42 protein-coding genes and 1 pseudogene are annotated in these 44,744 nt (G+C 40.0%); 37 read left to right on the forward strand and 6 right to left on the reverse strand.

All coding sequences use genetic code 11. From position 1 onward, the window contains the following. The 8 genes from JOC94_RS19665 to rpsI form a co-directional block, all read left to right on the forward strand. Positions 1–236, forward strand: a 236-nt coding sequence (locus JOC94_RS19665; RefSeq protein WP_328799815.1) for a DNA-directed RNA polymerase subunit alpha C-terminal domain-containing protein, incomplete at its 5' end; no start/stop codon positions are given. Positions 237–284: 48 nt separating this feature from the next. After that, complete coding sequence (rplQ, locus tag JOC94_RS19670; RefSeq protein ID WP_077111576.1) at positions 285–647, forward strand: 50S ribosomal protein L17; 363 nt, start codon at positions 285–287, stop codon at positions 645–647. Between the two features lie 468 nt (positions 648–1,115). After that, the gene (locus tag JOC94_RS19675; protein WP_077111577.1) at positions 1,116–1,955 is read left to right on the forward strand and encodes an energy-coupling factor ABC transporter ATP-binding protein; all 840 of its coding nucleotides are present in this window, start codon (positions 1,116–1,118) and stop codon (positions 1,953–1,955) included. Then, on the forward strand, positions 1,931–2,803 hold the full coding sequence (locus JOC94_RS19680; protein WP_077111578.1) for an energy-coupling factor ABC transporter ATP-binding protein: 873 nt from the start codon (positions 1,931–1,933) through the stop codon (positions 2,801–2,803). The genes JOC94_RS19675 and JOC94_RS19680 overlap by 25 nt, the downstream gene beginning before the upstream one ends. Then, complete coding sequence (locus JOC94_RS19685) at positions 2,800–3,597, forward strand: energy-coupling factor transporter transmembrane component T family protein (protein ID WP_077111579.1); 798 nt, start codon at positions 2,800–2,802, stop codon at positions 3,595–3,597. Before JOC94_RS19680 ends, JOC94_RS19685 begins: the two co-directional genes overlap by 4 nt. Before the next feature lie 18 nt (positions 3,598–3,615). Continuing rightward, positions 3,616–4,368 (forward strand): tRNA pseudouridine(38-40) synthase TruA, encoded by a 753-nt coding sequence (gene truA, locus JOC94_RS19690; protein ID WP_077111580.1) that lies wholly within the window; start codon positions 3,616–3,618, stop codon positions 4,366–4,368. 160 nt (positions 4,369–4,528) lie between these two features. Then, the gene (rplM, locus tag JOC94_RS19695; protein WP_077111581.1) at positions 4,529–4,966 is read left to right on the forward strand and encodes a 50S ribosomal protein L13; all 438 of its coding nucleotides are present in this window, start codon (positions 4,529–4,531) and stop codon (positions 4,964–4,966) included. Between the two features lie 22 nt (positions 4,967–4,988). Continuing rightward, positions 4,989–5,381 carry a 30S ribosomal protein S9 gene (gene rpsI / locus JOC94_RS19700; protein ID WP_077111582.1) on the forward strand — a complete coding sequence of 131 codons (393 nt, stop codon included), beginning with the start codon at positions 4,989–4,991 and terminating at the stop codon, positions 5,379–5,381. A gap of 413 nt (positions 5,382–5,794) precedes the next feature. Here the strand turns inward: rpsI and JOC94_RS19705 are convergent, their stop codons facing one another. The 3 genes from JOC94_RS19705 to esaA form a co-directional block, all read right to left on the reverse strand. Next, positions 5,795–6,265, reverse strand: a complete 471-nt coding sequence (locus JOC94_RS19705; protein ID WP_077111583.1) for a YueC family protein — start codon at positions 6,263–6,265, stop codon at positions 5,795–5,797. After that, positions 6,255–8,462 (reverse strand): type VII secretion protein EsaA, encoded by a 2,208-nt coding sequence (locus JOC94_RS19710; protein WP_236017161.1) that lies wholly within the window; start codon positions 8,460–8,462, stop codon positions 6,255–6,257. Before JOC94_RS19710 ends, JOC94_RS19705 begins: the two co-directional genes overlap by 11 nt. A 360-nt stretch (positions 8,463–8,822) precedes the next feature. Further along, positions 8,823–9,389, reverse strand: a complete 567-nt coding sequence (esaA, locus tag JOC94_RS23020) for a type VII secretion protein EsaA (protein ID WP_253191884.1) — start codon at positions 9,387–9,389, stop codon at positions 8,823–8,825. A gap of 430 nt (positions 9,390–9,819) precedes the next feature. Between esaA and JOC94_RS19715 the strand changes: the two genes are divergently transcribed. The 16 genes from JOC94_RS19715 to JOC94_RS23595 all read left to right on the forward strand — a co-directional run bounded on the left by JOC94_RS19715 (position 9,820) and on the right by JOC94_RS23595 (position 27,008). Further along, entirely contained in the window at positions 9,820–10,110 is a 291-nt protein-coding gene (locus JOC94_RS19715; protein WP_077111584.1) for a WXG100 family type VII secretion target, read from the forward strand. 76 nt (positions 10,111–10,186) lie between these two features. Further along, positions 10,187–10,426, forward strand: a complete 240-nt coding sequence (locus JOC94_RS19720) for an EsaB/YukD family protein (protein WP_018709244.1) — start codon at positions 10,187–10,189, stop codon at positions 10,424–10,426. Between the two features lie 35 nt (positions 10,427–10,461). After that, positions 10,462–11,751, forward strand: coding sequence for a type VII secretion protein EssB (essB, locus tag JOC94_RS19725; RefSeq protein ID WP_077111585.1), 1,290 nt, complete (start codon positions 10,462–10,464; stop codon positions 11,749–11,751). Continuing rightward, positions 11,751–12,866, forward strand: coding sequence for an FtsK/SpoIIIE N-terminal domain-containing protein (locus JOC94_RS23025; RefSeq protein WP_236017162.1), 1,116 nt, complete (start codon positions 11,751–11,753; stop codon positions 12,864–12,866). The genes essB and JOC94_RS23025 overlap by 1 nt, the downstream gene beginning before the upstream one ends. Before the next feature lie 28 nt (positions 12,867–12,894). Further along, complete coding sequence (essC, locus tag JOC94_RS19730; RefSeq protein ID WP_236017163.1) at positions 12,895–16,224, forward strand: type VII secretion protein EssC; 3,330 nt, start codon at positions 12,895–12,897, stop codon at positions 16,222–16,224. Between the two features lie 133 nt (positions 16,225–16,357). Then, complete coding sequence (locus tag JOC94_RS19735) at positions 16,358–16,771, forward strand: DUF5082 family protein (RefSeq protein WP_139345629.1); 414 nt, start codon at positions 16,358–16,360, stop codon at positions 16,769–16,771. A gap of 6 nt (positions 16,772–16,777) precedes the next feature. Further along, the gene (locus JOC94_RS19740) at positions 16,778–17,035 is read left to right on the forward strand and encodes a hypothetical protein (protein WP_077111587.1); all 258 of its coding nucleotides are present in this window, start codon (positions 16,778–16,780) and stop codon (positions 17,033–17,035) included. Between the two features lie 5 nt (positions 17,036–17,040). Then, positions 17,041–18,735 carry a T7SS effector LXG polymorphic toxin gene (locus JOC94_RS19745; protein WP_077111588.1) on the forward strand — a complete coding sequence of 565 codons (1,695 nt, stop codon included), beginning with the start codon at positions 17,041–17,043 and terminating at the stop codon, positions 18,733–18,735. Between the two features lie 192 nt (positions 18,736–18,927). After that, the gene (locus JOC94_RS19750; RefSeq protein ID WP_205180114.1) at positions 18,928–20,019 is read left to right on the forward strand and encodes a hypothetical protein; all 1,092 of its coding nucleotides are present in this window, start codon (positions 18,928–18,930) and stop codon (positions 20,017–20,019) included. 408 nt (positions 20,020–20,427) lie between these two features. After that, the gene (locus JOC94_RS19755; protein ID WP_205180115.1) at positions 20,428–21,519 is read left to right on the forward strand and encodes a hypothetical protein; all 1,092 of its coding nucleotides are present in this window, start codon (positions 20,428–20,430) and stop codon (positions 21,517–21,519) included. 157 nt (positions 21,520–21,676) lie between these two features. Then, positions 21,677–22,921: a hypothetical protein gene (locus tag JOC94_RS19760; RefSeq protein WP_205180116.1), complete on the forward strand. Its 1,245-nt coding sequence runs from the start codon at positions 21,677–21,679 to the stop codon at positions 22,919–22,921. A gap of 94 nt (positions 22,922–23,015) precedes the next feature. Continuing rightward, positions 23,016–23,234 carry a hypothetical protein gene (locus tag JOC94_RS19765; RefSeq protein WP_139345630.1) on the forward strand — a complete coding sequence of 73 codons (219 nt, stop codon included), beginning with the start codon at positions 23,016–23,018 and terminating at the stop codon, positions 23,232–23,234. 463 nt (positions 23,235–23,697) lie between these two features. After that, complete coding sequence (locus JOC94_RS19770; protein ID WP_205180117.1) at positions 23,698–24,276, forward strand: anthranilate synthase component II; 579 nt, start codon at positions 23,698–23,700, stop codon at positions 24,274–24,276. After that, positions 24,277–25,743: an aminodeoxychorismate synthase component I gene (gene pabB, locus JOC94_RS19775; RefSeq protein WP_077111591.1), complete on the forward strand. Its 1,467-nt coding sequence runs from the start codon at positions 24,277–24,279 to the stop codon at positions 25,741–25,743. It abuts the gene before it with no gap. Between the two features lie 119 nt (positions 25,744–25,862). Next, positions 25,863–26,192: a hypothetical protein gene (locus JOC94_RS19780; RefSeq protein ID WP_077111592.1), complete on the forward strand. Its 330-nt coding sequence runs from the start codon at positions 25,863–25,865 to the stop codon at positions 26,190–26,192. 717 nt (positions 26,193–26,909) lie between these two features. Then, positions 26,910–27,008 carry an IS3 family transposase gene (locus tag JOC94_RS23595; RefSeq protein WP_408021939.1) on the forward strand — a complete coding sequence of 33 codons (99 nt, stop codon included), beginning with the start codon at positions 26,910–26,912 and terminating at the stop codon, positions 27,006–27,008. Positions 27,009–27,167: 159 nt separating this feature from the next. Here the strand turns inward: JOC94_RS23595 and JOC94_RS23265 are convergent, their stop codons facing one another. Continuing rightward, a complete protein-coding gene (locus tag JOC94_RS23265) occupies positions 27,168–27,290 on the reverse strand; it encodes a hypothetical protein (protein ID WP_268921012.1) in 123 nt (40 codons plus the stop codon). 658 nt (positions 27,291–27,948) lie between these two features. Between JOC94_RS23265 and JOC94_RS19790 the strand changes: the two genes are divergently transcribed. Then, positions 27,949–28,605 (forward strand): Crp/Fnr family transcriptional regulator, encoded by a 657-nt coding sequence (locus JOC94_RS19790; protein ID WP_077111608.1) that lies wholly within the window; start codon positions 27,949–27,951, stop codon positions 28,603–28,605. Between the two features lie 346 nt (positions 28,606–28,951). On the opposite strand, the gene JOC94_RS19795 is transcribed toward JOC94_RS19790, so the two are convergent. Further along, entirely contained in the window at positions 28,952–30,454 is a 1,503-nt protein-coding gene (locus tag JOC94_RS19795; protein ID WP_077111609.1) for a nitrate/nitrite transporter, read from the reverse strand. 135 nt (positions 30,455–30,589) lie between these two features. On the opposite strand from JOC94_RS19795, the gene JOC94_RS19800 reads away from it, so the two are divergent. From JOC94_RS19800 to JOC94_RS19820, 5 genes are all read left to right on the forward strand, one after another. Then, entirely contained in the window at positions 30,590–34,273 is a 3,684-nt protein-coding gene (locus tag JOC94_RS19800) for a nitrate reductase subunit alpha (RefSeq protein WP_077111594.1), read from the forward strand. After that, complete coding sequence (gene narH / locus JOC94_RS19805; RefSeq protein ID WP_077111595.1) at positions 34,263–35,735, forward strand: nitrate reductase subunit beta; 1,473 nt, start codon at positions 34,263–34,265, stop codon at positions 35,733–35,735. The genes JOC94_RS19800 and narH overlap by 11 nt, the downstream gene beginning before the upstream one ends. 243 nt (positions 35,736–35,978) lie before the next feature. Continuing rightward, positions 35,979–36,539, forward strand: coding sequence for a nitrate reductase molybdenum cofactor assembly chaperone (gene narJ, locus JOC94_RS19810; RefSeq protein WP_077111596.1), 561 nt, complete (start codon positions 35,979–35,981; stop codon positions 36,537–36,539). A 6-nt stretch (positions 36,540–36,545) separates the two neighbouring features. Next, a complete protein-coding gene (narI, locus tag JOC94_RS19815; RefSeq protein WP_077111597.1) occupies positions 36,546–37,253 on the forward strand; it encodes a respiratory nitrate reductase subunit gamma in 708 nt (235 codons plus the stop codon). Positions 37,254–37,753: 500 nt separating this feature from the next. After that, complete coding sequence (locus JOC94_RS19820; RefSeq protein ID WP_077111598.1) at positions 37,754–38,287, forward strand: DUF4269 domain-containing protein; 534 nt, start codon at positions 37,754–37,756, stop codon at positions 38,285–38,287. Between the two features lie 578 nt (positions 38,288–38,865). Here the strand turns inward: JOC94_RS19820 and JOC94_RS19825 are convergent. Continuing rightward, positions 38,866–39,094: pseudogene (locus JOC94_RS19825) on the reverse strand (DUF3923 family protein). Between the two features lie 807 nt (positions 39,095–39,901). Between JOC94_RS19825 and JOC94_RS19830 the strand changes: the two are divergent. From JOC94_RS19830 to JOC94_RS23030, 7 genes are all read left to right on the forward strand, one after another. Continuing rightward, positions 39,902–40,336 (forward strand): helix-turn-helix transcriptional regulator, encoded by a 435-nt coding sequence (locus JOC94_RS19830; protein WP_077111599.1) that lies wholly within the window; start codon positions 39,902–39,904, stop codon positions 40,334–40,336. Next, entirely contained in the window at positions 40,333–41,061 is a 729-nt protein-coding gene (locus tag JOC94_RS19835; protein ID WP_077111600.1) for an ABC transporter ATP-binding protein, read from the forward strand. The genes JOC94_RS19830 and JOC94_RS19835 overlap by 4 nt, the downstream gene beginning before the upstream one ends. Further along, entirely contained in the window at positions 41,058–41,789 is a 732-nt protein-coding gene (locus JOC94_RS19840; RefSeq protein WP_077111601.1) for an ABC transporter permease, read from the forward strand. Before JOC94_RS19835 ends, JOC94_RS19840 begins: the two co-directional genes overlap by 4 nt. Positions 41,790–42,115: 326 nt before the next feature. After that, entirely contained in the window at positions 42,116–42,616 is a 501-nt protein-coding gene (locus tag JOC94_RS19845; RefSeq protein ID WP_205180118.1) for an ABC transporter ATP-binding protein, read from the forward strand. Positions 42,617–42,799: 183 nt separating this feature from the next. Continuing rightward, entirely contained in the window at positions 42,800–42,958 is a 159-nt protein-coding gene (locus JOC94_RS19850; RefSeq protein ID WP_171973891.1) for a hypothetical protein, read from the forward strand. A 36-nt stretch (positions 42,959–42,994) separates the two neighbouring features. Next, positions 42,995–43,699 (forward strand): hypothetical protein, encoded by a 705-nt coding sequence (locus JOC94_RS19855; protein ID WP_077111604.1) that lies wholly within the window; start codon positions 42,995–42,997, stop codon positions 43,697–43,699. 18 nt (positions 43,700–43,717) lie between these two features. Beyond that, the gene (locus JOC94_RS23030; RefSeq protein ID WP_408021938.1) at positions 43,718–43,975 is read left to right on the forward strand and encodes a transposase; all 258 of its coding nucleotides are present in this window, start codon (positions 43,718–43,720) and stop codon (positions 43,973–43,975) included. Positions 43,976–44,744 lie beyond the last annotated feature (769 nt).

The following is a 44,744-nucleotide window of genomic DNA, read 5'->3' on the forward strand; positions in this document are numbered from 1 at the left end:
ACCAACAAAAACAACAACAACAAAAACACAAACACCAACAAATGACGATTGAAGAACTTGATCTCTCCGTCAGGTCTTACAACTGCCTCAAGCGGGCCGGCATTAACACGGTTCAGGAGTTGGCCAATAAGACCGAAGAAGACATGATGAAAGTAAGAAACTTGGGAAGAAAATCGCTGGAAGAAGTAAAAGGCAAGCTGGAAGAGCTTGGGCTGGAACTTCGAAAAGACGATTAAAAAGAGAAACGACATAATGAATTTGCCACAACAAAGGAGGGAAACGAAATGTCTTATCGTAAATTAGGACGTACAAGCGCGCAACGCAAAGCCATGCTTCGCGACTTGGCTACTGACTTAATTATCAGCGAACGGATTGAAACAACAGAAGCGCGTGCAAAAGAACTTCGCTCTGTTGTGGAAAAAATGATCACTCTTGGAAAACGTGGAGATCTACATGCCCGCCGCCAGGCAGCCGCCTTCATTCGTAAAGAAGTGGCAGATGCCGAAGCGAACCAAGATGCATTACAAAAATTGTTTTCCGATATTGCCCCTAGATATGAAGAACGTCAAGGCGGCTATACTAGAATCATGAAGCTCGGACCACGCCGTGGAGACGGAGCTCCAATGGTTATTATTGAATTAGTGTAATTCAAAAGAAAAACTACAGGGCAGGGCGTACGTCTAATGCCCTTTTTCTTTAAATAATGTGTCATTTCATATGCTGTATGATGTCCAGATCCAGCGCCTAGCCCCTGGAGGTCGCTAGCAGAAACTTGCAGGGAAGCAGACTACCCAAAGCTATTATTCCTAGGGTTGCTTACTTTGTGGCAAGCTCGCATGAGGCTTATTTTATGAAGCTTCACAAGAATTAAAATCAGCAGCCTCGTCTTCTGCTAGTGGGGGCTGGTCCAGGCGCTTGCACTTTTCTTTAAAGCTTAAAAGAGCGTTACGATAGGCACAATGTTTGTGACCCTGTCTAGCTTCATGCACCTTCTCCCACGGTCATCCGCAAGGGTGAGGCGCCGGTTCAGCCGGTGACCTGGAGAAAGGTGCAGGCTTTTTTCTGTTTATGGACGAATCAGCAAACGTCAATGCTTGCTGGAGGAGGGGCAAAGGATGGCTAAACCGATCATTTCCATAGAAAATATTTCTTTTCGGTATGAAGAACAGGAATCCTACGCCTTAAAAGATGTATCGTTTTCTATAGAAGAGGGCGAATGGCTGGCTATTGTGGGCCATAACGGTTCAGGAAAGTCGACATTGGCCAAAATTTTGAATGGACTCCAATTTCCTGAACACGGGATGATCAAAGTTCAGAATCTTCCTTTAAACGAAGAGACGGTTTGGGATATCCGCAGAATGGTCGGAATGGTTTTTCAAAGTCCGGATAATCAGTTTGTCGGTACGACCGTACAAGATGATGTGGCTTTTGGGATGGAGAATAACGGTGTTCCACATGAAGAAATGACCGTACGTGTAAAAGAGGCACTCGAACGGGTGCATATGTATGATTTTCTCAACCAGGAGCCACATCATCTTTCAGGAGGCCAGAAGCAGCGCGTGGCTATAGCAGGTGTTATTGCACTCAGGCCGGATGTTATCATTCTGGATGAGGCGACATCCATGCTCGATCCGCTGGGGCGTGAGGAAGTGCTTCAGACGGTAAGAGAATTAAAGGATGAACAAGGATTGACAGTCATATCGATTACGCATGATCTGGAAGAAGCCGCCAAGGCAGATAGAATGATCATTCTGAACCAGGGCCAGGTGTATAAAGACGGCAAACCGGAAGAGATTTTTGAACTGGAGGAAGAGTTGATTACTCTTGGGCTTGATATTCCTTTCCCAGTTAAAATGAGCCATACGCTTAGGAAAGTGGGGCTTGGCTTGCCGAAATTGTATTTGACAGATGAAGAGTTGGTGAATGATCTATGGAAATTACACTTCAAGAAGTAGAATATAAGTATTCAGCCAATACACCGTTTGAACGCCTAGCCATCCAAGACATCAACCTCCGTATCAAGGAAGGCTCATTCATCGCCTTGATCGGCCATACCGGTTCCGGAAAGTCTACCATTCTCCAACATTTAAACGCTCTGCTGCAGCCGACAAAAGGGCAAATTACAATCGGCGACAGAACGATTACAGCGGGAAAGAAAGAGAAGAACCTGCGCAGCATCCGGCAAAAAGTCGGCATCGTATTCCAATTTCCTGAACATCAACTCTTCGATGAAACTGTTGAAAAAGACATTTGTTTTGGACCGATGAATTTCGGCATTTCTGAAGAAGAAGCTAAAAAAAGGGCAAGAAGACTAATAAAAGAAGTAGGTCTGGATGAAGACATATTGCAAAAATCCCCGTTTGATCTCTCCGGCGGACAAATGCGCCGGGTTGCCATTGCCGGAGTGCTGGCGATGGAACCGGAAGTATTAGTGTTGGACGAACCAACAGCGGGGCTTGATCCGCGCGGCCGAACGGAAATTATGGAGATGTTTTACCGCTTGCATCAGGAAAAGGGCCTGTCTACCATTCTAGTAACGCACAGCATGGAAGATGCGGCGAAATATGCCGATGAAATTGTTATCATGCATAGAGGCCGGATACAAAAAACCGGCGATCCGAGAACAATCTTTTCCAATCCGGAAGAACTTCTTGAACTGGGGCTGGATGTACCCCAAGTCGTCAAATTTCAATATCGGCTAGAGCAAAAAATAAATAAAAAGCTTGGAAAAACATGTCTTTCCATCAAAGAACTGTCCGACCTGCTGGCAGAGCTAAAAGAGGGAGGCGGCATGCTCCCATGATGGAAAAAATGATTTTTGGGCGTTATATTCCCGGTGAATCGGTCATTCACTTATTGGATCCGAGAACAAAACTGCTGTTTGTGTTCGGATTTATCGCTATTGTATTCTTGGCGAATAATACGCTGACATATAGTTTGCTTGTTCTGTTTGTCTTTTTATTGATTATTTTGTCCAAAATGAATGTGAAGTTTTTAATCAATGGTTTAAAACCCGTTCTCATACTGATCATTTTTACTTTCTTCCTGCAACTTTTTTTCAACAAAGAAGGGGATGTCATCTACAGTATCGGCAATGTTAACATATACGAAGAAGGGCTTCGCCAGGCGATCTTTATTTCGCTTCGCTTCTTCCTGCTCGTGTTTGTCACGACGTTGCTTACGTTGACAACAACGCCGATTACATTGACAGACGGGCTTGAAAGCTTGATGAAACCTCTCAAGAAAATCAAGTTTCCAGTTCATGAATTGGCGCTCATGATGTCCATCTCATTGCGTTTTATTCCAACGCTTATGGATGAGACGGATAAAATCATGAAAGCGCAAATGGCCAGGGGCGTTGAATTTTCCAGCGGTCCCATAAAGGACAGGCTGAAATCGATCGTTCCGCTGTTGATTCCCCTGTTCGTCAGTTCCTTTAAACGGGCTGAAGAACTTGCGACCGCCATGGAAGCGCGGGGATACCGCGGGGGAGAAGGCAGGACAAAATACCGTTTATTGAAATGGGCTCGGCGCGATGTTTTCGCGGGATGTGCCTTCATCATACTGGCCATACTGCTAATTTTATGGAGATCTTAAAAAAGAGGGTTACAGTACATGCAGCGTTATAAAGGAACGATTGAATATGACGGTTCAGGCTTCTCCGGCTACCAAATCCAGCCGAAGGGACGGACGATCCAAGCCGAAATTGAAAAAGTGCTCGCAAAAATGCATAAGGGACGCCATATTGCGGTTACGGCTTCAGGACGTACCGATGCAGGGGTCCATGCGCGCGGACAAGTCATTCACTTCGACTCTGGGCTGTCCCTGCCTCCAGAACGATGGGTGAAGGCGTTGAACGGCCTCCTGCCGCAAGATATATCTTTTTTGAATGTGGAAGCGGCAGAGCCCGACTTTCACGCCCGTTTCGACGCAGTCGGAAAAACGTACAAGTACTATCTGTACAATCGTGAGACACGAGACCCTTTTAAACGCCATTATTATGCTCATGTATCTCGAAACCTGGATATTGGAAGAATGAGAAGCGCGGCACGATTTGTGGAAGGAACCCATGATTTTACAAGTTTCTGTTCGGCAAAAACAGAAATGGCGAACAAAGTGAGAACCATTTCGCGTCTTGACATTGAAGAGCGTCATGAGGAAATCATATTCACCTTTACCGGGAACGGATTTTTATATAATATGGTGAGAATTATAGTGGGAACGCTGTTGGAAGTGGGAGCAGGAAAAAGGGCCCCGGAGGAAATGAAAGACATTTTGGCGGCGAAAGATCGCCGCTTGGCAGGGAAGACTGCTCCCCCCGAAGGACTCTATTTGTGGGAAGTCTATTACGGAAAACGGCCATGTTGATAATAACAACCTGCCCAGGTGTACAAATTGTTCTTGACTTCACTTGCCAAAACCGATAAAATATCCTATGGTATTATTTTTTCAATTCCACGATAAGCCCCGGAAACTTATTGTGATGAAAATAACAACAGCTAATTTTTGCAAAATTGGAGGGTAACAAATGCGTACTACGTATATGGCTAAAGCCGGAGAAATCGATCGTAAATGGTACGTTGTTGACGCTGAAGGCAAAACGCTTGGCCGTCTTGCATCTGAAGTGGCGAGCATTTTGCGCGGCAAACATAAACCAACTTACACACCTCATATTGACACAGGCGATCACGTGATTATCGTAAATGCTGAAAAAATCGAACTAACTGGTAATAAATGGAGCGACAAAATTTACTACCGCCATACAGGCTTCCTCGGAGGCATCAAGCAAAGAACCGCACAGGAAATGAAGGAAAAGCAACCACAAAAAATGCTTGAACTCGCCATCAAAGGCATGCTTCCAAAAGGACCTTTAGGACGTCAAATGTACAGAAAGCTTCATGTCTACGCAGGACCTGAACATCCACATCACGCACAACAACCGCAAACTTACGAGCTTCGCGGATAATTTGAAAGGGAGGGCAATTATTTTGGCACAAGTTCAATACTATGGTACAGGCCGACGTAAAAGCTCAGTCGCCCGCGTACGCTTAGTACCCGGCGAAGGCCGTATCGTTATTAATAATCGTGAAGTAGAAGACTACATTCCATTCGCAGCATTGCGCGAAGTCATTAAACAGCCGTTGGCGGCTACTGAAACATTGGGCAACTACGACGTATTGGTCAATGTAAACGGCGGCGGATACACTGGTCAAGCAGGAGCCATTCGTCACGGCATCGCCCGTGCGCTGCTTCAAGCTGATCCAGAATTCCGTGCACCTTTAAAAAGCGCCGGACTCTTAACACGCGACCCGCGCATGAAAGAACGTAAAAAATACGGTCTTAAAGCTGCTCGTCGTGCACCGCAGTTCTCAAAACGTTAAAACCCATGGCCTTCTTGGATGTCGATTCCAAGAAGGCTTTTTCATTAAAAAAAGGTACAAAAAATGGAGAGTGACTGGAATTATTTTAATTACATTCTCTACCGTATTTTTTGGGGATCACTAAGCTATTGACGTCGCTCTCAAGAAGTACTCCTAATGCACCTATTCTTATCCCAGTAAACAAAAAGCGATCTCTGCTTTCCGAGGAAGCTGAAGAGACCTGAGGACAGCGAAATATTTTGACGTAGCGATGGTAGGGATTTTTTTAACAAAAATAATGGCTGGGACATAACCCTGTAAAAATGAGTAAACCGCGGGAAATCAAGTTTGAAAACCTTGATTTCCCGCGGTTTTATTCTCACGATTATTACGAATATCAATCAGCTTTTAACTTATGTCCCAGTCTCATGATTTTACTGCTCCATTTGATTAAACCCTTTAGGCAAGATATACACAAACAGCGTTAAAAAGAGTGCTATTACAACACCTCCCAGTGCCCAAGGGAGCCAAGCAACGGATGAATTATCATTGTTCGGTGTCTGTTGCGGCAAAGGGTTTTCTGTATCAAACAGTCCAATATGACTTGCAATCGTTTCAGTGGTGAATTTATCTTCTCTTGTGAAGGAGAGGGTACGAATCATTTTATCGTATTCTTGTTCTCGTGGTTGATCGAATTGTAACTTACGCACTTCTTCAGGTACACGCACCGGCTCTTGTGCCTCTTCTGAAGTGTGATCTTTTCGTAGATTGGACCGGATTTCATGCTCTTGATACTCGGCGGGATCCGTACGTGTAGGTTCTTTCGCCCCAAAAGAGAGGGGAGAAAATCCTGTAAGAAGCACTACTACTACACCACAACAAACAGTCAAACGTTTAAATTTCATATTCCTCTTCCTCTGCTGAATGACGTAATTGTTGATTTTTGTAAATGTGTTTAGCCACTATTATTGCGATTGAAAAGCAGGTAATGGCGAATAGTACCGTGGCACCTGGTACGAATAGTTTTTGTTCTTGATGTTGAATAGATATGAATAGTTCAGCTATCGGGTTACTGGAACGAAAGTTTGGCATCGCCATATCAAGGAGCGGAGTGGTAAATAGGAAAATGATTAAAACGCTCCCGAGTGCTCCTATCCATGGTCCGATTATGAGTATTAAGCACATTAATCCTGATGTAGCCAGGACAAGCAATACCGTAATAATGGACCATTGAATGGCTTGTGCCTCCGACATTTTATAGATATTGAGTCCGTATATGCTAATAATTAATCCAAGAGCAACCGATAAAATGACATATAGTGATAGATGCACAAGGATAGGCAAATTCCCATAATGGTGAGCCAAATATCCAATCAGTAGGCTGACAAGCAAGATAATCACAAGCATGACAACTGGTGGCGTAAACGGTTCGGCAGGTTCTACCACTTGTTCTCCAGCAACGTTGACCGGGTTGGACAAGTGTTTGTATACGTAGTCGTTGTAATAGCCATCGTTAATCGCATTATGAAGAATATCATTCATATTGTCATGTACAAGTTTTGTTGTATCCACACTCTTTTTCCATCGGTTATTTAGATCATCAGATTTGCTTTGGACACTTGAGACTTGGCCAAACATTTCTTCTGTTGACCCAATCAAACCGTCTTGGTGCTTGCTAAGAGAGGATACGACATCGCCAAGTTGTTCGACCTCCATTAAAGACGCTTGATGACTCATCTGCACAAGGTGGCCATCAAGGCCTTCGATTGGCCCAGCTTCAATTTCGATTGGTTTGCGGTTACTCTTTATTTGCTCTACAGCGTTGCCCGCATGTACATGTGTTTCATTAACCAATGATAAAATAAGCTGTTGTTCCTCTTTGATTTCATCACTTAGGTCGGCGAGCACGGTATTCGTATCTTCAAGGAGAGTATCCATTTCGGTACGTGCGTCTGTAGAGAATTTCTGGAATTGTTTAATATCCTCGGTTAAGAACATGAAGGATGTCACGTTTTCTTGTGATCCAAGGATTTGTTCCCTTAACTCTCCCATACGAGCAAATTGCTTAATCGCCGCATCTGCATGTTCCCGATTTAAAGTGCTGCTAGAACTATAGTTTCGTATGGTCAGTTCAAGCTCAGAAAGTAATCCGTAATAGTCCATCAGTAAGCCAGGGTCACGATTTTGAATTGGATCACTAAAACGGGGCGCAAATTCACTTGCAGGTTCGGATGATAAAATCCGCTTTTCGCGCTCCTGAATTTTGTCTATCAGTGAGCTCGGTAGCGCCTCTGTTCTTTCTTCTAATTGATCTAGGTAGCGTTGCAGTTTTTCTAAGTAGTCGACATAACTGGATACGAGATCGTGGTTGTTTTTGATGTTTGTCTTTTGGCTGTTCAATTCATTTTCTAGCTGCTCAATAATCGCCATTGCTTCTTCCCAGATCGTATACGGGGAACGTTCATCTTGAGGCGTATCTGGTTGCTGTGGTTCTCCTGGTTGTTCCGGTTGTTCTTCTGAATCTCTTTTATTGTCTAGGTCATTATCTTCTGATTTCCCTAAAGTGTCTTCTTGGCCGAGATCGTTGTCCGATTCACTCGGTGATCCTGGTTCAGTATCTGGTGTTGGATCAGGTTGTTCTTCTGACTTCCCCATCGTGTTTTCTTGTTCGAGATTGTTGTTTGGTTCACCCGGTGATCCCGGTTTAGTGTCTGGCTCCGGATCGGGTATTGGATTAGGTTCAGGCTTCTCTTTTTCCGGTTCAAGCTTGGTAAGCAATTCTTTTATGGTTTTGGCTTGCTCCTGGATCTCGTCAAGTGTACTTGGTGTCAGCCCCTTCAAATCATCTTGTGGTGCACCTGGCCGCTGTTGCTCATCGGGAGTTTTTTGAGTCAGGTTCTTACGTATGACGAGAGTGGATTCCATTGTAGATAAAAAGGCATTCAAAGCGTCTTGCTGATTGTAATTTCTAATGACATCCCTGTGTGATTGCGGCAGAAGGTCAATCTCTCGATGTAATGCCTGAAAAGAGGTGTTCATATTCGTTTCAAAGCCTTGCATTTGTTGATCGAGAGTACCTACTCCAGCACGAATCGCTTGCAAATAGTCGTATACGTTGTTTCCTTCATTTTCTAATCGCGGCTGAAAGGGTTCTTGGCCTTCTCTGATCCGTCTCTCACCATCTTCTAATAATGAGTTGAACTCTGCGGATGCTTCATTTATCAGCTGTTCATTTTCAAGATCGATTAATTGTAAGGAATCTACTACATCTGCTTGATAAGCTAGGTACGTGTCGATATTGTTCGTGAGCGTTTCAAAAGCTTTTTCTGCTTCTGTAAGACTGCTTTGTGAATTTCCTGCAATACCCGCCGCCTCTTTCGAGTGGGAAAATAGCTGTCTTAAGCGCTCACGCTGGCGATCAATTTCCTCCCCAAGTTCTTGTGAGCTGGGAGCGTAAAACGATTACATTTCATTTAAGAAATCGATCTCTTTGTCCAGTATTTCACCAAAGTTCGTTTGAACTTCGTTAATTTCTTCACTTACATAACGCCAATACATGGCTGTGACTTGCCCGTTCAGCTTTTGTTGGGCAGCTTCGAGCTCTTTTTGGACACGTTCTTGGTTTTTCGCGTTTAGGTGGGGTGATATCTCAAAGCGAATGTTAGTGATTCTCGGTACTTCCTCTTTAAATGACATAATGTCGCGTGAAAACGAGGAAGGAATATAAATGACAGCATCGTATTCTTTGTTTTCTAGCCCTGTTTGTGCGGCGCTCCGGCTGACAACAGGCCATTCGTACTCAGATTCACCGCTTTCAATCGTTAAAATCGAGTCTTGTCCTAACGTGACGAGATTATCTTTTGCTTGAAGAAAACCATCATCTTCGTTAACAATTGCGATTTGTGCTGTCGTGTTTTTTGGACGAAACGTTGGTTCGGGCCCAATGTAATTAAAAAAGCCGATGGGGATCGAAGCGATGATTAGAATGGCGATGAATAGGCTGATGACACTGTTTTTCTTGCTTCTCACAGTCTATTAAATCCTCCTTCTTTCAATGATTATCCATACGTGTCACGATTTACTTATTATCGTATCAGAAACAATGATTGATAAAAACATAATTTTGTGTAAAGTATAAATAAATGGAAAAATTATGTTTGATCATTAACGATAACATAAGACTTTTGGGGAACACATCAACCAGATTGGGGAAAGATGAAGACACAAGAGAGATAAGTTACGGTATTACACCTTCAACTATCATTAACTTCCCGTTTCAGTCTTCGAAAAAGATTGTACTTCCACAAAGCGGGTTTCTAAGGTAGTTAGTGCTTGAGGAAGAAGAGATACAAACAGGATGATTGTAAAATATATCCAAAAAGGTTGACATCATAATAATTTCACTCTTACAATAATTATGTATTAAAGAAAAATCATAATTTTCAGGAGGAGATTTTTCATGGCACAAATTCGTATGACACCTGATGAATTACGCACGGAGGCAAATGAGACCCGTGCAGATGCAGCATCGTACCAAGAGTTACTGCAAAGAGGAGATGCACGTATTATGAAGTTGGGCTCTACTTGGGAAGGGGAGGCATTCCAAGGATTTGCTGAACAGTGGCAAGACAAACGGAGGCACGTAGAAGAGCTCATCCAGTTGTACGAAGAGCTTGGAGCACAAACGGATGATATTGCGAACGTTGTGGAAACAACAGACCAAGAAATCCGTAGCCGCATTGGATACTAAATCATTTTACGGAGCGCAATCGCGATTCATGTTATTGTGGATTGTGATTGCTTTTTCTCTGGGAAGAGGTGTTTTTGTGTACATAAAAGTAACAGTTGATTTGCGTAATTATTTAGAAAAGGAGATAGATTTGCGTTTATCCGACCAATACACTGTGCGCAAGTTCATCGACATTGTGTGGGAAATTGAAAAGCTGAACCAACAGCGACGAGAGGGGGATTATATCCGGATTGAAAATAAAGCGCGGATACTTGGAGGAGATCAGATCTTGGCAGACCATGGTGTCACAAATGGTGATCGTTTAGTGATACTGTGAACATTCGCTCATAGGAGAGGGGCAGAGTTGGGAAAATGAGTGAGAGAAAACGACTTTATTTAGAAGAGCGACTAGGTATGCAGTTAGGGAAAGATGAAAACGGCTATTATACTATTACATTTCAAAATGAAGAGATTCAATTAAATGATACGTTAGAAGCAAGAGTACTAGACGGTTGTGATCCGTACACTACAAGAGAAATCGAACAAAATGAAGACGACTTTGTCATTAAAGTGAGACCAGTGATCCCATTGAAGTCGTTTGGTACGCTTAAAAATAAAGAAGAAAGTGTGAAACTCTTTGTTGCCCACGCATTGATCCAAAAAGTCATCCAACATAATCACGATCTACTTCATTTGATTGTCAGCCCGGAGAACGTGCTTGTCAGTGATGGGCTGGAGGTGACATTTATCCATTATGGTGTGAAAGACAGTATCCCCCCATATGAAAAAACCCCCGATAGATTATTTCTTGAATTACGTACCACATTACTAGTGCTTTTAGATGGGAATTATCGATTTAATGAATATATGAATCATCACGACACATTAAAACTATCACATAGAGCAGAAGCTCTCATCCAACAAACAACGTTAGAAGGATTACGTGAACTTGTTTGTGATTGGATTCGAGAACAGGAACAACAAGAAAAGCAATTACATAAAGTACCGAAAACAAGGTGGATCCTACAAAAGTGGGTAGGCATCGGGCTCATTTCCGTGCTTGTACCAGCGATTGTGTATATTGTGTACGTCCTTGCCTTTTTACAACCAAGGCAAGAAGCATTTACCGCTAGCCATTCCGCTTTCTTAAATGAAAACTATAGTGAAGTGATTGATACCCTTGAACCGTATTCACCAAGCAGCATGCCCCGTGTTGTGAAATATGAACTCGCGCAATCTTATGTCGCAGTAGAACCATTGCAAGACTATCATCGGAAAAACCTTAAAAATGTGCTCGTACTGCAAGCTGCAGAGCCTTACTTCGATTACTGGATTGCGATTGGACGGGGCGAAAATGAAGAAGCCATTGATATTGCCCGCGGGCTTCAAGATAAAGAGTGGCTTGTATACGCCAATTTGAAGCGTCGAGAAGAAGTCAAAAATGATAATAAGCTGTCAGGAAAAGAGCGGGAAGACTTAATCAAGGAGATTGAAGCGGAGATTGATAATTATATGCATGAACTTGAAGAGTTAGCGGAGGAAGAGGAACCATCCCAGCCGAATGATGAAGGTAATCCAGACAAACAAGAAGGAAAAGACGAAAAAGAAAAGGATAGGAATCAAAAGGATTATAACAAGGAAAAGGGTGGAGGTGACAAATAATGTCCTCGACATTGTGGGTCTTTTACGATCAGTATGTGCAAAGGGTGGCGGTGGATGGACTCCCTGCTGTTATTGGCCCGGGGGAACAAGTAAAGGTGCGTATTTCTTTTTTACAAAAAGACATACAAGTTCGTGATCAAGATGGTCAGTGCTTGGTTACGTGTGGAGACGAAGAACTGCTTACCCTTTCTTCTGGTGAATCATGCAACTTGAACATAGATGGTCAACCTTATTTTTTCCTATACATAAAAGAGGCTCCAAGTAAAAAAAAATATTATATGGGTCATTCGAATCTTGTGACCATTTCCAATAAATCTTCTGCCAATGTGGTTTTACCACTGGATATTCAGGTGGATTGCCTATTGCTATATGAAAAGAAGAAATGGACGCTGTATCCGAAAGAAGGGACACAGGCCCCATATGTGAACGGAGTGACAGTATCCACGCCGACCCGTATATTAGACGGTGATGAGCTTCTTTTTGGACGCGTGCTTTTGAAAATTTTAGATGGTGTTATTTTGATCGTTGAAAGCAGTGAGCCTTATAAAACGACGTTGACCCAGGTAGAAACGCCAACGTCCCTCATGCAACAACAGTATCCTATTTACCGCCGTACGCCACGTATGATCTATGAACAACCGACGGATAAAGTGGATTTTTCTATGCCGTCTGAAGAAGTGGATGATACGAGCCGGCCACTGTGGTTGGTTTTGCTGCCGCCGCTTTCCATTATCGTGATTATGGTCACGATTTCGATTACATTGAAACGCACGTGGATGTTATTCATGTCTGTCCCAATTATGACGGTAATGGCGTTTGTGGCGACAATGATGTTTTTTCGCGAGAAGAAAAAGCGGAAGCAAAAAGAAGAAAAGCGTAAACGTGTGTACACTCGCTATTTAGAGGTAAAGCGGGATGAATTGCAGGAGCTAGCGGAGGCGCAAAGGCATGCGCTTTCATATCATTTCCCGACGTTCGAACAAATGAAGGATGAGACGCGTCGTGTCAGTAGCCGTATTTGGGAGAGAACCATTGACAACGACGATTTTTTAGATATTCGAATTGGACGCTCGTCTGTGCCCGCCAGCTTTGAATTAAATCAACCGAGTGAATGAGCTATCGAACCGTGATCGGGATGAGCTGATGGAGGATTTTGAGCGGTTACGTGACAAGTATTCACACCTAGAGGATGCCCCACTACGTTTAAGTCTCGCCCGCGGTGCGCTCGGATATGTTGGAAAGCCTTCCATTGTGGAACGTGAAGTATCGCAAATTATTGGGCAACTCGCTTTTGCACACAGTTATCATGACTTACGGTTTGTCGCGATTTTACATGAAGGACAGCGCAAAAAATGGGAGTGGATGCGCTGGTTACCACATTTTCAATTGCCTGGTTCAGAGGCAAAAGGCTTCATCTATGATGAAAAGGCGTGCGACTACATTTTAAATCCGTTGTATCACATGCTGCGTCAGCGAGAATTGGCACAAAAAGAAGCATTTGAGAAGAAACGAGAAGCGAAAAAATTTCTCCCGCACATCGTTTTCTTTGTCGCAAATCGTTCACTGATTGCAGAACACAGTATTATGGAATATTTGGAAGGAAAAGATAAACAGCTTGGCTTCACCGTTATCTTTTTAACAGACGTTGCTCAAAACTTAAATGAACATGTGCATACAATTGTGAAAGCAGTAAACCGAAACGAAGGGGAAATCGTGCTACTAAGGAACATTTCGATTCATAAACGCTTCCAGTTTGATCCATACGATCCGTCAAACGAAAACTTTGCGCGCATGCTCGCTTCTTTGTATCACCAACAGGGTATGACACGGTCAATCCCTGACATGGTGTCCTTTATGGAAATGTTCCCAGGGATTAAGCGGGCGAAAGATTTAAAAATCAATAAACGTTGGCAAATCAATGACAGCACTAAATCCCTTGCAGTGCCAATCGGCTTTAAGGCAAAAGATGAGCTGCTTGAGCTAGATGCACATGAAAAGATGCATGGTCCCCACGGATTGCTTGCAGGAACAACGGGGTCAGGGAAATCAGAGTTCTTACAAACCTATATTTTGTCTTTAGCCGTCAACTACCACCCCCATGAAGTTGCCTTCTTGCTCATTGACTACAAAGGGGGCGGAATGGCGCAACCATTTAAAGGGATGCCGCATCTACTTGGTGTGATCACTAATATTGCTGAGAGTGAAAACTTTAGTTTACGTGCCCTAGCCTCCATTCGATCAGAATTAAAGAAGCGTCAACGCTTATTCGATGAACATACCGTTAACCATATTAACGACTACACGGAACTGTATAAATCAGGTGTCGCTAAAGAGCCGATGCCACACCTCTTTATTATTTCCGATGAATTTGCCGAGCTAAAAAATGAGGAACCAGAATTTATTAAAGAACTTGTATCTGCGGCGCGCATTGGGCGCTCTCTTGGTGTACATCTTCTCCTGGCGACACAAAAGCCGAGCGGAGTTGTAGACGGACAAATCTGGAGCAACTCCCGTTTTCGGATCGCCTTGAAAGTACAAAACGCCACGGATTCAAGAGAAATTCTAAAAAACGAAGATGCCGCTTATATTAAAGAAACGGGACGAGGCTATTTACAAATTGGTAGTAACGAGCAATACGACTTGTTCCAAAGCGCATGGAGCGGCGCGCAGTATATGAGGTCAGCTCACGAGGGAGAAGAGGAGATTGCTTATGTGACAGATCTCGGTCTAAAACTTGTTTCACGAGCGGAGATGGAAAAGGACAATAAACAAGAAAGCATCACCGAGATTGAGGCGATTGTCGAAGAAATTATAACAACAACAAACGAATTGGCGATTGTTCCAGCGAAAAGCCCGTGGCTTGACCCATTAGAAGAACGGATCTTCTATGATGCTGAGAGTTACGAAGAAGATGATCCACAAACATTCCCATTTGCGCTTGCCGATGACCCAGAGAATCAACGGCAATTCCCCATTTGTTATGATTGGGGCAAGAGCGGCAATTTAATGATATTTGGTATGAGCGGATACGGAAAGTCGATGACGCTCCTAACGTTACTCTTAGCATTTGCGGAGAAACAATCACCTGAGCAAGCAAACTATTATTTGCTCGACTTTGGGAACGGTGCCCTTCTGCCATTGCGCCAGCTTCGTCATACCGGGGATTATATTAAATTGGATGAAGGACGTAAGTTAGAAAAGCTCATTGACTACATTGAAAAAGAAATGGAATGCAGGAGTGAGCTGTTTATGGAAAAAGAAGTGAGCAACATCTCCGTTTACAATGAGGTGAGTGACGAGCCAATGCCATCGATTTTCATTGTCATTGATAACTATGACATCTTGCCGGAAGAGTTTTCAGACCTAGTGCCGGCCTTCACTCGGTTCGCCCGAGATGGTCAATCACGCGGCATTTATGTCTTTGCAACCGTAACTGCAAGAAACGCAGTGAAGCCTGTGCTGTTAAACAGCATGAATATGAAGATTTGTCATTACATGATTGATAAAACCGATGTCACATCATTACTTGGAAGGGTTCCATTTGCGATTGAGTCTGTTCCGGGTCGAATGATTGTCGCAAAAGGTAAAAACTGGCTTGCCCATACGTACTTACCAGCAGAAGGGGAAACGGACTTTGAAATAATTGAAAACGTGAAAGCGCGTATCCAAACGATCAATAGCCGCTATCAAGGATCGGCACTGCCAAAATCGATGGTCATGTTGCCGAAGAGCTTGACACTCGCTGGGTTCCGAGAACGCTTGGAAGAAGTTCCTCGACCAGGAATCCCACTCGGCCTGAACGAAGAGACTGTGCTGCCAGTCTATATGGCTGAGGATGCAGGGGCGCACACATTGGTTGTTGGTGAACCACAGCGTGGAAAGTCAAATATGTTAAAAGTCATGCTTTCGTTCTACCTTGAGTACGATAACATAGAAAAGATTATCGTATTTGATGGAGTCGATCGCCCGTTATTTGATTTCAACCGCCATGAAAAAGTGTCCTATGTCATGACAATGGAAGGTATGCATCAAGAGATCGAAGAGGCGACACGAGTTATGGAATTAAGAAAGGTTCAATATGAAGAGGCGTTAAGTCAGGGGATGGAGTTTCCCGCCTTCTCTCCTTATCTCTTTGTTATTGATAATGTTGCAGACTTTAAACAGGCACTTGGCATGACGAAAGAAACTGCTTTTGCGGATATGATGAAAACGTTTGGGCATTTACAGTTCCAAGTCATAGCCGCAGCAAATCATCGAGAAATTAGTTTGGGGCGCAGCCCAGTTATTGAACAATTAAAGTCTGTCCGTCAACATATACTTCTGATGAAAAAATCAGGGCAGAGCGTGATAAGCTTTCCAATGGATCGTACAGAGACATTAGGAGAGGGATTTGGTTACCATATCGTCAATGGGCAAGATGTGAAAATCAAAATCCCAGAAGTGATAAAAGAAGATCTACTTGTCCTTGTATAATATGTTAACCAGTTATCGCTGTTTTTGGTTTTGTCGTCTGGCGAGGGCTAAATAAAACTTGATAGTAAGGATGGTTTTATTCAGTGAAGAAGGATGAAACTGCGTGATAAAAACGAAGAAGGGTGTATAGGTGATGAGCTATTATTTAAATCAAATTAATATGCTGAATCATGAGATCCGAACGATTAGGAAAGGAATGGATATAGCAGGAGAGCATCGTCAAGAGTTGCTTGATGTCCGAAGTAAGTTAGTAACTGAAAAAAGCACGTTAGTATCAGATAAAAGTCATATCGATCATCCGGAATTAGGAAATGACGCAGCGCGTGGGACCATTGCATCTGACTTCGAAAGGGCAGAGCGTGATAAGCTTAAACTGGAGCATGTGAAGTTACCAGAGCAAGTCCAGGAAATGATCGATGCCATTGATAGTAAGCGAGATCGACTCCAGGAAAAAATCGAGAGTGGAAGACTACAAATTCAATACCGAAACAATCGAATTAACCATTTAAGAAAGCTTGATAAACTGGCAAGGGAAAAGAAGGGGTGATAGAAGATGGAAATCAAAGTAAACGTAGAGGAAGCCCTGGCAATCCTTCAAGCGGTCGGAGAGCTTGCTGGCAGTTTTCAAAAAGAAGCGGTTGATTCAACTGAAGGGCTAGACATGTTGCTGGCTGAAACCGGAGAAGTAGAAGAAATAGAGGATAAATTAAGCATGTATTTTCAGGCGTTGAGTCAAATGGAACGGCAATTCCAAACCTTGGTGCAAGAATATGAGAATGTGGACCATGAGCTTGCAGGGAAAATGAGGTGAAAATAATGAAAATCTTAGATGTCAGTCAAGCGATCACGAAGCTTGATAAAGACATAGATCAATTGCAACGTCGCTTGGATTTTTTGGATTTGATAGATGTAGGAATTGAAAGAGTACTGAATATGGACGGTGCATTCACTGGAGAAGGTGGGGAAGCAATCATCTTGAATCATGCGGAGTTACAGCTCCCAACGATCCGGGCATTTCGCGCCCACATCACCACTACGATTGAAAAAATTAAAAAAATGAAGGCGTATATCCTTGAATATGAACCCTCTGAAAATGGGGTAGTGACCGAAGACTTTTGGGATACGCAAATGACTCGAGGGCTAGATAAAGTTGAGCAGTCAACGGAGCAGTCCAAACAAAAAGTGGATGAGTATGCGGCGTCGGTTAGCCATATTATGAATCTTGGAAAGCTAGACATAGACCAAGTATTAAACGGCATTGAGAGTTCGCGTAAATTCGCAAGTGAAGTCGTTGATGAATTGTATATGCTTGACAATGACGGAGTCGATTTAATGGCTGACGTACAAGCGAGCCGTACCGAACTAGATGCCATTGTGCAAAAAGCGGTAGAGTGGACCAATGCAGGCGGACCTCTTTTACAAGGGGTGAATATTCAAGACGTGAAGTCGCACTTCAAAGAGATGACATTACATAAGGAAGCTCCAGACGTGGATATGGCTCGTTTGAATCGTGGAGATGACCGTTCGTTAGTGCAGGGAGTAGTGAATTTCTTAGGAACAGATGTAAAAACGATTCAGAATTGGGGACTGGTCGGTGTTGATTTTGCGCGTGGTGCAGCGACGACAATAATGTTTACAACAGGCATGTTGAAATTCGTCGACAATGGAGACGGTACTGTTCAATTGGTGGCCGATAAGACATGGACAAAGCAAAAAGGAAAGTACGATTCAAAATTGGCTTCTAAAATACATGAGTTGATGAAACATCCAAAAGGGAAATATATTGTTCGACGTTATGGATATATACCTAGCAATCTTCCAAAAGAAATAGCGGGATTAAGGAATCTGCCTAATGTAGGAGTTGGAGGTCTGTTGAACAGAGCTTCCGGTCCAACGGTGATTTATAAAAATGGACAGCGGTTTGTAAATTACTTCCGGCGTGGGGATGGTTTTAGAGGAAATTCTATAAACTTATTGAAAAATTTAGGTGACAATTTCATACCAACAATAAAGAGTGTTGATGTGAAAAAATCACTTAAAAATATAAAACCAGGTGGCGGCGGCTGGCAAAAGAACCTCGCCCGCGCAGGAAATGTATTGGCGGTGGGACTCAACTTTATGGAGGCATTTTCGGATACACATAAAGATAAAAGTACGGCACAAAGAACGGGTCGCGCGCTTGCAGGAACAGCGTTGGATATTGGTGCTGCATATGCGGGTGCAACCGGAGGGGCGGCTATAGGTACGATGATTTTCCCTGGCGTTGGTACGGTTGTTGGTGGATTTGTTGGCGCGGCAATTGGCGGTATCTCAGCGAACAAAATTTTAGGAGAGCCTGTACGGCAAGTTGGAGAGAAAATTGGGGTTGCAGCTAAAAAAGGTTGGAAGGTTGCAGGGGAAGCAGGAAAAGCTGCTTGGAATGCCGCAAGTGATTTTGGAAATGAGGTCAAAGAAGGAGCGAAGAATTTACTATCAAGCGGCGCCAAAGCTCTTGGAAGCCTGTTTGGTTAATGCAGGTGATAGGGGGATATCCACTTTGAAATCGTGGGTTGAGGTGTGGCTGTGAGAAACATCGATTCTTTTTATGATAGATGTGAGGAGAAGGAAAGTTACCGATCAATTTTAATCAATTATCCCTTAGGTGGGGTGTTTGTTTATCTTTATAGCATTCCCAATACCTTTGCGGAATTGAGGTGAAAAATTGTGATAAATGTTAATCCTTCTCCTGATACAAACAGTGAAAAAAGAAATTTCTTCCTTGCTTATAACGGGTATTGCTTTCTTTTTGGGTTGTTGGTTCATCTCTATAGTATTCCCAATATCTTTTTTGTGTATATAAATGATACATCGCGTTTATTCGCCATTTTACTGTGGGGGAGTCATTTGGTTGTGAGTGTCATTCCTGCATATGTGTACGATCGTTTTCAAGAACAGACTCGATTGGGAACTTATTCGATTGTATTCACTGGGTGCTTATGGTCAATGGTGGCGATTAATTTATATGGAATACAGGCGCTGGTGGATCAACCATTTTACCAAGAGCTTTATATTAATCTTCTATGGATTCAATTGTTGTTTATTTTATTTTCATGGATCAAGTGGATCCCGGTTCGTACACGAGAAAGGATAGCTCGTATCGTAACCATTATCCTTGGTGCTTTTTTTATGTTTCATTTATTGGGGATTTTTGCTTCCACCAAAGGTATGGGTATTTATGCATTTTTGTTCGGTAAAGAGGTAGCGGTAGCTCTCACATGGCCAGGCATTGCCCTTTTTTTCTCTGGATTTTGGACACGTTTGATTATGGGGGCGGGCATAGATTTAGACATTACGCCAGAAGAGCGGGCCAGAAGGATGGCAGAAGAGAAAGCACGCGAAGAGGCGTCAATACGAAAAGTATCGGAAGAAATGCTGTCAAGTGGACGTTACTTAGAGTATGGAGAGTTGGATTATTACATTACAGAGGGAATAAGCAACTATCGGGAAAAGGGATCGAAGACGTTTGAATATGTAGAGTTTTTATATGTAGAGAATGGTGTTCGTTATTTTAATCGCTTGAATTGGACTCCGCCAAAAGAAATGATTTTGTACAAAGAGAACGGGCAATGGTACTGTCAGACAACAGGGCAAGAACGTGAACGAGTGTTGTTGCCAGAGCATTTAGAAGAGGAAAAGGACGAACTTGAAATCGATAAACGTGAGTATTTGGAACAAGCAATTGAATACAGACGTATAGTCCCCTACTTTGTAGAGATTCCGAGTGACATTGATGAGTCCGAGATTGACAGGGAATGAATAAACTTTTCAAAGCTGGCTTCTAAAATATGAAACATCCAAAAGGGAATTATATTGTTCGACGTTAGGGATATATGCCTAGCAATCTTCCAAAAGAAATAGCGGGATTAAGGAATCTGCCTAATGTAGGAGTTGGAGGTCTGTTGAACAGAGCTTCAGGTCCAACGGTGATTTATAAAAATGGACAGCGGTTTGTAAATTACGTCAGGCGTGGAGATGGTATTAGAGGGAATTTTATAAACTTAGTGATTTTGGAAGTGAGGTCAAAGAAGGAGCGAATAATTTACTATGAAGCGGTGCCAAAGCTCTTGGAAGCCTGTTTGGTTAATGTAGGTGATGGGGGGATCTCCACTTGCCTATATTTACTATTTTTTAAATTGTGTTGAAATCGAGGATTGAGGTGTGGCTGTGAGAAACATCGATTCTTTTTATGATAGATGTGAGGAGAAGGAAAGTTACCGGTCAATTTTAATCAATTATCTCTTGGGTGGGGTGTTTGTTTATCTCTATAGTATTCCCAATATCTTTTTTGTGTATATAAATGGTACATCGCGTTTGTTTGCGGTTTTACTCTGTTTAAGTTATTTTGTGATGAGCGCAGTTGCTGCATATATTGTTTACCGCTTTCCAAGTTATGAGCGACTCGAGACAAACCTGCTTTTTTTCATGGTTTGCTTATGGTCAATGGTGGCGATTAATTTATATGGAATACAGGCGCTGGTGGATCAACCATTTTACCAAGAGCTTTATATTAATCTTCTATGGATTCAATTGTTGTTTATTTTATTTTCATGGATCAAGTGGATCCCGGTTCGTACACGAGAAAGGATAGCTCGTATCGTAACCATTATCCTTGGCGCTTTTTTTATGTTTCATTTGTTGGGGATTTTTGCTTCCACTAAAGGTATGGGTATTTATGTATTTTTGTTCGGTAAAGAGGTAGCGGTAGCTCTTATATGGCCAGGCATTGCCCTTTTTTTCTCTGGATTTTGGACACGTTTGATTATGGGGGCGGGCATAGACTTAGACATTACGCCAGAAGAGCGGGCCAGAAGGATGGCAGAAGAGAAAGCACGCGAAGAGGCGCAGAAAAGAAAACCATCGGAAGAAATGCTGTCAAGTGGACGTTACTTGGAATATGGAGAGTTGGACTATTATATTACAGAGGGAATAAGCAACTATCGGGAAAAGGGATCGAAGACGTTTGAATATGTAGAGTTTTTATATGTAGAGAATGGTGTTCGTTATTTTAATCGCTTGGATTGGACTCCGACAAAAGAAATGATTTTGTACAAAGAGAACGGGCAATGGTACTGTCAGACAACAGGACAAGAACGTGAACGAGTGCTGTTGCCAGAGCATTTAGAAGAGGAAAAGGACGAATTTGAAATCGATAAACGTGAGTATTTGGAACAGGCGATTGAATACAGACGTATAGTCCCGTACTTTGTAGAGATTCCGAGTGATATTGATGAGTCCAAGATTGACAGGGATGAATAAAATATATTTTTGAAAAAGTTGTCAACTGTTGCAGAGAATATTTGGGTCCGATAAAAAACGGCTTTAGGAGAGCCTGTACGGCAAGTTGGAGAGAAAATTGGAGTAGCAGCTAAAAAAGGTTGGAAGGCTGCAGGGGATACAGGAAAAGCTGCTTGGAATGCCGCAAGTGATTTTGGAAATGAGGTCAAAGAAGGAGCGAAGAATTTACTATCAAGCGGCGCCAAAGCTCTTGGAAGCCTGTTTGGTTAATGTAGGTGATGGGGAATATTCCTTTCCTCATAATTTTTGTGGAATTGAGGTGCAAATGATGGTAAATGTTAACCCTTCTACTCATACATACGAAAAAAAGGAAAGCTTTCTCTTTATTTATAGTGGGTATCATTTTTTTTTCGGGTTGTTGGTTCATCTCTATAGTATTCCCAATATCTTCTTTGTGTATATAAATGATGCATCGCGTCTATTCGCCATTTTGCTGTGGGGAAGTTATTTGATTGTGAGTGTCATTTCTGCATATGTCGATTATCGCTTTCTAGATAATAATCGACTGTCAACTTATTCGTTTGTATTCACTGCAGGCTTATGGTCAATGGTGGCGATTAATTTATATGGAATACAGGCGCTGGTGGATCAACCATTTTACCAGGAGCTTTATATTAATCTTCTATGGATTCAATTGTTGTTTATTTTATTTTCATGGATCAAGTGGATCCCGGTTCGTACACGAGAAAGGATAGCTCGTATCGTAACCATTATCCTTGGCGCTTTTTTTATGTTTCATTTGTTGGGGATTTTTGCTTCCACTAAAGGTATGGGTATTTATGTATTTTTGTTCGGTAAAGAGGTAGCGGTAGCTCTCACATGGCCAGGCATTGCCCTTTTTTTCTCTGGATTTTGGACACGTTTGATTATGGGGGCGGGCATAGACTTAGACATTACGCCAGAAGAGCGGGCCAGAAGGATAGCAGAAGAGAAAGCACGCGAAGAGGCGTCAATACGAAAAGTATCGGAGGAAATGCTGTCAAGTGGACGTTACTTGGAGTATGGAGAGTTGGATTATTACATTACAGAGGGAATAAGCAACTATCGGGAAAAGGGATCGAAGACGTTTGAATATGTAGAGTTTTTATATGTAGAGAATGGTGTCCGTTATTTTAATCGCTTGAATTGGACTCCGCCAAAAGAAATGATTTTGTACAAAGAGAACGGGCAATGGTACTGTCAGACAACAGGGCAAGAACGTGAACGAGTGTTGTTGCCAGAGCATTTAGAAGAGGAAAAGGACGAATTTGAAATCGATAAACGTGAATATTTGGAACAAGCAATTGAATACAGACGTATAGTCCCCTACTTTGTAGAGATTCCGAGTGACATTGATGAGTCCGAGATTGACAGGGGTGGATAAAATTGTATTTTTATATTTTTGCAAAAGCTGTTAGCTGTTGTAGAGAATGTTTTAGTCCGATAAAAAATGGCTTTAGGAGAGCCTGTACGGCAAGTTGGAGAGAAAATTGGAGTTGCAGCTAAAAAAGGTTGGAAGGGTGCAGGGGATACAGGAAAAGCTGCTTGGAATGCCGCAAGTGATTTTGGAAATGAGGTCAAAGAAGGAGCGAAGAATTTACTATCAAGCGGCGCCAAAGCTCTTGGAAGCCTGTTTGGTTAATGTAGGCGATAGGGGGATATCCACTTTGAAATCGTGGATTGAGGTGTGGCTGTGAGAAACATCGAATCTTTTCCTGATCAAAGTGAGGAGAAGGAAAGTTACCGATCAATTTTAATCAATTATCTCTTGGGTGGGCTGTTTGTTCATCTTTACAGTATTCCAAATATCTTTTTTGTATACATAAACGATACTAGGCGCTTGTTTGCAATTGTTCTTTACGTGAGTTATCTCATTTTGTATTGGTTTCGTATCTGATATAATTAATTTCAGCCATTGCCAACATCTCCTATATACCTCTCGTGAACGTAATGCCCGAACAACAGGAGTGTATGTATTTTTTCGGATGTTGGCAAGTGGCTTTTTTATACATAAATTAGCTGCCGTTTCCTACATTTCTATCGAGCCATAAACAAGAAAACCTTGTTCATATAATATTTTTTAGTTATCCATTAGAACCTAGTTATAAGAATGAAACGTGTGAGGTAGAAGGCAAGGTATCAAAGGATGAAAGATAATAAATGAAAACATTAATAATAGACAATTATGATTCCTTTACCAATAATATTGCGCAATATGTTTATAAAGTAACGAAGGTCTCTCCTGTAGTAATATATAACGATTATCCTTTCCATAAAATTAATTTTTCAGAGTTTAAAAATATTATTTTGTCTCCCGGACCAGGAACTCCAGAAAAAGATAAAGATTTTGGTATATGTAAAAGGATCATTAACGAAGTGAATATTCCTATTTTAGGCATCTGCTTGGGTCACCAAGGTATTAATTATTGTTTAGGTGGAGAGGTCGGAAAGGCTCCTAAACCAGTACACGGTTATAGGGAGCTTATTCTCAATAGTGGCGAAAATATATTTAAAGGCTTACCAAATAGTTTTTTCGCAGTTAGATACCATTCTTTGATCTGTACTAAACTCGCTCCTTCACTTAAAGTAACTGCTTACACTCAAGATGGTTTGATAATGGGAATTTCACACAAAGAGTTGCCTATTTATGGCGTGCAATTTCACCCTGAGTCATTTGATTCAGAGTTTGGGGTTGAATTAATTAGAAATTTTATAGAAATTTCTATGGGAGGCAATTAAATGTACGAGATTTTGCTTAAAGAAAAGTTAGAGTGTGTAGGATGTCCAATGAGTGTGACTCCAAAGAATGTTGAAAAAGATATAGACTTCTCTACTATTGAAGTATATGAGAGTTTGTTTTATGGTTCAAAAGATAGTTTTTGGTTAGATGGAGAGTTATCAAGTGAGTTCGGCAGTAGGTTTTCGGTTATGGGAAATTGTGATCGAGATTCTGCCATTTCCTTCATTTATTATGTGGAAGATTCAAGGTTGGATATAACTGGCCCTAAAGGACAAGAGTCAATTTATGGAGATTTTTACGAAATGATGGATTGTATATTTTCTTTAATAGACAATGAAAACTCCAAAGATGTTCTTCACCCGTTTAAAGGAGGGGTCGTTGGCTATTTAGGATATGAATTAAAAGCCCTTAGAGGGGTACCAAATAAACATACATCAGATATGCCGGATGCTGTTCTTTATTTACCTAAAAATATCTTAGTGTTTGATCATAAAGATCAGAAGAGTTATGTGTGTAACTTTTGGGGTGAAACTTTAAATGTAACAGAAAGTATGCTTAATAAGAGCGAAAAGGATATACAAAAAAGAACACCAGAACACTTAATACCCCCAACGGAAGATGAGATTGATTTAGAAATTTCACGTGATGATTATAAAGAAAAGATTAAATTATGTAAAAAATACATTGCTGAAGGTGAATCCTACGAAATATGTTTAACGAATCGCGCGTCTATGCCTTATAGCTTTGATCCATTATTGCTTTACAAAGAAATGAGATTTTTGAGCCCAGTGAGATATAGCGCTTTTTTCAATACTGAAGATTTTTCAATATTAAGCTCTTCTCCAGAAATGTTTATAAGTATTGATGAACGTGGAAAAATGGTATCTAAACCAATTAAGGGAACTAGAGCAAGAGGCATTACTGAAAAACAAGATAGTTTGGAGAAAGAAAGTTTAATGAACTCCTCAAAGGATAGAGCGGAGAATTTAATGATTGTCGACTTAGTCAGGCATGATTTTAATGAAGTTTGCTATCCTGATACAGTGAGAGTACCAGAAGCTTTTGTTGTAGAAACATATTCATCTGTACACCAGTTAGTTTCTACAGTCGTTGGAGAATTAAATTGGGAAAATGGCATTTTTAAATCTATAGGAAAATGCTTTCCGGGAGGCTCAATGACTGGAGCTCCGAAACTTCGAACCATGAGCATAATAGATGAACTTGAAGAGTCGCATAGAGGTGTATATTCAGGATCTATAGGTTGGGTTGGCTTTAACGGTTATACCGATTTAAGTATTGTCATTAGAACGATAGTCATTAAAGATCAAGTCGCAACTTTTGGAATAGGAGGGGCTATTGTAGAAGCATCAGATCTTGAAGATGAGTTTCGCGAAACATTAATTAAAGCTTGTGTTCCGTTTCAAAGTATAAGGAGAGTTCAAAATTTGATTAAAAAGTCGGTTTAGATCAGGATTACTAATGAAGTTTGGAATCATCAAAACGTTTCCACTATCTATAGTCATATAGGTATTCGTATAATGATGCTCTATGTGGGAGTAACCTTACTAGAAGATGGATAGAGGGTGTGCATAGTTTTGGTGTATATTTTCCAGCTAAATCAAAAGAAAAAGAGACAAGAACTAAGGGTTTTCACTATACGAATCCTGGGGGAGAAGCATTTTTTAAAGAAGTTGAAAGCGATGTTAATGTAAGGCTATCAAAGGAAACAATGTTAAAAGAATGTAGTTTGTTTTTTCATAAAACTTTTAGCGATATAAAAAGCTGTAAGAAGGCCATTCATAGTAGATTGACTAAAATAAACAAGATTCAGCAGGAATTGGTCACATTAATTCACCAAACAGACCCTTACATAAAAAAAACACAAGACCATCTATTTAGACAGGATTCAACGTGAAAGCGATCAAGATAATAGTTTAGAAGGCTATTTCCTAAATCATTTTGAATAGCCAATTTTGTGTGGCCATTCAAAGTTCACTTTCTAGTTCATGGTTAAGCAATGATCATCCATATTTAGGGGATATGTTTCAAACGCTTAAATCAGATTGGAAGTCTCTACAAAAGCTTTGCCTCCTTGGAGGATGCACGAAGTGGCCGGAGCAAGCTTTTTGCTTTAAAATCTATCTGCACGATGGATTGAAAATTATTACACCTACACAATGCCATAGTGAACATACAAAGGTGTATTGGCTAACCGAGAAGTTACGAGTGCGCCAAAAGGAAGCATCCAGAACAATAGGTGACGACACAAGGGATTGGTAGCCTCATGAACAGTAGTATTGCTTCTAATATGTAAAGAACTGGCAATCAGTTTCATTTCAGTGAATTGACAGTTTTTTTCAAAACAAGATACCATTTGATGTTTTTGTACTTATAAGGTACTAAGCACCCGTCGAAGGTAATTTATATTGTTACTAATCTATTTATGATCCTCTATTAAGTGTTTCGGTTTACTTAATTTTTGCATTTTGGAAAGAGAGTCGTAAAACTGGTTATATAATGATAATAGCCGCGGTCTACATACTAAGAGTTTAAATCATAGGAGGATAGGGGCTTGAAAAAATCTGTCTTTTATAGAAATCCTTTCTTCGAAACCATCCCCTAAATTATTAAAATACTTAAAAGCGAAAAGTATTATTTACATAAGTATGAGACATTTGAGGAGCTATCTAAAGCGGTGGATGAGTATATATATTTTTATAATCATGATTAAACGTACTCATCCGTATAGAATATAGAATTAAAGCCGCTTACATCATTTTTATTATTTCACTGTCTACTTGACAGGGGGCAGTCAAAAGACTAGTGGGTGATTTGTATTCTTTTATGGTTTACTGTGTTAATCTCTATGTAATAGATAGGAATGCCTCAGTTAAGTTGAAATCAGCAAAGCTTTAAAGGAAGCATTGGGCGTTACAGCAATATCTTCTGTTCCTTCTTTATGAAATAACTTTTCAATCATATAGGTAAATCGTTGCGCAATAATGGCTCTCACTAGTCAAACGAATCTTCCTGACGCCAAGTGGCACCAAAATTTTCACCATTCTTTCTATCTCTTCAAAATAAAGAAGCTCCTCTCTTAGCATAAATTTAAAATCTGTACCAAAAATCTCTTTAGGCAGCACTATGGATATCTACATTTACAGCGGGCAGTTACAGAAATCCTTAAATCGTGCAAGGGACGGCCTAATGGTCCGTTAGAACTTTCATTAAATACCTCCTCCCCATTCTACCAAACAGGATTTTCTCCAAATTTCATAAATTGTTCTTAAGGAGGTTGTTCCCGAGGTGCATTAAAATGGATATAGACACAAAATTATTGATACACCCAACAATGAATGAATATCATTGCATGTTACAATTGATATAGATGATTAACTTAACACCTAATCATTTGTACGCAAGATGCCGGAAAGATTCCTACTTTTGCGGGATCTGGGTAATACAATAGAGCCTAAATGAAAGAACACAACATTTTCTTTCAAACGTTTTTAAGTGATATTTTTACGGTACTAGCAATCCGCAGAAAAAATAAACCCCTTGCAATAGGAAAACTGCTTTTCAACAGAAAGAGAAAGGAGTATTCCATGGATAATGAATTCATAAATAAGTTACCAAAAGTAACAGAGAAAGAGCCCTCAGCCTTAGCCATCATGTTAAATGAAATAGGTACAGTAAAACCAATTCATGAAGGAAGCCATTTGTTTCATGAAGGTGATGACGCAAATGAAATATATCTAATTAAATCTGGTCAAATTCAAATTTCCAAACTGACTGCTGATGGTAAAGAGTTGTTGCTAAGGGTATGTAATAGTGGCGATATAGTTGGTGAGCTTATTTTATTCAGTGATAACGCCACTTACTTTTTAAGTGCTGAAATTATTTACTCCGGTGAAGTCATCATGCTAAATAAAGAGAGAATAGAAAAAGAATTACTCTCTAATCCGTCTTTAGCTCTTGAATTCATGAAATGGGAAGCTGACCATATGCGCAAATTCCAAACGAAGATTAGAGATTTGCTTTTAAACGGCAAAAAAGGCGCGCTGTACTCCACCCTAATTCGGTTATCAAACAGTTATGGCGTCATTCATCCGAAAGGAATTCTTATTAATATGGCATTCACCAATAGAGAATTAGCCCGCTTTTGCGCAGCAACAAGAGAAAGTATTAACCGGATGCTTAGTCAGTTAAAAAAATGGGATGTTATTTCAATTGAAAAAGATGGAAGAATATTAATTAAAAACTCCAAGTTTCTTAGGGATGAAATAGGTTGTGAGTACTGTTCTATTGATATTTGCAATATTAATTAAGCGATAACGGGCTTTTCTTTTTTTGTTTTGCAATGATTCACCAAAAAACCCCGTTATCGCTAGTATTTTTACACAAAATTTTAAAATGATTTCTTGACATCTGCATATAGTTATTTCGATCAGCTAGTTAAAACTTTTTCCTAACTACAAAGGTGCCGTGGCTACCTAATGGAATTAGCAACAAAAATTCCACTAAGGAATAACGGTACCTCAACCTCACTATCGCATTTGTTCCTATCAGCTAGGTTGTTGAACGCAGAAGTGTAAGACGCAATGCAACAACATCATCGTTTTGCATTCCTATTCTAATGCCTGTAAAAGCCAACTTCCGCTACGAACTTCCACTTTATTTATGATTCATTGATAGATCGTTAAACATACCTACATAGTATTGCACCGATCCAGAATCATTTTTAATACAAGTGATATGTAACCATTCTTTATAAATTTCGTCATTCTTTCGTTTATTCCATATTTCTCCTTGCCAAAATCCCTGGTTATTTATGTCATCCCACATTTTTTCATAATAAGCCTTATCCTGCTTTCCAGAATGTAAAATACTAGGCTTGTTCCCGATCACATCATCTTTCGAATAGCCGGTGATGTTACTAAATGCCGTATTTACATATTCAATCTCACCATGTTTATTTGTTACCATTATACCTTCTACAGTACCTTCTAAAATTTTTCTTTCTATATTTTTTTGATCTTTATAATACATAAAGATAACAATAATCAAGCTTATGAAAGCAAATTGGGAAAGTGCCATGAATCCAATTGCATAGTGACCAGTTATATTAAATACGATAGATAATATAAGTGGTGGAAAGAATCCTCCCAATCCTCCCATTGCGGCCACAACACCGTTTACAATCCCAGCTTGTTTGGAAAAATAAAGTGGTACAAGTTTGAAGACTGTTCCGTTTCCTATACCAACACTAACGGCAACAGAGAGGGAACCGATCGTATACCACTCTATATTTGGAGAAAATGATAATAGAATCCCTGATAACCCTACACCAACAAATACAAATATGAGAATAATGTAAGCATTACATTTATCTGCTAACCATCCACCTATTGGTCTAAGTGCTGTAGCAACTGCAATAAAGATGGCTGTCCGTATACCGGCATCGACAGAAGTTAAATCGAAATTGGTTACTAGGAAGTTTGGTAGAAATACAGTAAACGCAACAAACGCTCCAAAAGTTATAAAATAAAATAAGCAAAGGAACCACAACGTTGAATTGTTGTATACTTTTTTAATTTGTTCTGACATAGAGGTGTTTATTTTAGCCTCTTTCTTATCGCCAAACACGAGATTCAATACTAGAAAGGCTAAAATAAGTATGAGATAAAGCTGAACGGTTTTTTGCCATCCTAAGTGTTGTGCAACAATAGGTGCTAAGAAAGTAGATACGGCAGTGCCGATATTACCAATCCCATATATGCCATTAATGAGTCCATGTTTTTCTTTTGGATAATATTTTGGCAATGAAGTTACTCCAATGGAAAAAGTAGCCCCGCCTACTCCAATGAAAAATCCTCCTAATACTAAATCCAAAAACGAATCAGCCCTGCTTATATAAAATACTGGCGGTAACAATATGAGAAAGCTGATGATGTTTATCATTCTGGCACCAAATCTATTTGTGAAAAAACCTACAGGAACACGAAGAACGGAACCTAAAATAACCGGGATAGCTGTAACCAATGACACTTGTCCAGCTGTTAATGCAATGTCTTCTTTAATGCTTGGCATCAAGGAAGATATTAATACCCAAATCATAAAGCCGGCAATAAGACTAGATGTTTGCAGGGAAACCTGAATACTTGGCTTTTTTGTCATCATCTCTTCATCCCTCTCGTACTAAGTTATGTTCATCATATAAATAATTAAAAAATGGGGGTGTGATCCAGATCACACCTTTCTTTTTAGGCTGGTGTTTAAATGGGGTTAAAGCAACTTTTTGGAGGGATTTCGATGAAGAAGAAACGCTCACCGCTATGGCGCCGTTTAAATTATGTGAAGCCAATAGAAAATTATTCAAATCAACATAGTCAATTACAAGCAGGAAATAGAGAATGGGAAAATGTGTATCGAAGAAGGTGGCAACATGATAAAGTGGTTCGCTCTACTCATGGAGTGAATTGTACTGGATCATGCAGCTGGAATATTTATGTTAAGGATGGAATCGTCACTTGGGAAGGGCAGCATTTAGATTATCCGACAACAGGACCGGATATGCCTGAATTTGAACCAAGAGGTTGCCCGAGAGGGGCCAGTTTTTCGTGGTATTTATATAGTCCACTTAGAGTTAAATATCCATATGTCAGGAAAAAATTATTAGAATTATGGCGAGAAGCTTTAACAGAGCATGAGCATCCTTTAGAAGCTTGGAAAAGTATTGTGGAAAATAAAGAAAAAGCAAGGAGATATAAAACTGCAAGAGGAAAAGGTGGATTAGTACGAGTAGAGTGGGAGGAAATAACGCAACTCGTTGCAGCCTCTGTTCTGTATACAGTGATTAAATATGGCCCTGATCGCAATATTGGTTTTTCACCAATTCCTGCGATGTCAATGATTAGTCATGCTGCCGGCAGCCGGTTTATGTCTTTGATTGGCGGACCGATGCTAAGCTTTTATGACTGGTATGCAGATTTGCCGCCAGCTTCACCGCAAATTTGGGGGGATCAAACGGATGTGCCAGAAAGCTCGGATTGGTTTAATGCGGGATATATTATTACTTGGGGGTCAAACGTGCCTTTAACCCGTACTCCTGATGCGCATTTTTTAGCTGAGGCGCGATATAAAGGAACAAAAGTAGTATCAGTTAGTCCGGATTACGCGGAATCGACGAAATTTTCGGATGATTGGTTGTCAGTGAAACAAGGAACAGACGGTGCTGTTGCAATGGCAATGGGGCATGTGATTTTAAATGAATTTTATGACAAGCAAAAGACGCCTTATTTTGAATCATACGCTAAGGAATATACCGACTTCCCTTTTATCGTTCGATTAAAAAAAGGTAAACAAAACTATGTAGCTGACCGATTTTTGCAGGCTAAAGATCTTAGCATAGATTGTGAACATAGTGAATGGAAACCAGCAATGTGTAATGAAAAAACGGGAGAACTTGCGATCCCACAAGGTACGATTGGTTCTAGGTGGGATGAAGAAGGAAAGTGGAATCTGTTATTAATTGATGAAAAAACAGGAGAAGAAATAGAACCTGTTCTCAGTTTTCTAGGGCAAGAAGACAAAGTAGTAGAAGTTGATTTGCCTTACTTTGACAATGAAGAGCATAAATTAATGCAACGAGCAGTGCCAGCAAAAGAAATAATTATAAATGGAAAGAAAGAGTATGTCACCACTGTTTATGATTTGATGCTGGCAAATTATGGCATAAATCGAGGAATAGGTGGTAATGTTGCCAAGTCTTATGATGAAGAGGCTCCCTTTACACCTGCATGGCAAGAAAAAATTACTGGTATTGATCGAGAATCAGTCATTAAAATCGCGCGCGAATTTGCTCAAAATGCGATTGATACAAAAGGACGATCGATGATCATTATGGGCGCCGGGATAAATCACTGGTTCAATTCTGACACCATTTATCGCGCGGTGGTAAACCTTGTCATGATGGTAGGAGCCCAAGGTGTCAACGGAGGCGGCTGGGCGCACTATGTAGGACAAGAGAAATTACGCCCTGTTGAAGGATGGACACAAATAGCAACTGCCAAAGATTGGGGAGGTCCGCCAAAGTTGCAAAATGGAACTTCTTTCTTTTACTTTGCCACCTCTCAGTGGAGATTTGAGGAAACGGCAGTCAGTCAGCTCACCGGAGCTAATGTGGAGAAAGCAAGATACGATCATCATGGAGATTATAATGTCTTAGCCGCAAGGCTGGGATGGCTTCCATCATATCCTACGTTTAATCAGAATGGGATCGATTTATATCAGGAAGCCGTTGAAAACGGAAGTGAGACAATAGAGGAAATAAGAGAATATGTAGCTGAACAACTAAAACAAAAGAAACTTACATTTGCGATTGAAGACCCTGATGACCCAAAGAATTTTCCGAGAAATTTATTTGTATGGAGAGCAAATTTAATTTCCAGTTCGGGAAAGGGACATGAATACTTTCTGAAATATTTGTTAGGCACCTCACACGGGTTGTTAAATACGGATGAGGGCACGGTGCGTCCAGAAGAGATTAACTGGCGAGAAGAAGCTCCCGAAGGTAAATTGGATTTGTTAATTAATTTGGACTTTCGAATGGCTGGTACAGCGTTATATTCCGATGTAATTTTGCCGGCAGCTACTTGGTATGAAAAATATGATTTATCCAGCACGGATATGCATCCTTTTGTGCATCCCTTTAACCCTGCTATCGCTTCACCGTGGGAGTCGAAATCGGATTGGGATATTTTCAAAGCATTGGCGAAAGCCGTTTCGGATTTGGCAAAAACAATAAATATGGAACCAATGAAAGAAATTGTAGCGACTCCATTAAACCATGACACAACCGAAGAAATAGCCCAACCATTTGGAGAAATTAAGGACTGGTCTAAAGGAGAATGTGAACCGATTCCTGGTAAAACAATGCCACAAATTCATGTGGTAGAAAGAGATTATAAGGAAATCTATACGAAGATGACAGCCCTTGGTCCGAATATTGCCAGCAAGCCCTATGGCGGAAAAGGGATTAACTGGAAGATGGAAAAAGAGTATGAACAAATTAAACGGAAAATAGGAACGATAAAGGATGGGAGTATAGCAAACGGGTGTCCGGATATTACAAATGCGAAAGATGCTTGTGAAGCAATTCTCATGCTTTCTTCTACGACAAATGGAAAGGTTGCAGTGAAAGCTTGGGAAGCATTAGAGAAACAAACAAACCTTCAGCTTAAGGATTTGGCGGCTGATAGAGCAGAAGAATTATTTACATTTGACCAAATTACAGCACAGCCAAAGACTGTAATCACTTCTCCGGCATTTACTGGTTCAGAAAAAGGCGGCAGAAGATATTCGCCATTTACGACGAATATAGAAAGAAAAATACCGTTTCGAACGTTAACTGGGCGACAATCATTCTTTTTGGATCATGAACTGATGAAGGAATTTGGAGAACAGATGGCGGTGTATAAACCGATCTTGAATCATCAACCATTTCGGACAAAGCGTCCAGAAATAGAAGGGAAAGAGATTGTACTGAACTATTTGACACCTCACAATAAATGGTCTATTCATAGCATGTTTTTTGATTCGCAACCAATGTTGACGCTATTTAGAGGAGGTCCAACGATTTGGTTAAATAAAGATGATGCGCAAGAAATAGATGTGCAAGACAATGATTGGATTGAATGTTTTAACCAAAATGGCGTTGTTGTAGCGCGAGCAGTTGTTTCTCACCGTATTCCACAAACTATGGCGTTTATGCACCATGCACAAGATCGTCATATCCACACTCCTGGTACCAAATTAACAGATAACCGTGGTGGAACACACAATAGCCCTACGCGTATTCATGTAAAACCAACTCATATGATTGGTGGATATGCGCAGCTTAGTTACGGATTTAATTACTACGGACCAACTGGAAATCAGCGAGATTTAAATGTCGTGATTAGAAAGTTGAAGGAGGTAGATTGGCTTGAAAATTAAAGCACAAACAGGGATGGTAATGAATCTCGACAAATGTATTGGTTGCCATACTTGTAGTGTTACATGTAAAAACACGTGGACAAATCGCCCTGGAGCAGAATATATGTATTTTAATAATGTCGAAACGAAGCCTGGTATTGGGTACCCAAAGCATTGGGAAGATCAAGAAAAATATAAAGGCGGCTGGAAGTTAAAGGATGGAAAATTGACATTGCAATCTGGGTCAAAAGCAAAGCGGCTTGTCGATTTGTTTTACAACCCATATCAGCCTGAATTAGATGATTATTATGAGCCCTGGAATTATGATTATGAAACATTAACGAATGCACCAGAAAAACAACATCAGCCAGTAGCCAGAGCAAAATCAGCACTTACTGGAGAGTACATGGACTTGATATGGGGGCCAAACTGGGAAGATGATCTAGCTGGTAGCCATGTCACTGGGTTAAGTGACCCAAACGTTGTACAAATGGAAGAAGGGATTAAGACAGAGTTTGAAGACGTATTTATGATGTATTTACCGCGGATTTGTGAACATTGCATGAATCCGGCATGCGTTTCTGCTTGCCCATCTGGTGCCATGTACAAGCGTGAAGAGGATGGAATTGTACTTGTTGACCAAAATGCATGTCGAGCTTGGAGACATTGTGTCACCTCTTGTCCGTATAAAAAAGTATATTTTAATTGGAAAACACATAAAGCGGAAAAATGCAACCTATGCTTTCCAAGATTAGAAAATGGCCAACCTACCATTTGTTCCGAAACTTGTGTAGGAAGAATTCGTTATATCGGGGTCATGCTGTACGATGCGGATAAAGTGCTTGAGGCGGCTTCTATAGAAAATGAAAAAAAACTATATGAAGCACAAAAAACTATCTTTTTGGATCCCCACGATCCTGAAGTGATTGCTGAAGCAAAAAAAGAGGGCATTCCCATGGATTGGATAGAAGCTGCCCAAAAATCTCCCTTATACAAGATGGTTATAGATTGGGAGATTGCGTTACCTTTACATCCAGAGTATCGAACATTGCCAATGGTATGGTACATTCCTCCGCTTAGTCCAATCATGAATACGATTGAAGGAAAGGAAAGCGGAGTGGCTACAGATGATATCTTTCCTGCAATTGATCATATGCGTATCCCAATTGAATATTTAGCGAATTTATTAACCGCCGGAGATACGGATGTAATTCGCAAAGTGTTGAAAAAGATGGCAGTGATGCGAAGTTATATGCGGGCGGAAGTAACTGGTAAAGCATTTCATCTTGATTTGATTACAGAACTCGGGCTAAAAAAAGAAGATATCCAAGAGATGTATCGGTTATTGGCCATTGCCAAATACAATGATCGTTTTGTTATTCCGATGAGTCACAAAGAAGAAATAGCTGATCTTTATAGTGAACAGGGGATGTGTGGCTTAGACTTTGAAGGCGGCCCAGGAAGTTGTGGCGTATTTTCGTGATCGTGTTTTTAAATAGCGGAGATGTTGAATATAAGGTCCATGTAAACTTCAGAATGATTTTTTTCCAAAGCGTCTAATTAGCACCCAAATGTCTGATTTGTTCAGATGTCTTTATGACACACCAAAGAGGTACACAATCAGTAGGAGATAAAAGAACAGCCTACTGATTGTAGATTCATCTAATAGATGAGGCGCTGTATCCTATTATAAATATCATTTGAAACCATGAAAGGACGGCTTTTTATGAATCCAGCGTTGAATTATCAACTGATATCTTTTCTTTTGCAGTACCCTGATCGTCGTTGGGAAGAGGGGTTGCCCGACGTAAAGCTTGAAATAGAGCAGATTACTTATGAACCGCTGAAAGAAAAACTAGTCAAGTTTGTAGAAGCAGTCAATAACAGTAGTTCTACAGATTGGCTCGATAGATACATTGAAACATTTGACTTTGGCAGAGCAACGAATTTGTATGTTACGTATTTAAAACAAGGGGAAAAACGGGAAAGAGGTATGGAGCTACTGCAATTAAAAAAAATCTATCAACAAGCTGGCTTTACCGTTACTGATAAAGAACTTCCTGACTATTTACCTGCCATGCTGGAGTTTTGCGCACAAGTTCCTACTAAACAAAGTAATGAGTTACTTGCAAATTATGGAGGAGCGATTTGGTTACTACGTGAAAAGCTACATTCTATGAATAATGATTATGGATTGTTATTAGATGCGCTTTTTATCCAAATGGACGTAAATGGAGTCAATATAGACGAATGCAAACAATCAAATGCGCTTATTGAAAAGAGGTAGATGAACATGTTAAATCTATTATTATGGGGAATTTTCCCATATATTGTTTTAACTATATTTATTGGTGGACATATTTACCGCTATCAAAAAGATCAGCTTGGCTGGACATCAAAATCCAGTGAGTTCTTAGAAAAAAAGCGCTTGCGAGTAGGGTCTTTACTATTTCATTTCGGCATTTTTATTGTATTAGGTGGACATTTTTTAGGCATCATAGTTCCAGTTGAGTTTTATAATTCCCTTGGTATAACGGAAAAAATGTATCATATAGTTGCTATTAGTTTTGGATTACCAGCTGGATTCGTTGCTCTATTGGGAGCTTTTCTTTTACTGTATCGAAGAATGAGTGTCAAACGAATTAAAGCAACAACTTCATGGAGCGATTGGGTTAGTTTACTGTTTGTATTATTGGCAATTACGACGGGGATGCTGGCTACGAGCTTCAATATCGATTCACAAGGATTTGATTATCGAACGACTATTTCTCCATGGCTTCGAGGTATACTCACTTTTCACGTACAACCGGAATTGATGGTGACAGTTCCAATTTGGTTTAAGATTCATATATATGCTACTTTTAGCTTATTTGTTGTCTGGCCGTTTACAAGGCTTGTGCACGCATTTAGTTTCCCCATTCGCTATTTAAATAGAAGCTATGTTATCTATAAAAAGAGAGTGGCTACAAAAAGAGTGGACCCGTTGAATGTGAAGGATTAGCTTTCATTATTAAGAACCTACTTACAGCATTTTAATGTTTGCATAATAGTTTCCTTTCCAATACGCTGGCTGGCGAAATTAAATTCATTTGTCATCACGGAATGCAACGCATCAAAAGCAGGGTATCGCTCGGCGCTGCGGTAATACAAATAACGACCCATACATCGGATTCTCTCATGGAAATGCGGGTATGGTTCTGCACTAGCGCTTTATAAATATTGGCCTTGCAGGTAAAGCATTTTTGACTTTAGGTTAAAAATGCTTTTCTTTTTTGTCTCTTATAATACGATTGTTTATAAGGGTGAGAATGTTTATGGTTGGGTTTTCCCATTTTTTCTTAATTCGAACATAGATGTTTTTCATCTATACCTTAACCATATTAACTTATACAAAACAAATCGAAATAAAAATATACTCCGAAAGCTCTCATTGTTCATTTTGAAATTTATTTTTTGATTTGTTATGATCCTTTGAGAGAAGTATAAAATGGAGGGATAGGATTGGATTTTACAGATATTAATTACCTTAAAGTAGGAAGTGCGAAACAAAAACAAGCATACTACCATTTGCGTGAATTAAATATATTTGAAGAGTTAAAAATATTCAATCCAGTTCTTTGTGGAACCGTTCCGCTCGATATCAGCCTTCCAGATTCAGACCTTGATATCATTATGGAAGTAAAGGATTTCAAAGTTTATAAAAATATGTTAAAAGAAAAGTATAGTTTTTATGATTCTTTTCACATAAAAGTAAAAGTAATAAAAAATAATAAAGTTGTTAAATCCAGTTTTTTTTATAAAGGGGTGGAAATCGAACTTTTTGGACAATCAATTCCAGTGCAAGAGCAAAACGCTTATTTGCACATGGTTATAGAATATTTTCTAATAAAAAATGTGAATGGTCTTAAAGAAAAGGTAATTAAGTTAAAAAAGCAGGGTTATAAAACAGAACCTGCCTTTGCCTATTTATTGAAATTAAGTGGCGATCCTTATGAAAGCTTAATAGAGTATGGTAGAAACCAGGGGATCATTTGAAAGCAATCTATCCAAGGTATACATGTCAACGATGATATGTACATTTATCAAACAACTATCTAATAAGTTAATGTTATAGATACTAGGCAAAAAAGAGGCCGGGACACAACTAAATCAGCTGATGAAAAAACGAACAATAAAGTGAAACTTCATTCAGTAGGGCTCCTACTGAATGTTAGTTGAACCAATCGGGCATTTAGGTGCCGTTTTCTCCCACTTAGATCTTTTGTATTCACTCAAGATTTTGAAGTGGGAGTCTTACGGCACCTTACATGCGGGATAAATTGTCCTAGTGTATAATACGCACGCTTTTAGCGTAGTCAAAATATGTAGACTCCTGCGGGAATAGCTCGAGCTGAAGATCCCGCAGGAAAGCGGTCTTTGCTTTCCGAGGAAGCTGAAGCCGTGCCCGCGGAAAGCGAAATATTTTGACGTAGTGATGATAGGGATTTTTAAACACAAATAAACCGAACAACTATAAATGAATTGTTCGGTTTTTGCTATTTCGTATTTGCTCATGTCCCAGATTCTTTAATGTTTCAAGAAGTTTTCTTTTATTCCACAATCGCACCAACTGCTTAATTATTCCTGCCCATTTTCAAATTAATAATTAGCCATACAATCTGAATAATTACTGGAATTATAAACGCAATTAACAATACTATAAAAGCGACTAATTTAAGTTCAGGTGTTTGGGATAGCACCAGCGCCATCAACTTCTCTTAACCAAACAACAGCTGTACCTACTGCAAAAAGAACAATCCAAAATAAGTTAACAATCCACCAAAAAATCCATCGTTTTTTCAAACTACCTTTTTCCAAACAATCTGCCTCCGTTTGTTGAATACTTATTCTTTCCATATTAACATTTTGTCTAAGAATTGATTGATTGTAGGTAATAGTGGCGATTCAATGACCATTTCATGATTCAATAAGTTGTTTATATACAATAGATTTTCTAAAAGTGTTGATTGTACTAGTTTTTAATCGCTATGTTTTTAACGCTTTTCCATGGTAAGATAGGCTTCATATTGGTAGTAATTCAGAATGAAATTAAATGATTGAAGAGAATATAACAGATATAAATGTGAACTAGAAATAAATAGAATACTTCATATTGTATTCAACTAACATCTATCACTTTTGGTTCTTAACTGGTTGAATTATTATGATTTTTTCAATAACCTTCCACGTTTTTATCCATTTATATTTTTACTAATTATTGCTATAAATGGATTAGATATGCTTGCAATTTAGAAGTGTATTTCTCAAGACCTTCATTTTTTCAACGTTTACAGGCCATCTCATTTATGATGAGGTAGTCTGTTTTTTATGGGGGAAAAATTAGCGAATGCCATTTCTGACTGAACAGTATTGTGTTTAGAAAATATGATGATACTCGTATCAAATACCCTTAAAGAAGTTTGTTTTGTATTTTACATATTCTTCATTCGGCTTCAAATGTAAATAACATATCCATTACTCCTTTTACCTAATTCCATGTTGCTTTTAATAAGTTGTTTGTAGGCAACAAATTCGAACATAGATGTTACTCTTTGTTGATAGACGGTCACGGTCATGTAAAGCATACTGGTGATGGGAGGTGTGAAATGTATGATACATATGAATTTGAAACGGCTGCGACTGCAGCATCATTATACACAGGAGGAAGTAGCAGAAAAGCTGGGCGTCACCCGCCAAGTAGTTGCTAAATGGGAAAGGGGAGATTCCACACCTGATATCCATTTCTGTATCAAACTAGCAGAACTGTATGATGTTACGATTGATAATTTAGTGAACTATAACGAGCGAGAGTCTGGTATATCGATTCCGCCGAAGGGGAAGCATTTTTTTGGTGTGGCAACGGTTGGAGAGCGCGGGCAAATTGTTATTCCTAAAAAGGCGCGGGAGATGTTTCATATAGAAGCGGGAGAAACACTAGTTATTGTTGGTGATGAAGAACGAGGTCTTGCGATTGTCCCACAAAGTTATATGCAAGGATTTTTTCCACCGAATGTACTCCTTCGCAAAAAGGAGGAAGACGAATGACCGCAATTGAAACAAATCATGTAACGAAAACATATGGCGACAAAAAGGTTGTTAATGATGTTTCTTTTACTATTCAAAAAGGAGAAGTATTTTCGATACTCGGTGTCAATGGAGCCGGGAAATCAACCCTTATTAAAATGCTATCTTGTTTAGTGAAGCTAACAAGTGGTAAAGCGTTTATTTTTGGGTACGATGTCATGAAAGAAGCGGCTCAAGTGAAAAAACTCATCGCTGTTTCTCCGCAAGAAACAGCGATTGCGCCGAATTTAACCGTATATGAAAATTTAGAACTAATGGCGGGCGCACATGGTTTTTCAAAAAAAGATCGTGAGAGAAAGCTGAAAGAAGTAATGGGTACTTTTTTGCTTATCCCTTTTGAAAAGCAACGAAGTAAAACCTTATCGGGAGGATGGAAGCGCCGTTTAAGTATTGCGATGGCATTGATCAGTGAGCCAGATATTTTATTTTTAGATGAACCGACACTAGGGCTTGATATTTTAGCAAGACGTGAACTTTGGAAAGTGATTAAAGGGTTAAAAGGAAGGGTTACGATTATTCTAACGACGCATTATTTGGAGGAAGCGGAAAGTCTGTCAGATCGTATCTGTATTTTAAAACGAGGCGAAGTGAAAGCACTTGGGACAGCAAAAGAATTAATCGCACAAACATCTGCGCAGTCTTTTGAGGATGCGTTTATTGATTTAGTGGGTGAGGGGTCGATATGAAAATGATGCAGTTTGGTTCGCGCACAACGAAAGAAATCATTCGTGATCCCATATCGTTGTTCTTTGGTGTAGCGTTTCCGGTTATTATATTATTATTACTAAATCTCATTAACCAAAATATCCCGAATAACTTATTTGATATTAGCAGTTTAACGCCCGGCATGGCGGTCTTTGGTTTATCCTTTATGACCCTGTTTTCGGCTCAAATCATCTCCAAGGATCGGGAAAGTGATTTTTTAACCCGTTTATTTACGACTCCCATGACAGCATATGATTTTATACTCGGCTATACGTTGCCCTTAATTCCGATGGCATTGGTACAGACAATGCTTTGTTATGGCCTGGCAATCATATTGGGGATGGAGTTTACGTGGAATGTTTTACTAGCGATTATCACTATCTTGCCAGTAGCCATTTTATTTATAGGTATAGGACTTTTATGTGGAACCATTTTCAACGAAAAAGCAGTAGCGGGAATTTGCGGGGCGCTATTGACAAACGTAACGGCCTGGCTGTCGGGGACATGGTTTAGTTTAGAATTAGTTGGCGGCCGGTTGGAAAAAATCGCTTATGCTTTACCATTTGTGCATGCTGTTGAGATGGGAAAAGCGATGATTCGGGGAGATTATGCCAACCTCTTTCCACATTTATGGTGGATAGCAGGTTATGGCGTGGGAATTACAATATTAGCAGTATATATATTTCAAAAGAAGATGAAAGGCCGTTAATACTTGCATTTTAAATATAGGCTAGTCAAGATGGATAGGTGTGTAGTACAAAATAAAAGTGAAAAGTGATGAAGCGTATTCATAAAGAAAGAAGCAATCAAAGTGGAGGTCGAAAGAAATACCGGCAGAACATCCAGTCCAGTATTTTTCGGAAAGAAATGGCATTGAGAGAAGGGGCGAAAGTGGGGCGTCTGCTCTTGGATCACCAGAAATGAATGGCGTGTGATATATTAGGAACGGAAAAGGCAGTGCCAACGTTTTATTCGGGATGTGGTATGTTCACACTAAAATGTCGTATTTGGGCGAACATAAAGGATGGTAAATCTATGAGAATACTTGTTGAGCTTGAGAAAGTGAACAAAAATTATAAAAGGAAACAAGTCTTGCGTGAAATCTCACTTTCCATTGAAGAAAATCAGATTATAGCGATACTTGGTGGCAATGGTACAGGAAAAAGCACGTTGCTGCGGCTAATAGCTGGTATTGAACAACCTAGTTCAGGGCGTATTATTTATTCTGACAAACATATCCGAATTGGTTATGTCCCTGAACGATTTCCTAAACATCTTCGTTTCACACCACGTGAGTATTTATATTATATGGGGAAAATAAGTGGCATTTCAAAGGAAAATCTTCAAGAACGAATCGAACATTACCTACAGCGATTTCAACTTGAAACATTAAATAACCAGCGTATTATGGAGCTATCGAAAGGGAATATTCAAAAGGTTGGTATTATACAAGCCATTTTAAATGATCCCGAATTAATCATATTGGACGAGCCTCTATCTGGTCTCGATTATCAAGCGCAGCAGGATTTAGTATAGACACTTGTAAAACTCCGGGATGAGGGAAGTTCAATTGTATTAAGTTACCATGAATCTAATATTTTTGAATCTATCATCAATCGTACGTATTATTTACATAATGGTCTTATCTCGAAAACAGATAGGAGTAAAGAATCTATTAAATTAATTGTTGTTGAACACATGGAGAACGCTCATGTTCATATGATGGAGTGGGATGGCGTATTGCGTATGGAGGAAAAAGGAAGTGAACGGTATCTGCATGTATCTGCCGAACATTGTGATGAAATCCTCTTAAAGATTCTTCATTCACAAGGAAGCATTAAAACGGTTTCCACATTAAATATATATGAAGAGGAATAAGTTAACTTATCTATCACACGAAGAGGAGAGATTGGATTGATAGATCTAATAAAATATACATTGCAGGACTTTTTTCGTTCCCAGAAATATTTTCCACCTATATCAACCTTCATCATTGTCATTTTTGTTTTTTATACATATACACCTAATCCAGTTGTTGATAGTTATGCCGTAACTGCGTTAGTCGTATATGTTATTTCTGCTTGGATTAGTGTTAGTATGCTCGCACTTGATCCCCCTATACAGAGACAACTGATGATTCTCCATATCGGAAGCAGTTATCGCTATTATCTAGCTAAAATCATTTCTATTTGGCTCATTTCTATCCTACTCGCGATATACGCTTTTGTATACCCGATCATTTTTAATATGTTTAATGAATCAGTGACATTTACACTCGGTTTCATGTCTATTCTCAATCATATTTTATTGGCAACATTGGGAATCATGCTTGCCAGTTTGTTTAGTAAGGGAGTCATGGAAAGCACAGTGAATTCTTATGGAGGGCTTGCACTAGCGCTCATTTTATCTATTGCGGCCATTGGAATTCAAAAGCTTTTACCCGCTCCATTGGAGAACATGGTTTGGCTCCTCCCTCCAGCATTAATGACACACGTATCATTGTTAGACTGGACAGGAGAATCTATTTCCCAACTGGAGTTCATTCCCTTTCTTTGGATATTCTTCTATTCACTCATACTGCTAGTTACTTTTCTATCATTATCAAAACAAAAAGCGTAAATTTGATTGGTGGAAAATGTGTTCGGTCACATCAAGTGCAATCGGTCGTTCCGCCGATTTTCCCTTCGGAGCCTTGAAAAGGTCCACTTGGAATTCGGGTTCGTGGCCCTTGCCCACAACTTCTTGAAAGTAGCGGGCATCCGCCGGCTACTTTCAGGAGGAAACCCTACAAATGCAAAATCAGTCGTAGAAAAATGGTTCGTTTTTCTACGACTGATTTATTTTGGGGCTGGGACACAACTAAATCAGCTGATGAAAAAACGAACAATAAAGTGAAACTTCATTCAGTAGGGCTCCTACTGAATGTTAGTTGAACCAATCGGGCATTTAGGTACCGTTACCTCCCACTTAGACCTTTTATATTCACTCCAGATTTTGAAGTGTGAGTCTTACGGCACCTTACATGCCGGATAAAGTGAAACTTCATTCAATAGGGCTCCTACTGAATGTTAGTTGAACCAATCGGGCATTTAGGTGCCGTTATCTCCCACTTAGACCTTTTATATTCATTCCAGATTTTGAAGTGGGGGTCTTACGGCACCTTACATGCCGGATAAAGTGAAACTTCATTCAATAGGGCTCCTACCGAATGTTAGTTGAACCAATCGGGCATTTAGGTGCCGTTATCTCCCACTTAGACCTTTTATATTCATTCCAGATTTTGAAGTGGGGGTCTTACGGCACCTTACATGCCGGATATATTGTCCCAGTGTATCATACGCAAGCTTTTAGCGTAGTCAAAATAGGTAGACTCCTGCGGGAATAGCTCGAGCTGAAGATCCCGCAGGAAGGCGACCTTTGCTTTCCGAGGAAGCTGAAGCCGTGCCCGCGGAAAGCGAGGTATTTTGACGTAGCGATGATAGGGATTTTTTAAACACAAATAAACCGAACAACTATAAATGAATTGTTCGGTTTTTGCTATTTCGTATTTGCTTATGTTCCAGCCTCATTTCCTACGATTAGTCAAGTATCTTTATAATACTTTTCAATTTACTTTGTATGGAATATCTGGGCATAAGAAATAAACCTCAAGTATTTTATTTTT

It is taken from the genome of Siminovitchia thermophila (assembly GCF_016909185.1).
GTDB lineage: Bacteria > Bacillota > Bacilli > Bacillales > Bacillaceae_C > Siminovitchia > Siminovitchia thermophila.

Bases quoted from the DNA above. Each gene is read 5' to 3' on its own strand.
- JOC94_RS19850 (WP_171973891.1), top strand. From the start codon at position 42,800: ATGATGGAGTGGGATGGCGTATTGCGTATGGAGGAAAAAGGAAGTGAA.
- essC (WP_236017163.1), top strand. From the start codon at position 12,895: ATGGAGGATTTTGAGCGGTTACGTGACAAGTATTCACACCTAGAGGAT.
- JOC94_RS19790 (WP_077111608.1), top strand. From the start codon at position 27,949: ATGTTAAATGAAATAGGTACAGTAAAACCAATTCATGAAGGAAGCCAT.
- pabB (WP_077111591.1), top strand. From the start codon at position 24,277: ATGTACGAGATTTTGCTTAAAGAAAAGTTAGAGTGTGTAGGATGTCCA.
- JOC94_RS19835 (WP_077111600.1), top strand. From the start codon at position 40,333: ATGACCGCAATTGAAACAAATCATGTAACGAAAACATATGGCGACAAA.
- JOC94_RS19845 (WP_205180118.1), top strand. From the start codon at position 42,116: ATGAGAATACTTGTTGAGCTTGAGAAAGTGAACAAAAATTATAAAAGG.
- JOC94_RS19705 (WP_077111583.1), bottom strand. From the start codon at position 6,265: ATGAAATTTAAACGTTTGACTGTTTGTTGTGGTGTAGTAGTAGTGCTT.
- JOC94_RS23025 (WP_236017162.1), top strand. From the start codon at position 11,751: ATGTCCTCGACATTGTGGGTCTTTTACGATCAGTATGTGCAAAGGGTG.
- essB (WP_077111585.1), top strand. From the start codon at position 10,462: ATGAGTGAGAGAAAACGACTTTATTTAGAAGAGCGACTAGGTATGCAG.
- narJ (WP_077111596.1), top strand. From the start codon at position 35,979: ATGAATCCAGCGTTGAATTATCAACTGATATCTTTTCTTTTGCAGTAC.
- narI (WP_077111597.1), top strand. From the start codon at position 36,546: ATGTTAAATCTATTATTATGGGGAATTTTCCCATATATTGTTTTAACT.
- JOC94_RS19760 (WP_205180116.1), top strand. From the start codon at position 21,677: ATGCCGCAAGTGATTTTGGAAATGAGGTCAAAGAAGGAGCGAAGAATT.
- JOC94_RS19685 (WP_077111579.1), top strand. From the start codon at position 2,800: ATGATGGAAAAAATGATTTTTGGGCGTTATATTCCCGGTGAATCGGTC.
- JOC94_RS19745 (WP_077111588.1), top strand. From the start codon at position 17,041: ATGAAAATCTTAGATGTCAGTCAAGCGATCACGAAGCTTGATAAAGAC.
- JOC94_RS19735 (WP_139345629.1), top strand. From the start codon at position 16,358: ATGAGCTATTATTTAAATCAAATTAATATGCTGAATCATGAGATCCGA.
- JOC94_RS19840 (WP_077111601.1), top strand. From the start codon at position 41,058: ATGAAAATGATGCAGTTTGGTTCGCGCACAACGAAAGAAATCATTCGT.
- truA (WP_077111580.1), top strand. From the start codon at position 3,616: ATGCAGCGTTATAAAGGAACGATTGAATATGACGGTTCAGGCTTCTCC.
- JOC94_RS19770 (WP_205180117.1), top strand. From the start codon at position 23,698: ATGAAAACATTAATAATAGACAATTATGATTCCTTTACCAATAATATT.
- JOC94_RS19800 (WP_077111594.1), top strand. From the start codon at position 30,590: ATGAAGAAGAAACGCTCACCGCTATGGCGCCGTTTAAATTATGTGAAG.
- JOC94_RS19830 (WP_077111599.1), top strand. From the start codon at position 39,902: ATGATACATATGAATTTGAAACGGCTGCGACTGCAGCATCATTATACA.
- JOC94_RS19675 (WP_077111577.1), top strand. From the start codon at position 1,116: ATGGCTAAACCGATCATTTCCATAGAAAATATTTCTTTTCGGTATGAA.
- rplQ (WP_077111576.1), top strand. From the start codon at position 285: ATGTCTTATCGTAAATTAGGACGTACAAGCGCGCAACGCAAAGCCATG.
- rplM (WP_077111581.1), top strand. From the start codon at position 4,529: ATGCGTACTACGTATATGGCTAAAGCCGGAGAAATCGATCGTAAATGG.
- JOC94_RS19740 (WP_077111587.1), top strand. From the start codon at position 16,778: ATGGAAATCAAAGTAAACGTAGAGGAAGCCCTGGCAATCCTTCAAGCG.
- JOC94_RS19680 (WP_077111578.1), top strand. From the start codon at position 1,931: ATGGAAATTACACTTCAAGAAGTAGAATATAAGTATTCAGCCAATACA.
- JOC94_RS19715 (WP_077111584.1), top strand. From the start codon at position 9,820: ATGGCACAAATTCGTATGACACCTGATGAATTACGCACGGAGGCAAAT.
- JOC94_RS19795 (WP_077111609.1), bottom strand. From the start codon at position 30,454: ATGACAAAAAAGCCAAGTATTCAGGTTTCCCTGCAAACATCTAGTCTT.